This is a genomic window from Paracoccus sp. FO-3 (assembly GCF_006386455.1).
Taxonomy (GTDB): domain Bacteria; phylum Pseudomonadota; class Alphaproteobacteria; order Rhodobacterales; family Rhodobacteraceae; genus Paracoccus; species Paracoccus versutus.
Genome location: NZ_VCBQ01000010.1, coordinates 1 through 54041, shown reverse-complemented (window position 1 = coordinate 54041; position 54041 = coordinate 1). Strand labels below are relative to the sequence as shown.

General features: G+C 69.0%; 57 protein-coding genes (1 of these 57 running past the window's edge). 19 read left to right on the top strand and 38 right to left on the bottom strand.

The features are described 5' to 3' along the window. Window positions 1-1695, bottom strand: partial view of an adenine deaminase gene (gene ade, locus FE811_RS04515; RefSeq protein ID WP_116220461.1) — the 5' portion only. 81 nt of this gene lie to the left of the window's left edge; the window shows 1695 of its 1776 coding nt (coding positions 1-1695); it begins with the start codon at window positions 1693-1695; the stop codon falls past the left edge of the window. 63 nt (window positions 1696-1758) lie between these two features. On the opposite strand from ade, the gene recO reads away from it, so the two are divergent. Beyond that, window positions 1759-2487, top strand: coding sequence for a DNA repair protein RecO (gene recO / locus FE811_RS04510; RefSeq protein WP_116220462.1), 729 nt, complete (start codon window positions 1759-1761; stop codon window positions 2485-2487). On the opposite strand, the gene FE811_RS04505 is transcribed toward recO, so the two are convergent. The 3 genes from FE811_RS04505 to FE811_RS04495 all read right to left on the bottom strand — a co-directional run bounded on the left by FE811_RS04505 (window position 2456) and on the right by FE811_RS04495 (window position 5023). Continuing rightward, window positions 2456-2845 (bottom strand): META domain-containing protein, encoded by a 390-nt coding sequence (locus FE811_RS04505; protein WP_036756165.1) that lies wholly within the window; start codon window positions 2843-2845, stop codon window positions 2456-2458. The two genes, recO and FE811_RS04505, sit on opposite strands and share 32 nt — an antisense overlap. 25 nt (window positions 2846-2870) lie before the next feature. Next, window positions 2871-3290: an META domain-containing protein gene (locus FE811_RS04500; protein WP_036756167.1), complete on the bottom strand. Its 420-nt coding sequence runs from the start codon at window positions 3288-3290 to the stop codon at window positions 2871-2873. 77 nt (window positions 3291-3367) lie between these two features. Then, window positions 3368-5023 carry an acyl-CoA dehydrogenase family protein gene (locus tag FE811_RS04495; protein ID WP_116221640.1) on the bottom strand — a complete coding sequence of 552 codons (1656 nt, stop codon included), beginning with the start codon at window positions 5021-5023 and terminating at the stop codon, window positions 3368-3370. Between the two features lie 732 nt (window positions 5024-5755). Between FE811_RS04495 and FE811_RS04490 the strand changes: the two genes are divergently transcribed. From FE811_RS04490 to FE811_RS04470, 5 genes are read left to right on the top strand one after another with little or no spacing between them, the layout of a single operon-like run. Then, window positions 5756-6529 carry a sulfite exporter TauE/SafE family protein gene (locus FE811_RS04490; RefSeq protein WP_116220463.1) on the top strand — a complete coding sequence of 258 codons (774 nt, stop codon included), beginning with the start codon at window positions 5756-5758 and terminating at the stop codon, window positions 6527-6529. A gap of 28 nt (window positions 6530-6557) precedes the next feature. Further along, window positions 6558-7706: a succinyl-diaminopimelate desuccinylase gene (gene dapE / locus FE811_RS04485; RefSeq protein ID WP_116220464.1), complete on the top strand. Its 1149-nt coding sequence runs from the start codon at window positions 6558-6560 to the stop codon at window positions 7704-7706. Beyond that, window positions 7703-8122, top strand: a complete 420-nt coding sequence (locus FE811_RS04480) for a GNAT family N-acetyltransferase (protein ID WP_116220465.1) — start codon at window positions 7703-7705, stop codon at window positions 8120-8122. The genes dapE and FE811_RS04480 overlap by 4 nt, the downstream gene beginning before the upstream one ends. Then, window positions 8119-8634, top strand: a complete 516-nt coding sequence (locus FE811_RS04475) for a hypothetical protein (protein ID WP_116220466.1) — start codon at window positions 8119-8121, stop codon at window positions 8632-8634. The genes FE811_RS04480 and FE811_RS04475 overlap by 4 nt, the downstream gene beginning before the upstream one ends. Window positions 8635-8684: 50 nt before the next feature. Next, entirely contained in the window at window positions 8685-10064 is a 1380-nt protein-coding gene (locus tag FE811_RS04470; RefSeq protein WP_116220467.1) for a glutamate--cysteine ligase, read from the top strand. A gap of 33 nt (window positions 10065-10097) precedes the next feature. Here the strand turns inward: FE811_RS04470 and FE811_RS04465 are convergent, their stop codons facing one another. The 6 genes from FE811_RS04465 to FE811_RS04440 all read right to left on the bottom strand — a co-directional run bounded on the left by FE811_RS04465 (window position 10098) and on the right by FE811_RS04440 (window position 13395). Further along, window positions 10098-10541, bottom strand: coding sequence for a DUF2852 domain-containing protein (locus FE811_RS04465; protein ID WP_036756180.1), 444 nt, complete (start codon window positions 10539-10541; stop codon window positions 10098-10100). Between the two features lie 98 nt (window positions 10542-10639). Further along, the gene (locus tag FE811_RS04460; RefSeq protein WP_072462075.1) at window positions 10640-11251 is read right to left on the bottom strand and encodes a TetR/AcrR family transcriptional regulator; all 612 of its coding nucleotides are present in this window, start codon (window positions 11249-11251) and stop codon (window positions 10640-10642) included. A gap of 9 nt (window positions 11252-11260) precedes the next feature. Then, window positions 11261-11551, bottom strand: a complete 291-nt coding sequence (locus FE811_RS04455; RefSeq protein ID WP_116220468.1) for an HPr family phosphocarrier protein — start codon at window positions 11549-11551, stop codon at window positions 11261-11263. Next, the gene (locus FE811_RS04450) at window positions 11548-11973 is read right to left on the bottom strand and encodes a PTS sugar transporter subunit IIA (protein WP_036756189.1); all 426 of its coding nucleotides are present in this window, start codon (window positions 11971-11973) and stop codon (window positions 11548-11550) included. Before FE811_RS04450 ends, FE811_RS04455 begins: the two co-directional genes overlap by 4 nt. 24 nt (window positions 11974-11997) lie before the next feature. Continuing rightward, entirely contained in the window at window positions 11998-12957 is a 960-nt protein-coding gene (gene rapZ / locus FE811_RS04445; protein ID WP_052095936.1) for an RNase adapter RapZ, read from the bottom strand. Window positions 12958-12966: 9 nt separating this feature from the next. Further along, window positions 12967-13395 carry an HPr kinase/phosphorylase gene (locus tag FE811_RS04440; RefSeq protein ID WP_036756192.1) on the bottom strand — a complete coding sequence of 143 codons (429 nt, stop codon included), beginning with the start codon at window positions 13393-13395 and terminating at the stop codon, window positions 12967-12969. 235 nt (window positions 13396-13630) lie between these two features. On the opposite strand from FE811_RS04440, the gene FE811_RS04435 reads away from it, so the two are divergent. Beyond that, window positions 13631-15229 carry a phosphoenolpyruvate carboxykinase gene (locus FE811_RS04435; protein ID WP_036756195.1) on the top strand — a complete coding sequence of 533 codons (1599 nt, stop codon included), beginning with the start codon at window positions 13631-13633 and terminating at the stop codon, window positions 15227-15229. Between the two features lie 214 nt (window positions 15230-15443). Here the strand turns inward: FE811_RS04435 and rnr are convergent, their stop codons facing one another. The 9 genes from rnr to purC all read right to left on the bottom strand — a co-directional run bounded on the left by rnr (window position 15444) and on the right by purC (window position 25748). Beyond that, window positions 15444-17708, bottom strand: coding sequence for a ribonuclease R (gene rnr / locus FE811_RS04430; RefSeq protein WP_116220469.1), 2265 nt, complete (start codon window positions 17706-17708; stop codon window positions 15444-15446). 44 nt (window positions 17709-17752) lie between these two features. Then, window positions 17753-17974 (bottom strand): formate dehydrogenase subunit delta, encoded by a 222-nt coding sequence (locus FE811_RS04425; protein WP_036756200.1) that lies wholly within the window; start codon window positions 17972-17974, stop codon window positions 17753-17755. A gap of 6 nt (window positions 17975-17980) precedes the next feature. Continuing rightward, window positions 17981-18796, bottom strand: coding sequence for a formate dehydrogenase accessory sulfurtransferase FdhD (gene fdhD / locus FE811_RS04420; protein ID WP_116220470.1), 816 nt, complete (start codon window positions 18794-18796; stop codon window positions 17981-17983). Between the two features lie 4 nt (window positions 18797-18800). Beyond that, a complete protein-coding gene (fdhF, locus tag FE811_RS04415) occupies window positions 18801-21680 on the bottom strand; it encodes a formate dehydrogenase subunit alpha (RefSeq protein WP_116220471.1) in 2880 nt (959 codons plus the stop codon). Continuing rightward, window positions 21677-23218 (bottom strand): NADH-quinone oxidoreductase subunit NuoF, encoded by a 1542-nt coding sequence (locus FE811_RS04410; RefSeq protein WP_116220472.1) that lies wholly within the window; start codon window positions 23216-23218, stop codon window positions 21677-21679. The genes fdhF and FE811_RS04410 overlap by 4 nt, the downstream gene beginning before the upstream one ends. Beyond that, entirely contained in the window at window positions 23215-23706 is a 492-nt protein-coding gene (locus FE811_RS04405) for a formate dehydrogenase subunit gamma (RefSeq protein ID WP_036756210.1), read from the bottom strand. The genes FE811_RS04410 and FE811_RS04405 overlap by 4 nt, the downstream gene beginning before the upstream one ends. 76 nt (window positions 23707-23782) lie before the next feature. After that, a complete protein-coding gene (locus tag FE811_RS04400; RefSeq protein ID WP_036756288.1) occupies window positions 23783-24655 on the bottom strand; it encodes a LysR family transcriptional regulator in 873 nt (290 codons plus the stop codon). Between the two features lie 76 nt (window positions 24656-24731). Further along, the gene (gene purS, locus FE811_RS04395; protein WP_024843653.1) at window positions 24732-24971 is read right to left on the bottom strand and encodes a phosphoribosylformylglycinamidine synthase subunit PurS; all 240 of its coding nucleotides are present in this window, start codon (window positions 24969-24971) and stop codon (window positions 24732-24734) included. A 12-nt stretch (window positions 24972-24983) separates the two neighbouring features. Then, window positions 24984-25748, bottom strand: coding sequence for a phosphoribosylaminoimidazolesuccinocarboxamide synthase (gene purC / locus FE811_RS04390; RefSeq protein ID WP_024843654.1), 765 nt, complete (start codon window positions 25746-25748; stop codon window positions 24984-24986). Between the two features lie 147 nt (window positions 25749-25895). Here purC and FE811_RS04385 point away from each other — a divergent pair, with 147 nt between their 5' ends. Continuing rightward, the gene (locus tag FE811_RS04385) at window positions 25896-26210 is read left to right on the top strand and encodes a DUF1476 domain-containing protein (RefSeq protein WP_116220473.1); all 315 of its coding nucleotides are present in this window, start codon (window positions 25896-25898) and stop codon (window positions 26208-26210) included. A 46-nt stretch (window positions 26211-26256) separates the two neighbouring features. Here the strand turns inward: FE811_RS04385 and FE811_RS04380 are convergent, their stop codons facing one another. The 3 genes from FE811_RS04380 to FE811_RS04370 are packed head-to-tail and all read right to left on the bottom strand — an operon-like array spanning window position 26257 to window position 28548. Next, window positions 26257-27594, bottom strand: a complete 1338-nt coding sequence (locus FE811_RS04380; protein ID WP_116220474.1) for an MATE family efflux transporter — start codon at window positions 27592-27594, stop codon at window positions 26257-26259. 5 nt (window positions 27595-27599) lie between these two features. Next, window positions 27600-28103 carry a PaaI family thioesterase gene (locus FE811_RS04375; RefSeq protein WP_116220475.1) on the bottom strand — a complete coding sequence of 168 codons (504 nt, stop codon included), beginning with the start codon at window positions 28101-28103 and terminating at the stop codon, window positions 27600-27602. A 1-nt stretch (window position 28104) separates the two neighbouring features. Then, window positions 28105-28548, bottom strand: coding sequence for a PaaI family thioesterase (locus FE811_RS04370; RefSeq protein ID WP_036756218.1), 444 nt, complete (start codon window positions 28546-28548; stop codon window positions 28105-28107). A gap of 137 nt (window positions 28549-28685) precedes the next feature. Between FE811_RS04370 and FE811_RS04365 the strand changes: the two genes are divergently transcribed. The 6 genes from FE811_RS04365 to FE811_RS04340 all read left to right on the top strand — a co-directional run bounded on the left by FE811_RS04365 (window position 28686) and on the right by FE811_RS04340 (window position 35735). Beyond that, complete coding sequence (locus tag FE811_RS04365; protein WP_036756220.1) at window positions 28686-29126, top strand: MerR family DNA-binding transcriptional regulator; 441 nt, start codon at window positions 28686-28688, stop codon at window positions 29124-29126. Between the two features lie 92 nt (window positions 29127-29218). Then, window positions 29219-29608 carry a MerR family DNA-binding transcriptional regulator gene (locus FE811_RS04360; protein WP_036756222.1) on the top strand — a complete coding sequence of 130 codons (390 nt, stop codon included), beginning with the start codon at window positions 29219-29221 and terminating at the stop codon, window positions 29606-29608. Window positions 29609-29630: 22 nt separating this feature from the next. Next, window positions 29631-31409, top strand: a complete 1779-nt coding sequence (locus tag FE811_RS04355) for an acyl-CoA dehydrogenase C-terminal domain-containing protein (RefSeq protein WP_116220476.1) — start codon at window positions 29631-29633, stop codon at window positions 31407-31409. A 280-nt stretch (window positions 31410-31689) separates the two neighbouring features. After that, window positions 31690-32331, top strand: a complete 642-nt coding sequence (locus tag FE811_RS04350) for a glutathione S-transferase family protein (RefSeq protein ID WP_116220477.1) — start codon at window positions 31690-31692, stop codon at window positions 32329-32331. Continuing rightward, window positions 32328-33539, top strand: coding sequence for an acetyl-CoA C-acetyltransferase (locus FE811_RS04345; RefSeq protein WP_116220478.1), 1212 nt, complete (start codon window positions 32328-32330; stop codon window positions 33537-33539). The genes FE811_RS04350 and FE811_RS04345 overlap by 4 nt, the downstream gene beginning before the upstream one ends. A gap of 12 nt (window positions 33540-33551) precedes the next feature. Then, window positions 33552-35735 carry a 3-hydroxyacyl-CoA dehydrogenase NAD-binding domain-containing protein gene (locus tag FE811_RS04340; protein ID WP_140846828.1) on the top strand — a complete coding sequence of 728 codons (2184 nt, stop codon included), beginning with the start codon at window positions 33552-33554 and terminating at the stop codon, window positions 35733-35735. 226 nt (window positions 35736-35961) lie between these two features. On the opposite strand, the gene FE811_RS04335 is transcribed toward FE811_RS04340, so the two are convergent. Both FE811_RS04335 and nth read right to left on the bottom strand, forming a co-directional pair. Then, window positions 35962-36969, bottom strand: a complete 1008-nt coding sequence (locus FE811_RS04335; protein WP_036756234.1) for an adenosine kinase — start codon at window positions 36967-36969, stop codon at window positions 35962-35964. After that, entirely contained in the window at window positions 36966-37634 is a 669-nt protein-coding gene (gene nth, locus FE811_RS04330; RefSeq protein WP_051419489.1) for an endonuclease III, read from the bottom strand. Before nth ends, FE811_RS04335 begins: the two co-directional genes overlap by 4 nt. A 101-nt stretch (window positions 37635-37735) precedes the next feature. On the opposite strand from nth, the gene FE811_RS04325 reads away from it, so the two are divergent. Continuing rightward, a complete protein-coding gene (locus FE811_RS04325; protein WP_114537669.1) occupies window positions 37736-38332 on the top strand; it encodes a methylated-DNA--[protein]-cysteine S-methyltransferase in 597 nt (198 codons plus the stop codon). Window positions 38333-38493: 161 nt separating this feature from the next. After that, window positions 38494-39141, top strand: a complete 648-nt coding sequence (locus tag FE811_RS04320; protein ID WP_114537670.1) for an OmpA family protein — start codon at window positions 38494-38496, stop codon at window positions 39139-39141. A gap of 171 nt (window positions 39142-39312) precedes the next feature. Here the strand turns inward: FE811_RS04320 and FE811_RS04315 are convergent, their stop codons facing one another. From FE811_RS04315 to FE811_RS04295, 5 genes are all read right to left on the bottom strand, one after another. Further along, window positions 39313-39867 carry a F0F1 ATP synthase subunit B gene (locus tag FE811_RS04315; RefSeq protein ID WP_036756240.1) on the bottom strand — a complete coding sequence of 185 codons (555 nt, stop codon included), beginning with the start codon at window positions 39865-39867 and terminating at the stop codon, window positions 39313-39315. Next, window positions 39864-40523 carry a F0F1 ATP synthase subunit B' gene (locus tag FE811_RS04310; RefSeq protein ID WP_181180816.1) on the bottom strand — a complete coding sequence of 220 codons (660 nt, stop codon included), beginning with the start codon at window positions 40521-40523 and terminating at the stop codon, window positions 39864-39866. Before FE811_RS04310 ends, FE811_RS04315 begins: the two co-directional genes overlap by 4 nt. 77 nt (window positions 40524-40600) lie before the next feature. Then, window positions 40601-40834: a F0F1 ATP synthase subunit C gene (locus FE811_RS04305; protein ID WP_010394077.1), complete on the bottom strand. Its 234-nt coding sequence runs from the start codon at window positions 40832-40834 to the stop codon at window positions 40601-40603. 58 nt (window positions 40835-40892) lie between these two features. After that, the gene (locus FE811_RS04300; RefSeq protein ID WP_036756242.1) at window positions 40893-41639 is read right to left on the bottom strand and encodes a F0F1 ATP synthase subunit A; all 747 of its coding nucleotides are present in this window, start codon (window positions 41637-41639) and stop codon (window positions 40893-40895) included. Between the two features lie 2 nt (window positions 41640-41641). Further along, window positions 41642-41983, bottom strand: coding sequence for an AtpZ/AtpI family protein (locus tag FE811_RS04295; protein WP_036756244.1), 342 nt, complete (start codon window positions 41981-41983; stop codon window positions 41642-41644). 185 nt (window positions 41984-42168) lie between these two features. Here FE811_RS04295 and FE811_RS04290 point away from each other — a divergent pair, with 185 nt between their 5' ends. Next, window positions 42169-42525: a helix-turn-helix transcriptional regulator gene (locus FE811_RS04290; protein ID WP_036756246.1), complete on the top strand. Its 357-nt coding sequence runs from the start codon at window positions 42169-42171 to the stop codon at window positions 42523-42525. Window positions 42526-42580: 55 nt separating this feature from the next. Here the strand turns inward: FE811_RS04290 and FE811_RS04285 are convergent, their stop codons facing one another. Further along, window positions 42581-44182 carry a bifunctional UDP-sugar hydrolase/5'-nucleotidase gene (locus FE811_RS04285; RefSeq protein WP_116220480.1) on the bottom strand — a complete coding sequence of 534 codons (1602 nt, stop codon included), beginning with the start codon at window positions 44180-44182 and terminating at the stop codon, window positions 42581-42583. A gap of 133 nt (window positions 44183-44315) precedes the next feature. On the opposite strand from FE811_RS04285, the gene FE811_RS04280 reads away from it, so the two are divergent. Together FE811_RS04280 and FE811_RS04275 are read left to right on the top strand one after the other, a co-directional pair. After that, window positions 44316-44648, top strand: coding sequence for a DUF952 domain-containing protein (locus FE811_RS04280; protein WP_072462128.1), 333 nt, complete (start codon window positions 44316-44318; stop codon window positions 44646-44648). Beyond that, a complete protein-coding gene (locus FE811_RS04275) occupies window positions 44645-45703 on the top strand; it encodes a quinone-dependent dihydroorotate dehydrogenase (protein ID WP_116220481.1) in 1059 nt (352 codons plus the stop codon). Before FE811_RS04280 ends, FE811_RS04275 begins: the two co-directional genes overlap by 4 nt. On the opposite strand, the gene cysE is transcribed toward FE811_RS04275, so the two are convergent. From cysE to FE811_RS04235, 8 genes are all read right to left on the bottom strand, one after another. Continuing rightward, window positions 45700-46539 carry a serine O-acetyltransferase gene (gene cysE, locus FE811_RS04270; RefSeq protein ID WP_114537672.1) on the bottom strand — a complete coding sequence of 280 codons (840 nt, stop codon included), beginning with the start codon at window positions 46537-46539 and terminating at the stop codon, window positions 45700-45702. The genes FE811_RS04275 and cysE overlap by 4 nt on opposite strands. Before the next feature lie 62 nt (window positions 46540-46601). After that, window positions 46602-47324, bottom strand: a complete 723-nt coding sequence (locus tag FE811_RS04265) for a DUF2793 domain-containing protein (protein WP_114537673.1) — start codon at window positions 47322-47324, stop codon at window positions 46602-46604. Continuing rightward, entirely contained in the window at window positions 47317-51207 is a 3891-nt protein-coding gene (locus FE811_RS04260) for a glycoside hydrolase/phage tail family protein (protein WP_116220482.1), read from the bottom strand. Before FE811_RS04260 ends, FE811_RS04265 begins: the two co-directional genes overlap by 8 nt. Before the next feature lie 15 nt (window positions 51208-51222). Next, window positions 51223-51648, bottom strand: a complete 426-nt coding sequence (locus tag FE811_RS04255; protein WP_116220483.1) for an NlpC/P60 family protein — start codon at window positions 51646-51648, stop codon at window positions 51223-51225. Next, window positions 51645-52463 carry a DUF2163 domain-containing protein gene (locus FE811_RS04250; RefSeq protein WP_116220484.1) on the bottom strand — a complete coding sequence of 273 codons (819 nt, stop codon included), beginning with the start codon at window positions 52461-52463 and terminating at the stop codon, window positions 51645-51647. The genes FE811_RS04255 and FE811_RS04250 overlap by 4 nt, the downstream gene beginning before the upstream one ends. Further along, on the bottom strand, window positions 52460-53092 hold the full coding sequence (locus FE811_RS04245) for a DUF2460 domain-containing protein (RefSeq protein WP_116220485.1): 633 nt from the start codon (window positions 53090-53092) through the stop codon (window positions 52460-52462). Before FE811_RS04245 ends, FE811_RS04250 begins: the two co-directional genes overlap by 4 nt. A gap of 3 nt (window positions 53093-53095) precedes the next feature. Then, on the bottom strand, window positions 53096-53758 hold the full coding sequence (locus tag FE811_RS04240; RefSeq protein ID WP_140846823.1) for a phage tail tape measure protein: 663 nt from the start codon (window positions 53756-53758) through the stop codon (window positions 53096-53098). A 24-nt stretch (window positions 53759-53782) separates the two neighbouring features. Continuing rightward, window positions 53783-53992 carry a phage tail assembly chaperone gene (locus FE811_RS04235; protein ID WP_036760250.1) on the bottom strand — a complete coding sequence of 70 codons (210 nt, stop codon included), beginning with the start codon at window positions 53990-53992 and terminating at the stop codon, window positions 53783-53785. Between the last annotated feature and the right edge of the window lie 49 nt (window positions 53993-54041).

Below are 54041 nucleotides of genomic sequence, written 5' to 3'. Positions count from 1 at the left end.
CAGCGCCAGGAGCGAATGCTGCATATACGCGTTGTTGAGCCGGCAGCCGCAATCCTGCATCGCCTTGACGATCCCCTGCGCCGCCTCGGCCACTTCCTCGGCGGGCAGGTCGGACATCAGCCCGGCGATGGGCAGCGCCACCGTCGCCAGTTCCTCGCCGTCGCGGAACACGGTGACGCCGCCGCCGATCCGGCCCAGGTGGTTGGCCGCCGCCGCCATGCTGTCGCGGCAGGTGCCGACGACGATCATGTGATGGCTGTCATGCGCCACGGTCGAGGCCACCGCCATCCGGCCCTGGTAGCCGAAGCCCGAGACGAAGCCGTTCACCACGCCGCCCGTCGCCCGGTGGCGTTCGACCAGCGCGATATGGCAGGTCTCGCCCTGCGCCTCGATCACGCCGTCGCGGATCGGCAGCTCGGCGGTCAGCGCGCGGGTCGGGGCCTGGTTCTCGACCACGCCGATCACCCGCACCCGCGCGCTGTCGCCCATGGCGCGCACGGCGAAATCCGCGCCGGCAAGGCGGCGCCCCAGATGCACCGAGTTGCGCGCCTCGTCGGGCCAGGCGATGCGCGGGCAATCCACCAGCAGCTTGCCGCCTTCGGCGACCAGCCGCCCCTGCGCGATCACCGCCTCGATGGGCAGGCTGTGCAGGTCGCGGGTCAGGATCACGTCCGCCCGCCGACCCGGCGTGATGCTGCCCAGCTCGCGTTCCAGCCCGAAATGCTGGGCCGCGTTGATCGTCGCCATCTGGATCGCCACCAGCGGATCGCAGCCGCAGTCGATGGCATGGCGCACCACCCGGTTCATGTGTCCGTCATGGACCAGCGTGCCGGAATGGCTGTCGTCGGTGCAAAGGATGAAGAAGCGCGGGTCGAGCCCCTTTTCGGTGATCGCGGTGATCTGGCTTTCAACGTCATACCAGGCCGAGCCCAGCCGCATCATGCAGCCCATGCCCTGGCGCACGCGGGCGATGCCCTGCGCCTCGGTCGTGGTCTCGTGGTCGTCCGCGGCGCCGCCGGCGACATAGGCGTGGAAGGGCCGGCCCAGGTCGGGGCTGGCGTAATGGCCGCCCACCGTCTTGCCGGCGGCGCGGGTGGCGGCGATCTCGGCCAGCATCTGCCGGTCGCCCGCGGCGACGCCGGGAAAGTTCATCATCTCGCCCAGGCCGACGATGCCGTCCCAGCCCATGGCCTGCGCCACCTCGCCCTCGGTGATCGGCTGGCCGGTGGTCTCCAGGCCGGGGGCGGATGGCGCGCAGCTGGGCATCTGGGTAAACATGCTGATCGGCTGGAGCAGCGATTCGTCCCGCATCAGCCGCACGCCGTTAAGCCCCAGCACATTGGCGATCTCATGCGGGTCGTGGAAGATCGTCGTCGTGCCATGCGGGATCACGGCGGCGGCAAAGCCGGCGGGCGTCAGCATCCCCGATTCGACATGCATATGCGCGTCGATCAGGCCGGGAACCATGTAGCGGCCCGCCGCCTCGATGACCTGCGTATCGGGGCCGATCGAGGGCCCGGCATCGGCGCCGACATAGGCCACCCGGCCGTCGGCCACGGCGATGTCGATGCCGGGGATCACCTCGCGGGTGTGGACATTGACCCATTGCCCGCCCCGGATCACCAGATCCGCCGGCGCGCGCCCCGCCGCCACTTCGACCAGCCGGGCCTGGGCCTCGATCCACGGTTTCAACATGCCTGCCTCCTTGTCCGTCGCCCCCAGATTGCGGCAGGGTGGCGCGAAAGGAAAGGCGGCGCGATGGAATGGAGCGGCGAGGCCAGCGTGATGGCGCTGCAACGGCACGGCGAAAGCGCCGCGATCCTGACCGTGCTGACGCGCGAGGCAGGGCTGATCCGCGGCCTGGTGCCCGGCGGCGCCAGCGCCAGGCGCGCCGCCATGCTGCAGCCGGGCAACCGGGTCAGCCTGCGCTGGCGGGCGCGGCTTGAGGAACAGCTGGGCACCTTCAGCATCGAGCCGGCGCGGGCGCGGCCGGGGCTGCTGGCCGGTGCCGATGCGCTGGCCGGGGTGAATGCCGTCACCGCGCTGCTGACCTTTGCCCTGCCCGAGCGCGACCCCCATCCCCACCTTGCCGCCGCGACCGAGGCGCTGCTGGACCTGATGGACGCGGGCGAGGATTGGGCGGAAGCCTATCTGCGCTGGGAAATGCGGCTTCTGGACGAGCTGGGCTTCGGGCTGGACCTGACCAGCTGCGCGGTGACGGGATCGCGCGAGGGGCTGGCCTATGTCAGCCCGCGCTCGGGCCGGGCGGTTTCGGCGCAGGCGGCGGGGGACTGGGCACCGCGGCTCTTGCCCCTGCCCGCCATGCTGGGCGGGCGCGGCAATGGCGGGATCGAGGACGCGCTGGCCCTGACCGGGCATTTCCTGCAATCGCGGCTGGCCGAGAGCCATGCGGGCAAGCCCCTGCCGCCCGCACGCGCCCGGCTGGTCGCCCGGCTTACGGCGTCGCGATCCGCCAGCGGATGGTGACATCCGGGCCGGTCATCACCAGCTCCTCGCCCTCGCGCCTGGCCTCGCGCACCGCGCCGAGCGCCTGGAAGAACGCGTGCTCGCCGCCCTCTTGCAGGCAGGCGCGGCGCGTCACCGCCAGCGCGCCCAGGTCCAGCGCCGGCAGCGCGGCGTTGTTGCGGCCGGTGAACAGGTTGCAGGGCCCCTGCCCCGAGACCGCGCCGTCCTCGGCGATGCGCAGGCTCGGCGTGCCCGAAACCGTGACGCCCTCGACCGCGACCAGCGCATAGTCGCCGGGGATCTGCGCCGCGCCGTCCGGTTCGGCCGCGCAGGCGGCCAGGCCCAGGGGCAAGGACAGGGCCAGGATCAGCTTGCGCATGGCGCGCCTCCTTCCGGGCAAGGGGTCATTCCTTGCGATAGCCCGGCTCATAGGTCAGGTAGGTCGGCCCCTTGATGGTCAGCACGCCGCCCTCGAAGGTGATGCCGTCGGCGGCCGACAGCGCCTGCAGATAGCGCGTCTCCAGCCGGCCGGCATTGCCCGAACAGGCCATCTCGGTCGTGGTCAGCGGGCCCAGCGCAAAGCCCGGCGGCTCGGCGGTCTGGCTGGCCGAATACTGGTTGCAGGGCGCCTTGCCCGAAATCGAGCCGTCCGCCGCGATGGTCATGCCGACATTGCGCTGCGGCACGGTGTCGGAACCGATGCCGACCAGCACATAGGCGCCGGTCGGGATATTGCTGCCCGGAACGTCGGGCGTGGCGGGCTCGCAGGCGGCAAGGCCGAGCGTGGCGGCGAAGGCCACGGAAATCATCGGGATGCGGTTCATGGGCAGCTCCGTTACGTCATGTTGCTGCCATAATGCCCTAACGGCCCCCGCTGTCCAGCAGGGGCCGGAATTTCATCCTAGTCCAGTAGCCTGCGTGCAATAACCTGGGCCTGGATCTCGGCCGCGCCCTCGAAGATGTTCAGGATGCGCGCGTCGCACAGCACGCGGCTGATGGCGTATTCCAGCGCAAAGCCGTTGCCGCCATGGATCTGCAAGGCATTGTCGGCCGCCGCCCAGGCGACGCGCGCGCCCAAGAGCTTGGCCATGCCGGCCTCCAGGTCGCAGCGCCGGCCGTGGTCCTTTTCCCAGGCGCTGAAATAGGTCAGCTGGCGGGCGATCATGATTTCCACCGCCATCATCGCCAGCTTGTCGGCGACGCGCGGGAACTCGATCAGCGGTTTGCCGAACTGCTTGCGGTCGATGGCGTATTGCATGCCGATCTCGGCCGCCGATTGCGCCACGCCCACGGCGCGGGCGGCGGTCTGGATGCGCGCCGATTCGAAGGTCTCCATCAGCTGCTTGAAGCCGCGCCCCGGCTCGCCGCCCAGCAGGTTCTCGCCCTTGACCCGGAAGCCGTCGAAGCCGAGTTCGTATTCCTTCATGCCGCGATAGCCCAGCACCTCGATCTCGCCGCCCGTCATGCCGGGGGTCGGGAAGGGGTCGTCGTCGGTGCCCGGCGTCTTTTCCGCCAGGAACATCGACAATCCGCGCCAATCCGTGGTCTCGGGGTCGGTGCGCGCCAGCAGCGTCATGACATGGGTGCGCTGCGCATGGGTGATCCAGGTCTTGTTGCCGGTGACGACCCAATCCTCGCCGTCGCGCACGGCCCGCGTGCGCAGGCTGCCCAGGTCCGAGCCGGTATTCGGCTCGGTAAAGACCGCCGTCGACAGGATCTCGCCCGAGGCCAGCGCCGGAAGCCATTTCGCCTTCTGCGCCTCGGTGCCGCCGCAGAGGATCAGCTCGGCCGCGATCTCGCTGCGGGTGCCCAGCGAACCCACGCCGATATAGCCGCGCGACAGCTCCTCGGTCACGACCACCATCGAGGCTTTCGAGAGGCCCAGCCCCCCGAATTCCTCGGGGATGGTCAGGCCAAAAACGCCCAGCTCGGCCAGTTCCTCGATGATCTCCATCGGGATCAGCTGGTCCTTCAGGTGCCATTCATGGGCGTTGGGGATCACCCGCTCGTCGGCATAGCGGCGGAACTGGTCGCGGATCATCTCCAGATCCTCGTCCAGCCCGGTGGCGCCAAAGGTGGCGCGGCCATGGTTGTCCTGCATCAGCCGCGCCAGCTCGGCCCGCGCCTGGGCGGTATTGCCGCGCATCAGCGCGGCCGCCGCCTCGCCCGGCTTCCAGTCGATGCCCAGGTCCGAAAGCCGGGCGAACTCGGTCTGGCTCATCGGGATGCCGCCGGCGATCTGGGTCAGGTATTCGCCCAGGCCGATCTGCAGGATCAGCGCCTCGGTGCGGCCCAGGCCCCCCGCCTCGGCCAGCCGCCCGGCCCAGCCGGCCAGCTGGCGCACCGATTCGACATAGGTCGCCAGCCAGGACAGCGCATGGGCGGCGTGCTGGTGTTCCTCCAGAAGCGCCGGTTGCGGCTTGCCCGCGGGGGCGACCAGCGCGCGCAGCGCCTCGGTCGCGCGGGATTGCAGGGATTCGAGTTCCGGCAGGGCCTCGCCTGCAAGCGCAAGCAGGGCGGAAGGCGTATCGGCTGGCATCGCGGGCATGTCCTTCATGGCAGATTCCTTCATGCGGCGTTGCAGCATGACTAGCCGTTTCGCAATTGCAGCGCAACTATCATGCGCGATATAGCCGCATTATGAACTAAAATGTCCCGTCAGTCGCGCCTATTGCCGGGCTGGGTGCCCACGGAATATGGGCCGGGACGATGGCACAGCGCCAGGCTGCTGCCGTCGAGCAGGACGGTCTGGCAACGGTCGATCCCCCTTTGCGACCGGCCCTAGGACAAGGGGGAACACCGTGTCGAACCCTTCCGCCCGGCCCCGCCCAGCAGCTTGCCTATTGCGTCCGCGCCCCGAGTGACGGCGGGGCCGTGCCTTGGCCCGAAGCGGCTGGCGAGGGCCTTGGCATGGCGGGGCGTGAACCGCTGGACATCCAGCCGGATGCGCAGCGATCCAGGGCCTGCCGTAGGTCAGGCTGACATCCCTGCGCCACATGGCCGGATGGGTCTGGTCCGCCACCGTCACCGGCACGCAATCGGCCGTCGGCGCTGCCGTTCCTCGGCAGCGCGCCCTTGATCCGGGCGCTGCTCCGGCTCGGGGCGAGGGGCGTGCCAGCCGCCCCGTGCTTCCGGCCCAGGCCGAGGCGTTGCCGGTGATCCGGTCTGGCGCGCGGGGGGATGGCGCCTCTTTCCGCCTGGGAGCCTGCCTCTTGTGCTTTGCGGAAAGATCCGAGGCGCGCTAAGCACCTTGCCAGAACCCGCAGAATCTTAGCGTCGCCCAAGGAACATGTTCGGCCTCGATCCCTTCCATTTCTGGATCGCCATCGCGATCACGCTGTTTTCCGGCTTCGTGAAGGGTGCCATCGGCTTTGCCATGCCGATGATCATGCTGGCGGCGCTGGGTTCCTTCCTGCCCGCCCAGCAGGCGGTCGCCGCGGTGATCCTGCCGGTGCTGGTCACGAACATCCGCCAGGCGCTGCGCGGCGGCTGGCGCCCGGCATGGCAGGCGACCTGGGACTGGCGCTGGCATGTCGGCATGGTGGTGCTGTTCATCCCGGTCAGCGCCTTTTTCGCGACCCGCGTGCCGCAAGGGCTGATGTATGCGCTGATCGGCCTGCCGATCATGCTGTTCGCGCTGTGGCAGATCCTGGGGCGCAGCATGGTCCTGCCCGTCCATCACCGCCGCCGCGTGGAGATCGCGACCGGCGTGACCGGCGGGCTGATCGGCGGCATCTCGGGCATCTGGGGGCCGCCGCTGCTGGTGCTGCTGCTGTCGCTGCACGTGCCCAAGGCCGAGCAGATGCGCGTGCAGGGCGTGGTGTTCTTCATCGGCGCGGCGGTGCTGACCGCCTCGCATCTGCAATCGGGGCTGCTGAACGCCCGGACCCTGCCGTTCTCGGCGATCCTGGTCATCCCGGCGCTGATCGGCATGGGGCTGGGCTATCTGGCGCATGACCGGCTGGACGCGGCGCGGTTCCGGCGCTGGACGCTGCTGCTGCTGGTGCTGACCGGCGCCAACCTGCTGCGCCGCGCGCTGGAGCTTGCGGGCCCGGCGGTGTAACCAGGGGGCCAAAAGCGAAAGGCCGCCCATGACCACGATCCCCGATCCCGCCCAACTGACCGCAAGGCTGATCCGCTGCGCCTCGGTCACGCCCGACGAGGGCGGCGCGCTGCTGCTGCTGGCGGATGTGCTGGGCGCGGCGGGCTTCGAATGCCATCGCGTCGACCGCGAGGGGGTGCCGAACCTGTTCGCGCGCTGGGGGGCCAAGGGCGCGCGCAGCTTCGGCTTCAACGGCCATACCGACGTGGTGCCGCCCGGCGATCCGGCCAGCTGGACGCATCCGCCCTTTTCCGGGCACGAGGCCGAGGGCTGGATCTGGGGCCGGGGCGCCACCGACATGAAATCCGGCGTCGCCGCCTTCGTCGCCGCCGCCATCGGCTTCGTGACCGAGACCCCGCCGCCGGACGGCGCGGTGGTCCTGGCCATCACCGGCGACGAGGAGGGGCCGGGCAAGCACGGCACCCGCGCGCTGCTCGACTGGATGGCCATGCATGGCGAGCGGATGGATGTCTGCATCGTCGGCGAGCCCTCGAACCCCGACCGCATGGGCGAGATGATCAAGATCGGCCGCCGCGGCTCGATGACCCTGCAGGTCGAGGCGCATGGCATCCAGGGCCATGCCGCCTATCCGCATCGCGCCCGCAACCCGATCCACGCGCTGCTGCGGCTGCTGCACGAGCTGACCGAGGCGCCGCTGGACGAGGGGACCGAGCATTTCGACCCCTCGGGCTTGCAGGTGACGACGGTGGATTGCGGCAACCCGGCCTCGAACGTGATCCCGGAACGGGTGCGGGCGACGATCAACATCCGCTTCAACGACGCGTATACGTCGGGCAGCCTCGACCGCATGATCCGGGCGCGGGCGGCGGCGATCTCGGCCGATACCAAGGTGGATTTCGCCATCTCGACCGACGTTTCGGGCGAAAGCTTCCTGACCCGGCCCGGCCCCTTCGTCGACCTGGTCGCCGGCGTGGTGCGCGAGGAGACGGGGCTGACCCCCGCGCTTTCCACCTCGGGCGGCACCTCGGACGCGCGTTTCGTCAAGGATCACTGCCCGGTGCTTGAATTCGGGCTGGTGGGGCATTTCATGCATCAGGTGGATGAGCGCGTGCCGGCCGAGCAGGTGCGCCAGCTTGCCCGCATCTATCGCCGCATCCTGGAGCGTTACTTCGCATGATCGAAAAGACCACCGACCTTGCGACCTGCCGCGCGATCCGGCGCGCGGTCTTCATCATCGAGCAATCCGTCCCCGAGGCCGAGGAATGGGACGGCCGCGACGGCGAGGCGATCCACCTGCTGGCCCGCGACGCCTCGGGCGCGGCGGTGGGCACCGCCCGCATCCTGGTCCAGGGCGCGACCGGGAAGATCGGCCGCGTCGCCGTGCTGCAATCCGCCCGCGGCACCGGCGCCGGCGCGGCGCTGATCCGCGCGGCGCTGGAGGAATTGCGCGCCATGCCCGGCGTCACCCGCGCCAAGCTGGGCGCCCAGACCCATGCCATCGGCTTTTACGAAAAGCTGGGCTTTGCCGCCTATGGCCCGGAATACGACGATGCCGGCATCCCGCATCGGGACATGGCGCTGGACCTGGGATGATCCGCCCGGAGCTGGCCGAAAAGCTGCGCCCCTGGGCCGAGACCGGCACCGCGCTGGCCGCGACCGCCTTCGGGCTGTGGGTGTTCTCGCTGGGCGGCTGGATCCTGTGGCCGATCGGCGCCGCGATCGCCGGGGCCTCGGCGCTCTGGGCGCTGGACGCGCGGCGGCGGATGCGGTTCCGCCACGACACGCTGGGCCCCGGCATGGTCGAGCTGGACGAGGGCGCGATCCGCTACCTGTCGCCCAACCGGCTGCTGGGCGGCGAGATCGCGCTGCGCGAGTTGAACGAAATCCGGCTGATGCGGCTGAACGGCCGCCGGCACTGGCGGCTGAAAAGCGCCGACGGGCAGGCGCTGCTGATCCCCGTCGATGCCTCGGGGGCCGAACATCTGGCCGGCGCCTTCGCCACCTTGCCGGGGATCGAGATGGGCCGGGTCGCCGCCGCGCTGGCCGAGGGGGCGCCCACGATCCAAACCCTTTGGACGAGGCCGGTTCGCGCCCGCTTGACTTGAGCCGCCCGCCTTGCCACCTGTGGCGGGCAAAGGCAAACGAAAGGCCACCGATGTCCATTCCCCAACAGGGCGGCGGCCCGATCGAACGTCCCGAACAGCTGACCGAATACCTCGCCTCGGGCGAAAAGCCGCGGGAAAGCTGGCGGATCGGCACGGAACACGAGAAATTCGGCTATCGCCACGCCGACCTGATGCCCCTGCCCTATGAGGCCGCGCCCGGCCAGCCCTCGGTCAAGGCCATGCTGGAGGGGTTGCAGGCCCGCTTCGGCTGGACCCCGGTGCTGGAGGCCGGCCATATCATCGGGCTGGAACGCGACGGCGCCAATGTCAGCCTGGAGCCGGGCGGCCAGCTGGAACTCTCGGGCGCGCCGCTGGAGACCATCCACCAGACCTGCGACGAAGTGAACCAGCACCTGGCCGAGGTCAGAAGCGTCGCCGACGAGCTGGGCGCGGGCTTCATCGGCCTGGGCGCGGCGCCGGTCTGGACCCAGGACCAGATGCCGATGATGCCCAAGGGGCGCTACCGGCTGATGACCGACTACATGGGCCGGGTCGGCACGCTGGGCACGCAGATGATGTATCGCACCTGCACGGTGCAGGTGAACCTGGACTTCGCCTCGGAAGCCGACATGGTGCAGAAGCTGCGCGTGGCGCTGGCCCTGCAGCCGGTGGCGAATGCGCTGTTTGCCAATTCGCCCTTCCTCGACGGCAAGCCGAACGGCTGGAAAAGCTGGCGCGCGCATATCTGGCAGAACCTCGACGCCGCACGCACCGGCATGCTGCCCTTTGCCTTCGAGGACGGGTTCGGCTACGAGGCTTGGGTCGATTACGTCCTCGATGTGCCGATGTATTTCGTCTATCGCGACGGCAAGTATATCGACGCGCTGGGGCAGAGCTTCCGCGATTTCCTGAACGGCCGCCTGCCCGCCCTGCCGGGCGAGATCCCGACGCTGTCGGACTGGGCCGACCACCTGACCACCGTTTTCCCCGAGGCGCGGGTCAAGAAATTCATCGAGATGCGCGGCGCCGACGGCGGCCCCTGGCGGCGGCTCTGCGCCCTGCCGGCGCTGTGGGTCGGGCTGCTTTACGACGCCTCGGCGCTGGATGCGGCCTGGGATCTGGTCAAGGGCTGGGACGCCGAGACGCGCGAATCCTGGCGGCAGGGCGCCGGCCTTCTGGCGCTGGATGCCGAGGTGAACGGCACCAGGATGCGCGACCTGGCGCGCGAGGTGCTGGCGATTTCCGAGGCGGGGCTCAAGGCGCGGGCCCGCACCGGCTCGGGCGGGCTGGTCCCGGACGAGACGCATTTCCTGAACACGCTGAAGGAAAGCGTCGAGACCGGCAGGGTGCCGGCCGACGAGCTGCTGGAGAAATACCAGGGCGAATGGGCGGGCGACCTCAGCCGCATCTATGCCGAATATTCCTATTGAAGCAGGGCCGGGTGATCCCCGGCCCTTTTCGCATCACGCCTGCGGCTCGATCCTGGGAGCCGGCGGCTCATCCGGTTCCTTGCGGCTTTGGATGAACTGGTCGAACTCGGCCTTGTCCTTGGCTTCGCGCAGTTTTTGCAGGAAGTCCAGGAACTCGCGATGCTCGTCCTCCAGCCGCTTCAGCGTTTCCTCGCGATAGGCGTCGAAGGCGGTGTTGCCGGTCGGCGCCGCGTATCCGAGGCCATGGCTGCGGCCGTGGCGGTGGTGATGATGGCGGTGGCGGCAGGAAAACATGCGTTTGCTCCAGATCATGTAACCCAGGATGGCAAGGCCCAAGGGCCAGCAGGCGATGAAGGCCAGGATCATGGCGGCGATCCAGGCGCCCTTCCCGCGTTCGTCCAGCCAGTCCCGGATGCCGGCCAGCACGGCGCCGACCCGGTCAAGGACGGAGGGGCGCGGGGCGATGTCAGTGTTCATTGCGGTCCCTTTCCGATGTGAATGTTAATCACATTTACATAGATGGAGCGCAGCCGGCCGGGTTCAAGGGAAACGGCGGAAATTTTCATGGGAAAGTTTCAGTCGGGGATCACGCCCAGCCCGCGCAGATAGATCAGCGCCCCGCTTTCCAGCATGTCGCCCGCCGAGATGGGCGAGCGCGAGCCGGGCTTGCCGCGGCCGAACAGCTCGACCACGCCATGGCTCAGCGCCCAGACATGGTCGGCGACCATGCCCGGCGGCGGGCGGCGCCCATTGGGCAATTGGGCAAACAGCGTCTCGGCCCCGCGCACCAGGATGCCGCGCGCCCGTTCCGAGGCCTGCGACAGCCCGGCATTGCCGGCGATCGAGATGCCCGATTCGAACATGGCCATGTAGAAGCCGCGCCGCTCGGCGGCAAAGGTCAGGTATTCCTGGCCCATGCGCAGGAACGCGGTCAGCGGCCGCGGCCGGCCCTGGTCGAAGGCGGCCTCGAGCCGGTCGGCGAATTCCTCGAAGCCCTGCCGGGCGACCTCCTCCAGCAGATCCTCGCGCCCGGCGAAATGGCGATAGGGCGCGGCGGCGCTGACCCCGGCCAGGCGTGCGGCCTCGGCCAGGGTAAAGGCCTGCGGGCCCTTTTCCTCGATCAGCTGCACCGTGGCCTCGACAAGGGCCTGGCGCAGGTTGCCATGGTGATAGGAGGTGCGGGCCATGTCCGGCCCTTACATGCCTTCGCCGAAGTAATCCTCGACCAGGGCGGTCAGCGCATCGGCCAGCTCCCGCGCCTCGGCCCCGCGGGTGGTGACGCGAATCGCGGTGCCGCGCGGCGCGGCCAGCATCAGCAGGCCCATGATCGAATCGCCCGAGACGCTGATGCCGTCCTTTTCCACGGTGGCCTGGGCGTCGAAGCGTTCCACCGTCTCGACGAACTTCGCGCTGGCCCGCGCGTGCAGGCCCTTTTCGTTGATGATCGCCAGTTCGCGGGTGACGGCCCCGTTGGTCATGTCATTCATGAAGCGGCACGTTTGGGAATGGGAAGCACATCGGCAGGCAGGACGTCATAGCTGTTGATGTACTTGCGTCCCGCATCCTTGGCCAGCGTCACCGCATCGGCCACCGACAATTTGCGCGATTTCGCCAGTTTCACCAGCATCGGCAGGTTCGCCCCATAGAGAATCGAGCGGTTCCGCGTCGCACAGGCCATCAGCGACAGGTTCGAGGGCGAACCCCCGAACAGATCCGTGACCACCACCACGCCGTCGCCCGCATCCACCGCATCCGCGGCGGCGCAGATTTCGGCCTGCTTCTCGCCCCGGTCATGGTTTTCCTCGATGGCCACGGCCTTGATCCCGGTTTGCGGCCCCACCACATGCTCGACGGCCGAGAGATACTCCCTGGCCAGCCCACCATGCGCCACGATGACAATCCCGATCAATTCGCCCCACCACGCACCAGCCGTTCACCCTTGCGCCAAAGCTGTGCGAGAGGCCCGCATATGGCCATCATCCCCAGGTGCCGGCGCCTTTTCACGGCGTTCAAGTTCCCGATGTCTAATTGACACTTGCCAGCCTGCTTTCGCAAGCGCATCTGCCATTTTTTCCGCCATTGTGACAGAACGGTGTCGCCCCCCGGTGCAGCCGAAGCCGATCGCCAGGTGCGCCTTTCCCTCATCCAGATGGGCAGGCAGGGTGAAAAGCACAAGATCCTGCACCCTGCGGAAGAATTCGTCGAATCGCGAATCGGCCATCACATAATGCTGAACCGGCGAATCGCGGCCATCCAGCGGCCGCAGTTCCGGCTGCCAATGCGGATTGGCCAGGAAGCGGCAGTCGAACATCATGTCCACCCCGCGCGGCACGCCGCGCTTGTAGGAAAAGGACTGGACCGAGACGGTCAGCCGCCGCCCCGGCTCAGTCTCGAACCAGCGGGCCAGTTCCGCCTTCAGGTCATGCGGCGACAGCTCGGACGTATCGACCAGCACGTCGGCGCGGGCGCGGATCGGCGACAGCATGTCGCGCTCGGCGATGATGGCGTCGAGCGGCGAGCCCTCGGCGCGCAGCGGATGGCGGCGCCTGGTTTCGTTGAACCGCCGCAAGAGCTGCTCGGTCGTGCAGTCCAGGAACAGCACCTCGGGCGCATATTCCGGGAGTCGGGTCAGCCGGTCGATCAGCTCGATCAGGTTGGCGACCGAGAAGTCGCGGTTGCGCACGTCCAGCCCCAGGGCCAGCGGCATCGGCCGCGCCGGCCCGTCCAGCAGCCGCGGGATCAGCGACAGGGGCAGGTTGTCGATCGCCTCGTAGCCCAGATCCTCCAGCACGTTGATCGCCGTCGAGCGCCCGGCCCCCGACGGGCCGGTGATCAGCACCAGCCGCTGGGCCTGTTCCTCCTGGCTGTCCATGGCGCTTGCCGCCTCCGGCATGGCTTGACCCTACCTTTCGTGCAAATCCGTATCCGCCCGGCCAGCGACAAGGTATTGCAACAGTATTGACGCAAGATGAACGCGGCCGGCCCCAAGGACAAGGGGCACGGACCTGCCCATTAGGTCAAGCCGCCGGTCGGGCGGCAGCCGGTCGGGCTCGGGGCGCGCCAGATCGACTGCCAGGGCCAGCTCGACCGGGCCATGCGGCGCGGCATGCAGGATGCCCACCCCCCGCGCCTCGATCCGGCCGCGGATCGAATCGGGCGCATCGGCGAGGATCCGACCGCCCTCGCGGCGCAGGACGGTGCGGTCGTCCGCCACCAGCGCCGCGCCAAGCGCCATCATCTGCAGCGCCAGCACGGACTTGCCCGCGCCCGAGGGCCCCAGGATCAGCAGCCCCCGTTCCCGGTGGGCGATGCAGCTTGCATGCAGGATCATGGCTTCCTTCCCCTTGCCTCTTGCCGCGGCGCGAATCGCCCCGGACCCCTACGCCGGACCAAGGGCCTTTGTGACGTTTTCCCGAAGCCAAGACCACGATCCGACAAATGATTGCGCTAACCGTGTCTGATTGCGCTAACCCTGCCCATATGTGCGCTTTCGCCGGGGAAATGCCGTGTTATAGGACGCGCAACGGCCGCTGCCGGCCCGGACTATCAGCAGGAGCAAAGGTGCCATGACCGAACCGCGCGTCAATCCGAATTGCCGTCTCGAAGACCAGGGGATCACGGGGCTCGGCAATGTCCACTACAACCTGCTGGAACCGGCGCTGGTCGAGGCGGCGATCCAGCGCGGCGAAGGCAAGCTGGGCCTGGGCGGCACCTTCCTGGTCTCGACCGGCGCCCATACCGGCCGCTCGCCCAAGGACAAGCATGTGGTGCGCACGGCGTCGGTGGAAGACAGCATCTGGTGGGAAAACAACCGCCCGATGGAGCCCGAGGCCTTCGACCGGCTCCATGCCGACATGCTGGAGCACATGAAGGGCAAGGACTATTTCGTGCAAGACCTCTACGGCGGCGCGGATCCTGCCCTGCGCCTCGACGTCCGGGTCGTGACCGAACTGGCCTGGCACGGGCTTTTCATCCGCCACCTGCTGCGCCGCCCGGAAGCGGCCGAACTGGCCGGCTTCGTGCCCGATTTCACCATCATCAACTGCCCCTCGTTCAAGGCCGACCCGGCGAAACATGGCTGCCGCTCGGAAACGGTGATCGCGCTCAACTTCGAGAAGAAGCTGATCCTGATCGGCAATACCGCCTATGCCGGCGAGAACAAGAAATCGGTCTTCACGCTGCTGAACTACATCCTGCCGGAAAAGGGCGTGATGCCGATGCATTGCTCGGCCAACCACGCCATCGGCAATCCCGACGATTCCGCGATCTTCTTCGGCCTGTCGGGCACCGGCAAGACCACGCTTTCGGCCGATCCCTCGCGCACGCTGATCGGCGATGACGAGCATGGCTGGTCGGACCACGGCATCTTCAACTTCGAGGGCGGCTGCTACGCCAAGACCATCAACCTCTCGGCCGAGGCCGAGCCGGAAATCTACGCCACCTGCTTCAAGTTCGGCACCGTGGTCGAGAACATGGTCTACGACCCCGACACGCTGGAGCTGGACTTCGAGGACAACTCGCTGACCGACAACATGCGCTGCGCCTATCCGCTGGAGCAGATCTCGAACGCGTCGGAAACCTCGCTGGGCGGCCAGCCCAGGAACGTGATCATGCTGACCTGCGACGCCTATGGCGTGCTGCCGCCGATCGCGCGGCTGACCCCGGCGCAGGCGATGTATCACTTCCTGTCGGGCTTCACCTCCAAGACGCCGGGGACCGAGGTCGGCGTGACCGAGCCGACGCCCACCTTCTCGACCTGCTTCGGCGCCCCCTTCATGCCGCGGCGGCCGGAAGTTTATGGCAAGCTCCTGCAGGAAAAGATCGCCAAGACCGGCGCGGCCTGCTGGCTGGTCAACACCGGCTGGACCGGCGGCGCCTTCGGCACCGGCAAGCGCATGCCAATCAAGGCGACCCGCGCCCTGCTGACCGCGGCGCTGGACGGCTCGCTGAACCAGGTCGAGTTCCGCAAGGATCCGAATTTCGGCTTCGAGGTTCCGGTTTCGGTTCCCGGCGTCGAGGACAAGCTGCTCGACCCGCGGCAGACCTGGGCGGACGGCGCCGCCTATGACGCCCAGGCCCGCAAGCTGGTCGGCATGTTCAGCGACAATTTCGCGCAATATGCCGACAAGATCGACGACGACGTCCGCGCCGCCGCCATCGGCTGAAGCATGACGCGGAAATGAATCAAGGGGCGGTCAAATGGCCGCCCCTTTCGCTTGCGTCGCCGCCGCAAGGGGGCTTTGCGCCCCCGCCAGCCTGCGGCTGACTCCCCCGCAGGATATTTGGACACGAAAGAAGCCGGCGGAGTCGCCACATCGCTTCTTTCGTGCTCAAATATCCTGGGGGAGCGCGGAACGCGCGGGGGCAAAGCCCCCTTCTTCAGCCCTGCCGCCGAACCCGCCGCCGCTTTTGCGCGCGCTTGATCTCGGCCAGCCGGGCCTGGGTGGCGCGCTTGCGCATCGGTCTCTTGCCGCGCCCGCCGCCCGAGCCTTGCGGCAGCGGCCGGCCTTCGAGTTCCAGCAGTTCCAGCATCAGCCCGCCGGTCAGCGGCACCGCCTCGGTCAGGCGGACGGTCACGCGCTGGCCGATGCCGATCTCGAGCCCGGTCTCGGAGCCCATCAGCACCTGCGCCTCGGGGTCGTAGTGGAAATATTCCCGGCCGATCTCGCGGATCGGCAAGAGCCCGTCCGCCCCGGTCTCGTCCAGCCGCACGAAGGCGCCGAAACGCTGCACGCCGCTGATGCGGCCGGTGAACTCGGCCCCCACCCGGTCGGCCAGATAGGCGGCGAGATAGCGGTCGGTGGTGTCGCGTTCCGCCGCCATCGAGCGGCGCTCGGTTTCCGAGATATGCTGGGCGGTTTCCGAAAGCGTCTCGATGTCCTGCGCCGACAGCCCGTCATCGCCCCATCCATGCCCCATGATCAGCGCACGATGCACGATCAGGTCGGAATAGCGCCGGATCGGCGAGGTGAAATGCGCGTAAGAGCGCAGCGCCAGCCCGAAATGGCCGAAATTCTCGGGGTTGTAATAGGCCTGCTGCATCGAGCGCAGCGCCGTCATGTTGATCAGCTCGTCGAATTCCGAGCCCTCGGCCTGTTTCAGCAGACGGTTCAGGTGCCGGGTCTGCAGCACCTGCCCCTTGGCCAGGGTAAAGCCCGAGGCCTCGGCCACCTCGCGCAGGGCGTCCAGCTTTTCGACCGTCGGCTCCTCGTGGACGCGGTAAAGCAGCGGGCGGCGCAGGCGCTCCAGTTCCTCGGCCGCGGCGACATTGGCCAGCACCATGAATTCCTCGATCAGCCGGTGCGCGTCGTAGCGTTCGCGGAAGTTCACCGATTTCACCCGACCGTCAGGGGTCAGCTCGATACGGCGCTCGGGCAGGTCCAGCTCCAGCGGCTGGCGGCGCTGCCGCGCGGCCTTGAGCAGCCTGTAGGCGTGCCAGAGCGGGTGGATCACGGCGTCGAGCAGCGGCGCGGTCTGGTCGTCCGGGCTGCCGTCGGCCGCCGCCTGCGCCTGTTCATAGGCCAGGCTCGCGGCCGAGCGGATCATGCCGCGGTGGAAGCTGTGGCCGGTCTTGTTGCCCTGCGCGTCCAGCCGCATCCTGACCGCGATGACCGGCCGGTCCACGCCCTGGTGCAGCGAGCAGAGGTCGCTCGACAGGATGTCGGGCAGCATCGGCACCACCCGGTCGGGGAAATAGGTGGAATTGCCGCGGTTCCTCGCCTCGCGGTCCAGCGCCGAGCCGGGGCGGACGTAATGCGCCACGTCGGCGATGGCGACCCAGACCGTGGCGCCGCCGTCCTCATGCGTCTCGGCCGCCACGGCATCGTCGCGGTCGCGCGCGTCCGAGGGGTCGATGGTGATGAAGGGCAGGGGGCGCAGGTCCTCGCGCCCCTTCATCGTCGCCGGGCGGGCGGCATCGGCCTCGGCGATCGCCTCGTCGGGGAAATCGTCGGGGATGCCGTGCTGGTGGATGGCGATCAGGCTGACCGCCCTGGGCGCCGACGGGTCGCCCAGCCGCTCGACGATCCGCGCCACGGGCAGGCCGATGCGGCCGCGGGGGCCGACCTGCTCGGCCTCGACCAGTTCGCCGCTTTTCGCGCCATGCACGTCGCCGGGGCGGATCTGCCATTCCTTGTCCTGGCCCTTGTCGATGGGCAGGATGCGGCCGCCCGCCTCGGACCCGCCGGCCGCGGCGCGGAAGATGCCGACGATGCGGTGCTGCACCGTGCCGATGCGGCGGATCAGCCGGGCCTGGTAGTCGTGATCCTCGCCCCGCGTCTCGATCAGCCGGGCCAGGATGCGCTCGCCCGGCGCCACCGCCGGGTCGGATTTCAGCGCCGCATAGAGGATGCGCGGCATCGGCCCCTCGCCCTGCCATTCCAGCGGCTTGGCGAAGATGTCGCCGTCGCGGTCCGGCGGCAGCAGCTGCAGCACCGTGACCGGCGGCAGCCGCTCGGCATCGTGGTAATGGCGGCGGCGGCGTTCCAGCAGCCCCTCGGATTCAAGCTCCTTCAGCAGCCGCTTCAGCTCGATGCGCTCGGCACCCTTGATGCCGAAGGCTTTCGCGATGTCGCGTTTCGCGGTGGCGTCCGGGTGGGCGGACACCCAGTCGAGAATCTCTTGCCGGGAAGGTAGCTGTGCCATGCCGCCACGCTAGCACGACGCCAGACGGGGTGGCAGGGGCAAAATCAGGCGGCCGGCAGGCGGACGAAGGCGGCCGCCTCGCGCACCACCGGGTCGGCCTCGGCCCCGGCGCGGATCTGGTCCACGAAATCCTGCCGCATCCGCGGCGTCCAGGATTCGTTGATATGCGCGGCCACCGCCTCGGGCGCCGGCCGGTCGGGCTGGGTGCCGAAGAATTGCGCCATCTGGCTGGCCATGCGGATCAGTTTCGAATGGTCGTGGGACATGTCGCCTCAGCTTCCGGCAATGCGCCGGGGATGGGTGTAAAGATCGAAGCTCGCGCCCCTGGCGCGGGCGATCAGGGTGATGCCGGCGCGCTCGGCCCATTGCAGCGCCAGGGCCGTCGGCGCGCTGGCACCGATCAGGATCGGCGCGCCGATGCGGGCGGCCTTCTGCACCAGGTCGACCGACAGGCGCGAGGACATGACGATGGCGCCCTGCCCGGCCGCCTGTCCGGCAAGCGCCAGCGCGCCCGCCAGCTTGTCCAGCGCATTGTGCCGCCCGACATCCTCGCGCGTCAGGCCATGGGCACCGTCCCAGAAGGCGGCGCCGTGGATGGCGGGGGTCCGGTGCCGCAAGACCTGGCCCTGGGTCAGCGCGGCCATGGCGCGGGCCACGTCCGCGGGCGGCATGGACCAGTCCGAGGCGACCGGCACGATCCGGGGCAGCGCCGCCTCGATGCTGTCGACGCCGCACAGCCCGCAGCCCACCGGGCCGATCATGCTGCGCCGCCGCTCGGCCAGCCGGGCGGCCAAGCCGGGGCGCAGCCAGAGCCGCGCCTCGCGCGCGGGAAAGCCGCCGGCGGAAACCTCGGCCTCCTCGAAGCCCTCGACATCCTCTGGCGCGGCGACCAGCCCCTCGGTCAGGGCGAAGCCCAGGGCAAAGTCGCGCAGGTCATGCGGCGTCGCCATCAGCACCGCCTGGCTCATGCCGTCGATGACAATGGCCACCGGGCATTCCTGCGGCGCCGGGGGCGGCTCGATGGGCCGCCAGCCGCCGCCCTGGCCTTCGCCGTCCCAGCGCAGCACGCCGGCCTTCACGTCCCGCATGCCGTCACTCGGCAGCGGTGGGCAGGATGCGGCGGGCGAGGTCGGAATGATGGCGATACTCCTCTTGCCATTCCGAGGGGCCGTTCGAGGGGCTGACCTGCACGGCCGTCACCTTGAACTCGGGGCAGTTGGTGGCCCAGTCGGAATTGTCCGTCGTCACCACATTGGCCTGAGTCGTCGGGTGATGGAAGGTCGTATAGACCACGCCCGGCGCCACCCGCTCGGTGATATGCGCGCGCAGCGTCGTGTCGCCCGAACGCGAGGCCACGCGCACCCAGTCGCCTTCGCGGATGCCGCGGTTTTCGGCGTCCGAGGGATGGATCTCCAGGATGTCCTCGGGGTGCCAGACCACGTTCTCGGTCCGCCGGGTCTGGGCGCCGACGTTGTATTGCGACAGGATCCGCCCGGTGGTCAGCAACAGCGGGAAGCGCGCCCCGGTGCGTTCCTCGGTCGCCACATATTCGGTATGGACGAACTTGCCCCGGCCGCGCACGAAGCCGTCGATATGCATGACCGGCGTGCCCAGCGGCGCCTTGTCGTTGCAGGGCCATTGCACCGAGCCCTCGCGCTCCAGGAGGTCGTAGCTGACGCCGGCGAAGCTGGGGGTGGTCAGCGCGATCTCGGCCATGATCTCGCGCGGGTGCGTATAGGACCAGGCGGCGCCCATGCGGTTGGCCAGCATCTGGGTGACTTCCCAGTCCTCGTAGCCGTTCTTGGGCGTCATGGCGCGGCGGACCATGTTGATGCGGCGTTCCGCATTGGTGAAGGTGCCGTTCTTTTCCAGGAAGCTCGAACCCGGCAGGAAGACATGCGCATAGTTCGAGGTCTCGTTCAGGAACAGATCCTGCACGACGACGATGTCCATCGCTGCCAGCGCCGCGGTGACGTGCCGGGTGTCGGGGTCGGATTGCACGATGTCCTCGCCCTGGCAGTAGAGCCCGCGGAACCGGCCGGCCAGCGCCTCGTCGAACATGTTGGGGATGCGCAGGCCCGGTTCGGGCGACAGCTCGACGCCCCAGGCGCGTTCATAGATCGCCCGCGTCTCGGGGTCCGAGACATGGCGATAGCCCGGATATTCATGCGGGAAGCTGCCCATGTCGCAGGAACCCTGCACGTTGTTCTGGCCGCGCAGCGGGTTCACGCCGGTGCCGGGCTTGCCGATATTGCCGGTCAGCATCGCCAGGTTGGCGATGGCCATGACGGTGGTCGAGCCTTGCGAATGCTCGGTCACGCCCAGGCCGTAATAGATGCTGGCGCGGGGCGCGGCGGCATAGGCGCGGGCGGCCTTGCGGATCAGCTCGGCCGGGACGCGGGCCAGCGTCTCGACCGCCTCGGGCGCATGGCGCGGATCCAGCAGGAATTCGGCATAGGCCAGGAACTCGTCCCAGTCGCAACGCTCGCGGATGAAGGCCTCGTCATAAAGCTTTTCGGCCACGATCACATGCGCCATGGCGGTCAGCATGGCGACATTGGTGCCGGGGCGCAGCGGCAGGTGCAGCCCCTCGCCCATATGCGGGGTCTTGAGCAGGTCGATCTGGCGCGGGTCCAGCACGATCAGCCCCGCCCCCTCGCGCAGCCGCTTGCGCAGCCGGCTGGCAAAGACCGGGTGCCCATCGGTCGGGTTGGCGCCGATGACCAGCGCCAGGTCGGTCTCATCGACCGAATCGAAGTCATGCGTGCCGGCCGAGGTGCCGAAGGTGGTCTTCAGCCCGTAGCCAGTGGGCGAATGGCAGACGCGGGCGCAGGTGTCGGTGTTGTTGTTGTGAAACACCGCACGCGCCAGCTTCTGCACCAGATAGGTTTCCTCGTTGGTGCAGCGCGACGAGGTGATGACGCCGATGGAATCGCGCCCGAAATCCGCCTGCGCCTGCCGCAGCCGGGTGGCGGCGAAATCCAGCGCCTCGTCCCAGCTGACCACGCGCCAGGGATCGGTGATCCGTTCGCGCACCATGGGCTGGGTCTGGCGTTCGCGATGCGTGGCATAGCCCCAGGCAAAGCGGCCCTTGACGCAGCTGTGGCCATGGTTGGCCTTGCCGTCCTTGCTGGGCACCATGCGCACCACTTCCTCGCCGCGCATATGCGCGTCAAAGGAACAGCCGACGCCGCAATAGGCGCAGGTCGTCTTGACGATATGCTCGGGGGTGCCGATCTGGATCACACTGTTCTCGATCAGCGTCGCGGTCGGGCAGACCTGCACGCAGGCGCCGCAGCTGACGCAATCCGACGACAGGAAACTGTCCGAGGCCATGCCGGCGGAAACGCGGCTGTCGAAGCCCCGCCCCTCGATGGTCAGCGCGAAGGTGCCCTGCACCTCCTCGCAGGCGCGCACGCAGCGCGAGCAGACGATGCATTTCGCCGGATCGAAGGTGAAATAGGGGTTCGACTGGTCCTTGGGCCGGTATTCCGGGTTCGGCCCCTCGGCGTCGCGGCGGGCGAAATGGTTCTTGCCCGGCTCATAGCGCACCTCGCGCAGGCCGACGGCGCCGGCCATGTCCTGAAGCTCGCAATCGCCATTGGCGGCGCAGGTCAGGCAGTCCAACGGATGGTCGCTGATGTAAAGCTCCATCACCCCCTTGCGAACCTGGGCCACCTCATCGGTCTGGGTATGGACCACCATGCCCTCGGCCACCGGAGTCGTGCAGGATGCCGGCAGGCCCCGCATCCCCTCGATCTGCACCACGCAAAGCCGGCAGGAGCCGAAGGCGCTGACATGATCGGTGGCGCAAAGCTTGGGCACCGAGATCCCCGCCACGGCGGCCGCGCGCATGACGCTGGTTCCGGCGGGAACGCTGACCGGGATACCATCCACCAGCAGGTTCACGGTAACGTCGGAGTTGACCGCGGGGGTGCCCATGTCGCGGTCGGGAATGATGAAATCCTTCATTCGGCGGCCTCCCGGCTCCTGATTGTGGGGCGGGGCTCGCGGCGCCCGCTGAAATCCTCGGGGAAATGGGTCAGCGCCGACATGACCGGGAAGGGCGCAAAGCCCCCCAGCGCGCAGAGCGAGCCCCATTTCATCGTGTTGCAAAGATCGGTGAGGATCGGGATCCCCGTCTCGTCGCCCTGGGCGATGCGGTCGATGGTCTCGACGCCCCGGATCGAGCCGATGCGGCAGGGCGTGCATTTGCCGCAGCTTTCCACGGCGCAGAACTCCATGGCAAAGCGCGCCAGCTTCAGCATGTCGGCCGTGTCGTCGAAGACGGTGATGCCGGCATGGCCCAAGAGCCCCTCCTTGGTGGCCAGTTCCTCGTAGCCGAAGGGCACGTCGAAATCCCAATGCGGGATATAGGAGCCCAAGGGCCCGCCCACCTGCGCCGCCTTGACCGGCCGGCCCGAGGCGGTGCCGCCGCCGATCTCCTCGATGATCTGGCGCAGGCTCATGCCAAAGGCGGCCTCGAACAGCCCGCCGTATTTCACGTTCCCGGCGATCTGGATCGGGATGGTGCCCTTGGATCGCCCGATGCCCAGCTTCGCGTATTCCGCCCCGCCATGGGTCAGGATCCAGGGCACCGAGGCCAGCGAGATCACGTTGTTGACCACCGTCGGCCGGCCCAGGAAGCCCTCCAGCGCCGGGATCGGCGGCTTGGCCCGCACCACGCCGCGCTTGCCCTCCAGGCTGTTGAGCAGGCTGGTTTCCTCGCCGCAGACATAGGCGCCGGCGCCGACCCGCACCTCCATGTCATAGGCATGGCCCGAGCCCAGCACCGACTGGCCCAGGATGCCGGCCTGCCGCGCCTTGCCAATGGCGGCCTCCATCAGCCGGATCGCGTCGGGATATTCGCTGCGGATATAGACATAGCCCTGCACCGCGCCCACGGCGATGCCGGCGATCGCCATGCCCTCGATCAGGACCAGCGGATCGCCCTCCATCAGCATGCGGTCGGCGAAGCTGCCCGAATCGCCCTCGTCGGCATTGCAGACGATGTATTTCCGCGCCGCCTTGGCGCCAGCCACGGTCTTCCACTTGATCCCGGTCGGGAAACCGGCGCCGCCCCGGCCGCGCAACCCGGATTCGGTGACTTCCGCGACGATCCGTTCCGGCCCGATGCCGATGGCGCGGCGCAGGCCGGCCAAGCCGCCATGCGCCTCGTATTCCTCGACCGACAGCGGGTCGATCACGCCGACGCGGGCAAAGGTCAGCCGGGTCTGCGCCTTCATCCAGGGCAGATCCTCGACCGGACCCAGCGCCAGCGGATGATCGCCGCCGGTGCGGATCGCCTCGGCGACCGAGGCCGCGTCCTCGGGCCCGACGGGCCCATAGCCATGGCGCACGCCCTGGCGCTCGACCTCGACCAGGGGCTCCAGCCAGATCATGCCGCGCGTGCCGTTGCGAGTGACTGTGAACTCGCGCCCCAGCGCCTCGGCCACCTCGTCGGCGCCCAGCGCCCGCGCGGCGGCATCCAGGGGAACCCAGACCCTCATGCGCCCGCCCCCATGCCCGCTTCAGCCACCAGTTTCCGCACCTTGGCCAGGTTGGCCCGGCCAACCAGCCTGTCGCCCATCTGGGCCGAAGGCGCACAGGCGCAAAGCCCCAGGCAGAACACCGGCTCCAGCGTCAGCCGCCCGTCCGGCGTGGTCTGGTGCCAGTCGATCCCCAGCGCCTGGCGCACCTCATCGGCCAGCGCCTCGGCGCCCATCGACTGGCAGGCCTCGGCCCGGCACAGCCGCAACACATGCCGGCCATGCGGATGGTCGCGGAAATCGTGATAGAAGCTGACGACGCCATGAACCTCGGCGCGGGTCATGCCCAGGGCCTCGGCCAGCACCGGCTGCGCCTCCTCGGGAACATGGCCCCATTCGGCCTGGATGTCGTGCAGGATGGGCAAAAGCGGCCCCTCGCGGCCCTTGTGGGCGGCGATGATTTCGTCAAGGCGCAAAAGGAAATCAGCGTCGATCGCTGGTGAAGTCATGGCTGGGTCGGTCCGGGCTCAATTGTTTTACCCAGACTAGAGCCCCACGATAGACAGAACAATCGTGATATATCGTCTATTGATTGAAAGTATCAATCGACGAGACGATGCGGATCAGCGCCTCGACCAGCGGCGGATGCGGCTCGCGCCGGGCGACGACCAGCCCGACCATATGCCCGTTCCCGGTCAGGTCGCGCGCCCGCACCCCCTCGGGCAGCGGCAGCCCGCGCGCCAGAGCCCGCGGCAGGATGGCAGCCCAGTCGCCGGTCGCCACATGCGACAGGATCGCCAGCATCGAGGTCGATTCGACCCGCGGCAGCGCATCCGCCCCGGCCTCGACCAGGTGCCGGGTGACGATGCGGCGGTTCTGCATGTCCGGGGTCAGCAGGCATAGCGGCCGGGTGGCGGTCTCGGCCCAGTCCGCCGGCCCGGCCAGCTCGCCGCGGTCGATCAGGCAATAGGTCTCGCGATACAGCGGCAGGCTCTGCACCCGGCCCAGCGGCTCGCTGTCCAGGTAGGTGACGCCGGCATCCAGCTCCAGCGCCTCGATCTGGTCGCGGATCTCGTCCGAGCTGCGCGACAGGATCGAGACCCCGGCATTGGGATGGCGGCGCAGGAAAGGCCCGGTCAGCTCGGCGATTCGCGGCATGGCGGTCGGGATGACGCCGATGCGCAGCCGCCCGGAAACGCCCTTGCGGCTCGCCTGCATCTCGGCCTGCATGGCGCGGGCATCGGCGACGATGCGCCGCGCCCAGCCCAGCACGCGCTCGCCCTCGGGCGTCAGCCCCTGGAAACGCGAACCGCGCCGGACCAGCTGCACGCCCAGCTGCTCTTCCAGCGCCCGGATGGCGGATGACAGGGTGGGCTGGGTGATGCCCAGCGATTCGGCGGCGCGGCCGAAATGCTTCTCGCGCGCCAGGGCCATGAACATGGACAGCTTGTCGATCACGAAGCCGCCCTCCCCAAGCCCGTTCTTTCGTGCCCAAATATCCCGGGGTCCGGGGCAGAGCCCCGGCCCGAACGGATCAGACGATCTCGACCGCGTATTTCTCGATCACGGTATTGGCCAGCAGGCCCTCGCACATGCGCGCGACCTCGGCCTTCGCCGCCTCGGCATCGGATGCCGCCAGGTCCAGCTCGATCACCTTGCCCTGGCGCACGCCCGAGACGCCGGCAAAGCCCAGGCCCCCCAGCGCGTGCCGGATCGCCTCGCCCTGGGGATCCAGAACGCCATCCTTCAGCATGATGGTGACACGGGCTTTCATCGGCAGGGCCTCTCAGTTGATCAGGGTGGGTTTGGTCAGCGAGGTGGTGTTGGCGGGCATCAGGCCCAGCCGGCGCGCCACCTCGGTATAGGCATCGGTCAGGCTGCCCAGGTCGCGGCGGAACACGTCCTTGTCCAGCTTCTGCCCGGTCTTCACGTCCCAGAGCCGGCACGAATCCGGGCTGATCTCGTCGGCGACCACCAGGCGCATGAAATCGCCGTCCCAGATGCGGCCGACCTCGATCTTGAAGTCGATCAGCTTGATGCCGACGCCGAAGAACACGCCCGACAGGAAATCGTTCACCCGCAGCGCCAGGCTCACGATGTCGTCCAGGTCCTGCTGCGAAGCCCAGCCGAAGGCGATGATGTATTCCTCGGACACGAAGGGATCGCCCAGCTCGTCGTTCTTGAAGCTGTATTCGACGATGGGGCGCGGCAGCGGCGTGCCCTCCTCCATGCCCAGGCGCTTCGAGATCGAGCCTGCGGCGAAATTACGCACGATCACTTCCAGCGGGATGATCTCGACCTGGCGCACCAACTGCTCGCGCATGTTGATGCGGCGGATGAAGTGGTTCGGCACGCCGATATTGGTCAGCCCGGTCATGAAGAACTCGGACAGGCGGTTGTTCAGCACGCCCTTGCCCTCGACCGTGGCCTTCTTCTGGGCGTTGAAGGCGGTGGCGTCATCCTTGAAATACTGGATGAGCGTGCCGGGCTCGGTGCCCTCGTAGAGGATCTTGGCCTTGCCTTCGTAGATTTTCTTGCGCCTTGGTGCCATGCTGCGCGTCTCCCGTCCGCAAGGTGACAATCTTTATGCGGCTATAGGCCAGAAACGGGGTCATGGGCAATACGGGCTTGCGATGGCCCGCCCGCATGGGCATATCCTGCGCAATATCCACGGGATAATCCCAAGCCGGAGGCCGCCATGACCACTTTTGACGACCGCGAGCGCGCGCATGAGGCGAAATTCGCCCATGATGCGGAACTGAACTTCAAGGCCGAGGCGCGGCGCAACCGCCTGCTGGGCGAATGGGCGGCCGGCCTTCTGGGCAAGACGGGCGACGATGCCCGCGCCTATGCGCTGACCGTCGTCACCTCGGATTTCGACGAGCCGGGCGACGAGGACGTGTTCCGCAAGCTGGCGGCCGACCTGGCCGGCCAGGCCGACGAGGCCACCATCCGCGCCAAGATGGCCGAGCTGCGCGTCACCGCGCGCGAACAGATCATCAACGAGCTTTGAGCTTTCGCAAGACGCCGACGCCCCGGCTTCCGGGGCGTTCCGCATCTCAGCCCGCCGCCGCCACGACCCTGGGATAAAGCCGCCACATGGTCAGGCCGCGCAGCGCGTTCAGCGCCATCAGCGCCGCCCAAAGCCCATGGTTGCCCCAGATCGGCGGCAGCACCGCCACCAGCACCGCATAGATCCCGACCGCGACCAGCATGGCGTCGCGCATCTCGCGCGTGCGGGTGGCGCCGATGAAGATGCCGTCCAGCATCCACGAGGCGATGCCGACCAGCGGCGCCGCGACCAGCCAGGGCAGGAACGCGCGCGCCTGGGCCCGCACCTCGGGCGCGGTGGTCAGCAGGTCGATGATCGCCGGCCCGCCCAGCAGGAACACCGCCGACAAAAGCCCCGCGCCCAGGACGCCCCAGGCCGAGGTCAGCCGCGCCGCCTGCCGCAGCCGGTCGGGCCGGCGCGCGCCCACCGCCTGCCCGACCAGCGATTCGGCGGCAAAGGCGAAGCCGTCCAGACCATAGGCGACGATGGACAGGAATTGCAGCAGCACCTGGTTGGCGGCCAGCGTCACGTCGCCCTGCCCCGCGGCCAGGAACATGAAGGTGGTGAACGACCCTTGCAGCAGCACCGACCGGATCAGGATGTCGCCGTTCACCCGCGCCAGTTCCTCGATCCGCTCGCGCGCCAGCAGCCCGGCGCGCCGGATCGCCGCGCGCAGGGCATCGCGCGCAAACCACAGCCCCAGCGCCAGGCCGGACCATTCCGCGATCAGCGTCGCGCCCGCGACGCCGCGCACGCCCCAGCCCAGATCCAGCACGAACCACAGGTCCAGGACGATGTTCAGCCCGTTCATCAGCAATTGCAGCGCCAGGATCCGGCGCGTCCGCTCGGTGGCGATCAGCCAGCCGGTAACGGCGTAAAGCGAGATGGTCGCCGGCGCCCCCCAGATACGCAGCGCCAGGTATTGCCGGGCCAGCGCCTCGACCTCGGCCGAGGCCGGCGCCAGCCGGAAGGCGCCGGCAAACAGCAACCCCTGCGCCAGGATGAAGACCAGCCCCGCCGCCAGCCCGATCCCCAGCGCCCGCAGCAGATGTGCGCCGGCTTCGCCATCGTCGCCCGCGCCATGCGCCTGCGCCACCAGCCCCGAGGTGCCCATGCGCAGGAAGCCGAAGATCCAGTAGACCGAGGTCAGGATCACCGCGCCCAGCCCCACCGCACCGATGGGCGCGGCCTCGCCCAGCTGGCCGATGACGCCGGTATCCACCGCGCCAAGAATGGGAATCGTCGCGTTCGACAGCACCACCGGCAGGGCGATGGCCAGCACCCGGCGGTGCGAGAGATCGGCCTCGGCCCGGTTCCCCGACCGGCCGGCCAGCGTCTCAGCCATGCTCCTCAGCCATCCTGCGGCATCAGGAAATGCCCGGTCGCCTGGGCCAGCAGCTTCTGGCGCTGGTCCTGCCAGGCCTCGACATGCACGCTGGCATAGCGCCGCCCCGAGCGCACCACCCGCGCCCGCGCATAGGCGTCGCGCGGCAGGCCGGAACGCAGGTAGTCCACGGTGAAGTCGATGGTCTTGGGCAGGCGCGGCAGGCTTTCGGGCACGGCTGCGTCGGGGGCGATGCGGCCCTGCTCCATGTCTTCCCAGATCGCGGTCCAGGTCAGCTCGACGATGGCCGTGACCTCCAGGAAGGCGGCCGTCACCCCGCCATGGATCGCCGGCAGCATCGGGTTGCCGATCAGCTTCTCGTCAAAGGGCAGCACGGCGGTCAGTTCGTCGCCGCGGCGGTCGAAGCCGATGCCCAGCCAGCGGATATAGGGCACGCTGGAAACCAGCGCGTTCAGCGTGTTGTTGCGCCGCGACTTGATGGCGTCGAGGGGTTCGTTGCGCGGGGCCATGTCACCTCTCGACGGTAAAGGCGCCGGTGGCCGAGGCCACGGGCCGGGATTCGTCGTCATCCATCGCCCAGGCGCGCACGAAGGCGACCGAGCGGGTGATGTGATAGCAGCTTGCCTTGGCGCGGATGGTCTGGCCGGGCGTCGCCGCGCGCATGTAGTCGATGCGCAGGTCGATGGTCGCGGTCGAGCGCGCCCCGGTCGGATGCGCCATCACCGCCGCGCCGCTGCACGTGTCCATCAGGGCCGAGATCACCCCGCCATGGATCACCCCGCTGCGCGGATCGCCGACCAGATCCTCGCGCCAAGGCAACGAGATCTCGGCCCCCTCGGCGGAAAGCTGGTCCAGCCGCATGCCAAGCGCCCGCGCATGGGGGATCACCTCGATGAACTGGCGCGCGATGCGCCGGCGTTGTTCAAGCTCGTCCTCTGGCGACGGTTCGCTCATGCCCCTGGCCTCTTGCTTGGCTTGCAGGCGGCAATGGTAGCAGCCCGCGACCCGCAGGCAAGCCCGCCCGACCAATGGTTGAGTTTGATCCGCCCCCGCGCTAGGCTGCGCCGCAACCGCAGCATAGAGTTCATCCGATGTCCGATAGCGAATACATTGGCTTCAAGGAAATGTGCGCACGGTTCGACGTGACGCCCCGGACGCTGCGCTATTACGAATACATCGAGCTGCTCAGCCCCCGCAAGGAAGGCCGCTCGCGCTTCTACGGCCCGCGCGAGATCGCCCGGATGAAGCTGATCCTGCGCGGCCGCCGCTTCGGCTTCTCGCTCGAGGACATCCGGCAATGGCTGCTGATCTATGGCGAAAAGGGCACGCAGGAGCAGTATCGCGTCTGGATCGAGCTGGCCGACCGCCAGCTCGAGGTGCTGCGCCAGCAGCGCGACGAGCTCGAAGCCTCGATGACCGAATTGCTGGCCCTGCGCAACGACACCGTCGCGATCCTGGACGGCATGGGCCAGGATGGCGCGGGCCAGGACGGGGCGGGCCAGAACGGCGCCGGGACGGCGAAAAGGGGCTGAGCCGGGCGCTGACGCCACGTCCCCCCTTACGCGCACGTCAACTCGACCTATATTCCCCGGCAAGTGAATGTGCCAAGGGGAGAGGATCGGCCATGGGCGACGAGCTGTTGACCATCCGCCAGATGTGCGACGCCTTCGACGTCACGCCGCGCACGCTGCGATTCTACGAATCCCGCGAATTGCTGTTTCCGCAGCGCCGCGGCCAGCATCGGCTTTACGGCCGCTCGGACCGCGCCCGGCTGACCCTGATCCTGCGCGGCAAGCGCTTCGGCTTCTCGCTGGAGCAGATCCGGCAATTGCTGGAGCTTTACGACCCGGCCGAACGCAACATCACCCAGACCGAAGCCACGCTCGCCACCGCCCGCGACCGGCTTGCCGACATGGAGCGGCAGCACCGCGAACTGGGCGAAGCCATCGCCGAGCTGCGCCAGCAGATCGCCGAGGGCGAGGCCGCGCTGCAAAGACTGAAATCCGACGCCTGAGGGCGAACTTTCGGGAGGACCGATGACCACCTATTCCGCGCCCATCCGCGACATGCAATTCGTGCTGCATGACGTGCTGGACATCTCGAACCAGGATCTGCCGGGTTACGGCGATCTTGACCGCGACTTCACCCAGGCCGTGCTGGAGGCGGCCGGCAAGCTCGCCTCCGAGGTGCTGGCGCCGCTGAACGCCGTCGGCGACCGCGAGGGCTGCACGCTGGAAAACGGCGTGGTCCATACCCCCAGGGGCTTCCTGGAAGCCTTCGAACAGATGCGCGAGGGCGGCTGGACCGCGCTCGACTGCGACCCGGAATACGGCGGCCAGGGCATGCCCTATGTGATCGGCCTGGCGGCGGGCGAGATGTTCTCGGCCTCGAACATGGCCTTCACCATGTATCAGGGCCTGACGCATGGCGCCTATTCCGCCATCCACGCCCATGGCACCGAACAGCAGAAGGCCACCTACCTGCCGAAGATGGTCAGCTGCGAATGGACCGGCACCATGAACCTGACCGAGCCCCATGCCGGCACCGACCTGGGCCTGCTGCGCACCAGGGCCGAGCCGCAGCAGGACGGCAGCTACCTGATCACCGGGCAGAAGATCTTCATCTCGGCCGGCGACCACGACATGTCGCAAAACGTGATCCACCTGGTCCTGGCCAAGGCGCCGGGCGGGGGCGAGGGCACCAGGGGCATCTCGCTTTTCATCGTGCCGAAATTCCTGGTCGACGAGGACGGCTCCCTGGGCGACAGGAACGCCGTCTCGGTCGGCAACCTGGAAGAAAAGATGGGCATCCACGGCAATGCCACCTGCGTGATGAACTATGACGGCGCGAAAGGCTGGCTCGTGGGCGAGCTGCACAAGGGCATGCGCGCCATGTTCACCATGATGAACGAGGCCCGGATCGGCGTCGGCCTGCAAGGCTATTCCGTGGCCGAGGCCGCCTATCAGAACGCCGTCGCCTATGCCCGCGACCGGCTGCAGGGCCGCGCGGTGACGGGCGATGCCAACCCTGCGGGTCCGGCCGATCCGCTGATCGTGCATCCCGATATCCGCCGCAACCTGATGGACCAGAAAAGCTTCCTCGAGGGCGCCCGCGCGCTGGCCTTCTGGGGCGCGCATCTGATCGACCGCGCCGTTCTGGCCGAGGACAAGGAGGCCCATGACCTCGTCTCGCTGCTGACGCCGGTGATCAAGGGCTTCCTGACCGACAAGGGCTTCGAGACGGCGGTGCAGGCCCAGCAGGTCTTCGGCGGCCACGGCTATATCGAGGAACAGGGGATGTCGCAATTCGTCCGCGACGCCCGCATCGCCATGATCTACGAGGGCGCGAACGGGGTGCAGGCGCTGGACCTCGTCGGCCGCAAGCTCGCGGCCGAGGGCGGCAAGCCGGTCATGGCCTTCTTCGAGCTGGTCAAGGCCGAGATCAAGGCGCATGAGGGCGACGCGGCGCTGAAGGCCGGCTTCTGCGAGCCGCTGAAGGCGGCCTCGAAGGATCTGCAATCGGCGGCGATGTTCTTCATGGAACAGGGCATGAAGAACCCGAACGCGGCGCTGGCGGGCTCCTACGACTTCATGCACCTCTTCGGCCATGTGGCGCTGGGGCTGATGTGGACGCGGATGGCGGCTGCGGCCAAGGCGGCGCTGGATGGCGCTACCGAGGATCCGGCCTTCCACGAGACCAAGCTGGCGACCGGCCGCTATTACATGGCGCGACAGCTGCCGATGACCGCGGCGCATCTGGCCCGCATCCGCTCGGGCGCCGAGCCGGTGATGGCGCTGGATGCAGGGCGGTTCTGAAACGGGCAAGGGGGGCGCCTGGCGGCAAGGTCGCATGGGTATTTGGGCAACGAAGAAATCGGCAGGTTGCGCCCCGGCCACCCCCGCGGTTCAGGCGGGACAGGTTTTGGCCAAATGACCGGGGCGACTTCTCCGTTGGCGGTCATCGGCTCCCCAGCCTGTACCGCACCGCCGAGTTTCGCAGGGAGCGGTTAAGACAAGGTTAAGGCGCGTCTTCTTCGTTGTAAAAATACCCATGCGACCGGGAAGCCCGGCGCCAAGTCGAAGGAAAGGAAACAGCATGACCGCCCAGCTTCACTGCTTCGGAGAATCCGGCCATTCCTACAAGGTGGCGCTGATGATGCAGCTGACCGGTCATCCCTGGCAGCCGGTCTTCGTGGATTTCTTCGGCGGCGCCATGCGCGGCGCCGACTATCGCGCCTTGAACGGGATGGGCGAGGCGCCGGTCTACGTCGAGGACGGCCTGACCCTGGCCCAGTCGGGCGCGATCCTGCTGCACCTGGCCGAAAGGACCGGGCGCTTCATGGACGGCGACCGGAGCGAGATCCTGCGCTGGCTGTTCTGGGACAACCACAAGGGCTCGTCGCAATTCGGCACGCTGCGCTTCCTGATGAACTTCCTGCCGCCCGAGAAACGCCCCGCCGAGGTCATCGCCTGGCTGCAGGGGCGCTGCAAGGCGGCGCTGAAGACGCTGGACGGGCATCTGGCCGGGCGCGACTGGCTGGCGGGCGACCGGCCCACCATCGCCGACCTGTCCTGTTGCAGCTATCTCTATTACCCCGAGCCCTTCGGCTTCGACCGCGCCGAATGGCCCCGGATCGACGCCTGGCTGGACCGCATCCAGGCCCTGCCCGGCTGGAAACATCCCTATGACCTGATGCCCGGCAATCCCGCGGACCGGGCCGCGAAGGAGGACGCATGACCGAAGCCTATATCTACGACGCCGCCCGCACCCCGCGCGGCAAGGGCCGCCCGGACGGCAGCCTGCACGAAGTCACCTCGGTCGCGCTTTCCGCCCGGCTGCTGAATGCCGTCAAGGAGCGCAACGGGCTCGAGGGCCATGCCGTCGAGGACGTGATCTGGGGCAATGTCACCCAGGTCAAGGAACAGGGCGGCTGCCTCGCCCGCTCGGCAGTGCTGGAATCCGACCTGGACGAGTCGATCCCCGGCCTCGCCATCAACCGCTTCTGCGCCTCGGGCATGGAGGCGGTGAACCTGGCCGCGAACCAGGTCAGGGGCGGCGCAGGCGACGCCTATATCGCCGGCGGCGTCGAGATGATGGGCCGCGTCGCCATGGGCAGCGACGGCGCCGCCATCGCCGTGGACCCCAGCCTGACCTTCAAGACCTATTTCGTCCCGCAGGGCATCAGCGCCGACATCATCGCCACCGAATACGGCTTTACCCGCGAAGAGGCCGATGCCCTTGCCGTCGAGAGCCAGCGCCGCGCCGCCATCGCCTGGGATGAGGACCGCTTCGCCAGGTCCATCGTGCCGGTCAGGGACCAGAACGGCCTGACCATCCTCGACCGCGACGAATACATGCGCCCCGGCACCACGCTGGAGGATCTGGCCAAGCTGAAGGCCAGCTTCAAGGAGATGGGCGAGTCCATGCCCGGCTTCGACAAGGTGGCGATGCTGAAATACCCGCATCTGGACCGCATCGAGCATATCCACCACGCGGGCAATAGCTCGGGCATTGTGGACGGCGCCGCTGCCGTGCTGATCGGCAATGCGGAATTCGGCAAGGCGCATGGGCTCAAGCCCCGCGCCCGCATCCGCGCCACCGCCAAGATCGGCACCGACCCGACCATCATGCTGACCGGCCCGGTGCCGGTGACGGAAAAGATCCTGCGCGACGCAGGCATGGCGATCAGCGACATCGACCTCTTTGAGGTGAACGAGGCCTTCGCCTCGGTCGTGCTGCGCTTCATGCAGGCCTTCCAGGTCGATCCCGCCGTGGTCAACGTCAATGGCGGCGCCATCGCCCTGGGCCACCCGCTGGGCGCCACCGGCGCCATCATCATCGGCACGCTGCTCGACGAGCTGGAGCGGCAGGACAAGACCGTGGGCCTCGCCACGCTCTGCATCGCGTCCGGCATGGGCGCGGCCACCATCATCGAGCGCGTCTGAGCGGAGGGGAAGATGACCGATTTCACCATGGATAAAGGCGCCGACGACGTCGCCATCATCACCTGGGACGTGCCCGGCAAGTCGATGAACGTGCTGTCGCTGGACGGCGCGGCCGAATTGAACGCGCTGATCGACGAGGCCCTGGCCGACGCGGCCGTGAAGGGCATCGTCATCACCAGCGGCAAGAAGGACTTCGCCGCCGGCATGGACCTGAACGTCATCGCCGGCATGAAGCAGGGCGGCGCGCAGGCGGTCTTCGACGGGGTGATGACGCTGCACCACCTGCTGCGCAAGATCGAGCTGGCCGGCATGGACCCCAAGACGAAAAAGGGCGGCAAGCCCATCGCAGCCGCCCTGCCCGGCACGGCGCTGGGAATCGGGCTGGAGCTGCCGCTGGCCACGCATCGCATCTTTGCCGCCGAGAACCCGAAGGCCAGGATCGGCCTGCCCGAGATCATGGTCGGCATCTTCCCCGGCGCCGGCGGCACCACCCGGCTGGTGCGCAAGCTGGGCGCCATGGGCGCCGCGCCCTTCCTGCTGGAAGGCAAGCTCTCGGACCCCGCCAAGGCGAAATCCGCCGGCCTGATCGACGAGGTCGTTGCCGACCCCCTGCAAGCCGCCCGCGAATGGGTGCTGAAGGCGGGCGATGCCGACCTGGTCAAGCCCTGGGACGCCAAGGGCTACAAGATGCCGGGCGGCGAGCCCTATAGCCCTTCCGGCTTCATGACCTTCGTCGGCGCCAGCGCCATGGTGCATGGCAAGACCCTGGGCGTCTATCCGGCGGCCAAGGCCCTGCTGAGCGCCGTCTATGAAGGCGCCATGGTGCCCTTCGACACGGCGCTGAAGATCGAGGCGCGCTGGTTTACCAACGTGCTGATGAACCCCTCCAGCACGGCGATGATCCGCAGCCTCTTCATCAACAAGGAGGCGCTGGAGAAGGGCGCGAACCGCCCCGAGGCGCCGGACCAGACGGTCAGGAAACTCGGCATCCTCGGCGCCGGCATGATGGGCGCCGGCATCGCCCATGTCTCGGCCATGGCCGGGATCGAGGTGGTGCTGATCGATGCGACGCAAGAGGCGGCCGAGCGCGGCAAGTCCTATTCCACGGGCCTGCTGGACAAGGCGATCAGCCGCCGCAAATCCACCGAAGAGAAGAAGGCCGAGGTGCTTGCCTGCATCACGCCCACCACCGATTACGCCGCCCTGCAAGGCTGCGACCTGGTGGTCGAGGCAGTGTTCGAAGACCCCGCCGTCAAGGCCGAAGTCACCAAACGCGCCGAGGCGGTGATCCCGCAGGACGCGATCTTCGCCACCAACACCTCGACCCTGCCGATCAGCGAGCTGGCCAAGGCCAGCGCCCGGCCCGACCAGTTCATCGGCATCCATTTCTTCAGCCCGGTGGACAAGATGCTGCTGGTCGAGATCATCAAGGGCCGCGAAACCGGGTCGCGCGCGGTGGCCAAGGCGCTGGACTTCGTGCGCCAGATCCGCAAGACGCCCATCGTGGTCAACGACGCGCGCTTCTTCTACGCCAATCGCTGCATCATCCCCTATATCAACGAGGGCATCCGCATGGTGGCCGAAGGGGTCAGCCCCACGCTGATCGAGAACGCGGCCAAGATGATGGGCATGCCGCTGGGACCGCTGCAACTGGTGGACGAAACCTCGATCGACCTGGGCGTCAAGATCGCCAAGGCGACGCGCGCGGCCATGGGCGAGGCCTACCCGGACGGGGCGGTGGACCAGGTGATCTTCCGGCTCGCCGACCAGGGCCGGCTGGGCCGCAAGACCAAGGCCGGCTTCTACGATTATGACGAGGCCGGCAAGCGCCAGGGCTTCTGGTCGGGCCTCGCCGCCGAATGGCCCGAAGCCGACACCCAGCCCGAGCTGACCGAAATCCAGCACCGGCTGATGTTCGCGCAATCGCTGGAAGCCGTCCGCGCCCTGCAGGAAGGCGTGCTCGAGGACATCCGCGAGGGCGACGTGGGCGCCATCCTCGGCTGGGGCTTCGCGCCCTGGTCGGGCGGCCCCTTCGGCTGGCTCGACATGCTGGGCGCCCCGCGTGCGGTCGAGATCGCCGAGGATCTGGCGGCGAAATTCGGCGCCCGCTTCGCCGCGCCGCAACTGCTCAAGGACATGGCCGCGAAAGGCGAAAGCTTCTACGGCCGGACCGGCGCCGGCAACAAGGCTGCCTGAACTCTCGCGGCGGGCAGGGCCGGTTAAGCCTTGTCCGCCCGGTTGCCGGGGTATTTGAAGAACGGAGAAAAACCGGCGCCGGGCCAATTCCGCACCCCCGGCAGGAAACCCGCAACCAGGGCATTTCACCGTTTCCCGAATACTCAAAGAAAAAGCGCCGAAGGGTTCCCCCTTCCGGCACTTCTCTGTTGCCCAAATACCCCAGGGACCGCGCCCCAAGGCGCGATCAGGCCAGTTCCTCGGCCCGGAAGGCCGCGCGCAGGTCGCTTTCGGGCCGGGCGCCGACATGGCCGATGACCTCTGCTGCCGCGATGCAGCCCATCCGCCCCGCCGCCGCCAGGTCGGCGCCGATGGCCAGCCCATAGATCAGCCCGGCCGCGAACTGGTCGCCCGCCCCGGTCGCATCCACCGGCACCACGCGATGCACCGGCGCCGTTACCCGCTCGGCCCCGCGGATCAGGATCGCATCCTCGCCCGAGCGGGTGCAGATCACCGTCCCGCAATCGGCCGAGGCCAGGCGCAGCGCCTCCTCCAGATCCTCGACCTGATAGAGCGACTGCCATTCGTGGACATTGCCGATGACGTAATCCATCGGCCCCGCCACCAGCCGGCGGAAATCGGCGCGGTGACGGTCGACGCAGAACGGATCGGACAGCGCGATCCCCGCCTGCCCGCCCGCCGCGTGGCAGGCATCGGCCGCCTTCAGGAAGGCCGCCTTGCCGGCGTCCTTGTCGAAGAGATAGCCTTCCAGGAACAGCCAGTCCGCGCCGCTGAAGGTCGCGGGGTTCACGTCGTCGGGCCCCAGTTCGCCGGAAATCCCCAGGTAGGTGTTCATCGACCGCTCGCCATCCGGCGTCACGAAGATGATCGAGCGCGAGGTCGGGGCCACGTCCCCCGCCACAGGCGGGTTGACGAAGACCGTGCCCTGCGCCTCGGTCTGCTCGGCATAGCTCAGCCCCAGAGGATCGCCCGCCACCTTGCCGATGAAGGCCGTGCGCAGCCCCAGCATTCCCAGCCCCGCCAGGGTGTTCGCAACCGAGCCGCCCGGCACCAGCCGCGCCTTGCCCGCCTGCGGATCGGCCGATTGCGCCGCCATCAGGAACTCGGATCGCGCGCGGTCGACCAGCTGCATGATGCCCTTTTCCACCCCCAGCCGCGCCAGCGTCGCATCCGAGGTCGGCGCGATCACATCCATCACGGCATTGCCGATCCCGATCACGTAGGGGGTGGTCATTCGGTCTTCTCCTCATAGGGGCAGAGATCTTCGATGGGGCAGATCCGGCAACGCGGGCGCCGCGCCTGGCAGATATAGCGGCCGTGCAGGATCAGCCAGTGATGCGCGTTCTGCTGGAAGGGGACGGGGACGTTGTCCTCGATGGCGCGCTCGACCTCCTCGACGTCGCGGCCCGGCGCGATGCGGGTGCGGTTGCCGACGCGGAAGATATGCGTGTCCACCGCCTGCGCCGGAAAGTTGAACACGCTGTTCAGCACGACATTCGCCGTCTTGCGCCCGACGCCGGGCAGGGTCATCAGCGCCGCGCGCGATTGCGGCACCTCGCCGCCATATTCCTCGACCAGCCGGCGCGACAGGGCGATGACGTTCTTGGCCTTCTGGCGGTAGAGCCCGATGGTCTTGATCTCCTCGGTCAGCGCCTCGACGCCCAGCTCCAGCATCTGTTGCGGCGTGGTCACGCGCTGGAACAGCGATTTGGTCGCCTTGTTCACCCCGACATCGGTCGCCTGCGCCGACAGCGCCACCGCCACCAGCAGGGTGAAGGCATTCACATATTGCAGCTCGGTCACGGGATGCGGATTGGCCTCGCGCAGGCGCGAAAAGATCGCGACCTGGGCCGCATAGGGCAAGGCGGGGGGAAGGCGGGAAAGGGTGCTGCGTGCCATGCGCCCCCAGATGCCCTGCCCCGCCGCCATGCGCAAGCTTTCCCGTATGGATTTGGCCCGCGGTTGCGCTAGGCTGACACAGCGACAATTGCGAGTCAGGCATGACACGAACGCTTTTCTCCCTTGCCCAGCCCCAGCCGGGGCTGCGGGTCTCGATCACCACGCAGCCGGCCCAGCATGCCGGCGCGGTGCTTTGTCGCGGGCGCTTTCCGACGCCGCTCGGCACCGTGGTCGCGCTGGGGGCGGGCGGCGCGCTCTGGGCCCTGGGCTTTGCCGGTCCCATGCCCGAGGACCGGGTCGAGGCCGACCTGGTCGCCCGCTTCCCCGGCGCCCGGCTGGTCAAGGCCCCCGAGGCGCTGGCCCCCGCCATCCAGACCCTGCTGGCCGGCGAGGGCGAGATCGCCGTCCGCCTTGGCGGCACCGCGTTCCAGTTGCAGGTCTGGCGTGCCCTGGCCGAAGTGCCGCCGGGACAGGTCATCAGCTATGCCATGCTGGCCGAGCGCATCGGCCGTCCGAACGCCCTGCGCGCGGTCGGCACGGCGGTCGGGCAGAACCCGGTCTCCTGGGCGATCCCCTGCCATCGCGTGACCCGCACCGACGGCCGCATCGGCGGCTATCATTGGGGCGAGGCGGTAAAGCGCGCGCTGCTTGCGCGCGAAGGCGCGAGCATCGCGCCCCGCGCCATCGCCGCTTTGTGAGCCGCGTGCCTCGATTTCCCGTCTATTCCTGTGGAGTTGGCCCGGAACCCATGCCAATGTGACCGCGTTTGGGCATCAGCCGCCGGCCCCCGGAGACGGGAAGGCCGGCCGCGTCGCAAGGACAGGCGGCGTAGGATCGCCCTGAAAAGAAAGGTGAAGGAATGAAGACCCGTATTTCGCTGCTTCTCGCCTCGGCGGGCGTGATCGCCATCAGCGCCTGCGCGCCGACCGATCCCTACGGCCAGCCCCAACAGACCAGCCGCACCCAGCAGGGCGCCATCGCCGGCGCGGTGGTGGGCGGCCTGATCGGCGCCGGCGAAAGCCGCTCGAACGCCGTGAAGGGCGCGATCATCGGCGCGACGGCGGGCGCCGTCGGCGGCTCGATCCTGGACCAGCAGCAGCGCGCGTTGCAGCAATCGCTGAACAACCCGAACATCCAGATCGTGAACCACGGCACCCATCTGTCGGTGGTGATGCCGGAAACCACGCTGTTCGCGACCGATTCCGCGGCGGTGGGGGCGCAGGGGCAGAACGATCTCTACACCATCGCCCGCAACCTCAACCAATATCCCAACAGCCGTATCCAGATCGTCGGCCATACCGACAGCACCGGCTCGGCCGCCTACAACCAGGATCTGTCCGAGCGCCGGGCGCGTTCGGTCGCGGGCATCCTGGGCGCCGGCGGCGTGTCGCAATCGCGCCTCACCACCATGGGCCGCGGCGCGACCCAGCCGGTCGCCTCGAACGACACCGCTGCCGGCCGGGCGCAGAACCGCCGCGTGGAGATCCTGATCATCCCGACCCGCTGATCGCGGCAGGGACGCCAGGCGCGGGCCGGCAGCCGAAAGGCGGCCGGCCCTTTGCTTTTGCGCCCTCGATGGGCGGAAAAGGAAAAACCCCCGAAGCGTCTCCGCCTCGGGGGTCCGGTCACTGTCCCATGGGGATGCTTGGCCGCACCCCTCTCGTTCGATTCCGCAGCCTCAGTTCAGCCGCCGGCCCACTTCCTCGATGGCCTGGTCGATGCCGGCGCTGCGCTCGGCCGGGCTGGCCTGCTTGCCCAGGATCTCGGTCGCGGCACCGATCGCCGTCTGGATAGCCCGGTCGCGCACGGCGCGCACGGCATCGGCCTCGGCGCTGGCGATCTGTTCCTCGGCGGCCTTCAGCCGGCGCTCGATCGACAGTTGCAGCGCCTTCTTGGCCTTTTCGGCTTCCGAAACCGCCTCGCGCTTGGCATTGGCGACGATCTCGTCCGCCTGGCCCTTGACCTCGCGCTGGCGGCGCTCGTAGCTCGCATAGATCTCCTGCGCTTCCTCGCGCAGGCGGCGGGCTTCGGCCAGGTCGTTGCGGATGCCCTCGGCACGCTTGTCCAGCAAGCCGCCGACGATCTGCGGCACGCGGAACCAGACCAGGATGCCGACGAACAGCAGGAAGGCCAGCGTGACGATGAAGTCGGTATTGCGCAGCGAGAAGAACGGGCCCGAAGCCGCAAGCGCCGGGCTTGCCATCAGGGCAAAGAGAACGCTCAGACGTTTCATTGCAGCGCCCCCTTCAGTCGCTGGTCGACCGCCGCATCGACCAGACCCTGGTCAACCTTGCCGCCGAAATTCTCCACCAAGGCCGCAGTCACCTCGCGGGCGACATTGCGCGCGTCCTCGATGGCCGAGGCGCGGATCTCGCCGATGCGCTTTTCGGATTCCGCCGCGCGCGCGGCGATTTCCGCATCGGCATGGGCGATGGCGGCGTCCAGTTCCTTCTGGATCTCGGCCTTGTTGGCGGCCACGATCTTGCCGGCCTCGGCGCGGGCGTCGGCCAGCGCCTTGTCATAGGCGGCCTCGGCCTCCTTGGCCTTCTGCTTGAATTCCTCGGCAGCCATCAGGTCGCCGGTGATGGCGCCCTGGCGGTCCGAGATGACGCCGCCGATGCGCGGCAGCGCGATCCGCGACAGAACCCAGTAGATCACCGCCAGGATGACCAGCAGCCAGAAGATCTGGTTGCCGAAGGTGGTGAAATCCAGTTGCGGCATGCCGGGGGCGCTGGCGGCATGGCCAGCCGCGCCATGGGCTGCATCCGCCGCGGCCACGGCATGGGCCGCATCGGCGCCATGACCCGCCGCTTCGGCGGATTCGGTGATGATCACCGTTTCAGATTCTTCGACCACGACGGGCGCGGTCTGTTGCAACAGGCTGAACATATCCTACCCCATGCCGGTCGTTTCACAATCGGGTGGGCGCGTGACGCCCCCACCCAACCGCAAGGATGGCAAAAGGATCAGACTGCGAACAGCAGCAGCAGCGCGACCAGGAACGAGAAGATGCCCAGGGCTTCCGCAAAGGCCATGCCGATGAACAGCGTGGCGGTCTGCGAGGCAGCGGCCGACGGGTTGCGCAGCGCGCCCGCCAGGTAGTTGCCGGCGACATTGCCCACCCCCATGGCGGCGCCCGCCATGCCGACGCAAGCCAGACCGGCGCCGAGATACTGTCCCAGTTGACCCAGATTTTCCATGTTCATGCTCCTTGAGGCTTTTGGAAAGGGTTTTCGTTTCAGACCTTGGCTGCCCGGCTCAGTGCGCCGGATGCAGCGCGTCCTTCAGGTAGACGCAGGTCAGGATGGTGAAGACATAGGCCTGGATCAGCGCCACCAGCACCTCGAGCCCATACATGGCGGTGATGGCGACGACCGAAACCGGCGCGATGGCGGCAATGGCGGCGAAGGCGGCAAAGACCTTGATCACCGCGTGGCCGGCCATGATGTTGCCGGCAAGTCGGATGGAATGGCTGACCGGCCGCACGAAATACGAGATCAGCTCGATCACAGCCAGCACCGGGCGCAGCGCCAGGGGCGCCGAGCTGACCCAGAACAGGCCCAGGAAATGCGCGCCGTTCTTGACGAAGCCCAGCACGGTCACGCCGACAAAGACCAGCACCGCCAGCACCGCCGTCACGGCGATATGCGAGGTCGGCGAAAAGCTTTTCGGCAGCAGGCCCAGGAAGTTCGCGAACAGGATGAAGCAGAACAGCGTCATCACATAGGGGAAGTATTTCAGCCCGTCCTTGCCGGTCACGTCCTCGACCATCTTGTGGACCATGCCGTAAAGCAGCTCGGCGATGGACTGGACGCGGTTCGGCACGATGGCCCGGCCGCGGGTGCCAAAGACCAGAAGCGCGGTGATCGCCAGCGCCGCCAGCGCCATCCACAGCGTCGCATTGGTCGGCGTGTACCAGTTCACCGGCCCTTCGCCAAACAGCGGTTTGACGACGAACTGGTCCATCGGATGGAAAACCAGACCACCTGCTTCTTCTTCTGCCATCGTCATTCACCCTTGTCGTCGCCGGGACGTCCCGGTGTCTTGCCTATCTCGTTCGCGGTCCGCATCATGGTCCTGATGCCGGCCGCCAGTCCCAGCAGCACGAAGACCACCATGAAGACCGGCTGCAGGCCGGTCAGATAGTCCAGCCCGTATCCGATCCCGAAGCCCAGGGCCAATCCCGCCACCAGCTCGGTCACCATGCGCCAGGCCATGTTGGCCTGGCTGAAATGCTCTTCCCCGCGCGAGGCCGGCTTGTCCGCCGCCTTCTTACCCAGCCGGGCCTCCAGCGCGCGCAGCCGCTCCGCGTCTCGGGATCGCGCGGCGTCATGGTCGTCCTCGGCCACGGCTCACACCCCCGTTATCGGTTGGCGCGGTGATAGGGACTCGCGCCCCCCGAGTCAAGCAAGGCCCCGGAAATTGCAACCTATTGAAAAACAAAGCTTCCGCGAAAGCCGCCCATCGCGGAAACCCGGCCTTGCGGTCCGGTGGCCATCCGCTCCATATTCAACCGGCAAGTTAAGCAAAGCCGATGCCCGCACAGCAACCCAGCCTCGACGCCATTTTCTCCGCCCTCGCCGATCCGACCCGGCGGGCGATCCTTGGCATGCTGCTGGAAGACGACATGGCGGTGACGGATGTGGCGGCGCCCTTCCAGGTCAGCCTGGCGGCGATCTCCAAGCATCTCGCCGTGCTGGCGGCCGCGGGACTGATCCGGCAGGAAAGGCGCGGGCGCATCATCTGGTGCAAGCTGGAACCCGACGGGCTGCGCAACGCCTCGGTCTGGATGCAGGGCTTCGGCCAGTTCGAGCCGGTGGACCTGGACGATTTCGAACGCTTCCTGCGCGAAGCCCTGCCGCTGGCGGATGGCGACGAAGCCAAGTCCTGATGACCCCCGAACGCAAAAAAGGGCCGGGCTTATGCCCGGCCCCTTTGCGTTCCTGTCATTTCACGGTGATGCGGCCATCCACCCGCGCCACGAAGCCCGGCCCCTGCTTGGCCAGGTATTCGGCCAGCACATCCGCCAGATCCGGCCCGAAGTCATAGGCGTTCATCGCGTTCTCGGCAAAGACCCTGTAGCCGTCGCCGCCCGCGCGCATGTAATTCTGCGAGACCACGCCATAGACCGCCTCGGGATCGATCGGCACCCAGTCCGAGCCGTCGCGCACCTGCACGTCGCTGATCCGGCTGCCCGCCGGGGCCGAGGGATCCAGCGTGTATTTCAGCCCGGCGACCTGGGCAAAGCGCCCGGCGCCCTCCTCGATCTGGCTCGCGCCGTTTTCCAGCCCCGCGACCACGTCCGCGCCCTTCAGCTGGAACGTGGACAGCGTGTTCTGGAAGGGCAGGACCGACAGCACGTCTCCCATCGTCACCACCCCCGCGGCGATCGAGGCGCGCAAGCCCCCGCCGTTCTGGATCGCGATGGTGATGCCCTGGTCCTTGACGCGTGCCAGCATGGCGTCGGCGACCAGGCTGCCCATCTCGCATTCCCGCGCCCGGCAAGTTTCCCGGCTGCCGTCGATCGGCGCCGCGATCTCGGCCACGCGCTTCTGCTTGAGTTGCTCGATGGGCGCGGCCATCTCCTTGACCCGCGCGGCCAGCTTCTCGTCCGGCGCGACCGAGCCGTCCAGCAGGATCGGCTGCCCCTCGGCCTTGACCAGCTTGCCCTCGTCGTCCCAGGTCAGGACCAGATGGCCCAGGTATTTGCCATAGGCATAGGCGGTCGCCACCGGAACCTCGGTGCCGTCCGCGCCCTTGACCATGGTCGGATAGGGACCGGCGGCACCTTCGAGCTGGCCCAGCAGCGTATGGCTATGCCCGCCGACGACCGCGTCGATCCCGGCCACCTCGGCCGCGAATTCCTGGTCGCGCCTGTAGCCGGAATGGGTCAGCGCGATGATCTTGTTCACGCCCTGCTCGGTCAGTTCCTGGACGTCGGCCTTCAGGCTGTCCATGTCGTCCATGAAGATGACCTTGTCGCCCGGCGAGGCGGTCTCGGGCGTGTCCATCGCCAGGGCCGAGACGATGCCCACCTGCTCGCCGCCGACATCCAGCACCAGCACGTCGCCGACCTTGTCCTTCAACTCGGGCGATTGCGACAGGTCCAGGTTGCCCGAGACGACCGGAAACTTCGCGCCCTCCGCCAGGATCTGCAGCCCCTGCGGCCCGTCGTCGAATTCGTGATTGCCGACCGCCATGGCGTCGAAGCCGATGGCGTTCATGAACTCGACCGTGTCCTTGCCCTTGTAGGTCGTATAGAACAGGCTGCCCTGGTACTGGTCGCCCGCGTCCAGCACGATCACGTTCTGGCCCTCGGCCTTCAGCCCGTCGCGCAGCTCGCGGATCTTGGTCGCCAGCCGCGCCACGCCGCCGAAGCACCCATCCTGCGCCTCGGTCTCGGCGTCGCAGGTGCTGTCATAGGCGTTGATCGGCTCGATCCGGCTGTGGAAATCGTTGATATGCAGGACATGCAGCGTATAACCCGCCTGCGCCGCGCCCGAAGACAGCGCGACGATCGCCGCCGAAACCATGAGCCCGCGTTTCATCTCGATCCCTCTCACCCCGAATGTCTGGATGGGCGGCAGATTGCGGGATGCCGGCCGCGGCGTCAATTGGCGAAGCCGTTGGGGCGACGCGATGCCGCTTGACGCCCCGCATCACGCGACGCATGAACCCGCCATGCTGGTTTACAAGATCTTCCGCACCGCCGAGTTCCAGGCATTCCAACGGCAGGGCCGCAGCGCCGGCGCGCCGGTGGACCTGGCGGACGGCTATGTCCACCTCTCCACCGCCGCGCAGCTGCCCGGCACCCTGTCGCGCCATTTCGCGGCCGAGGACGGGCTGCACCTGCTGGCGCTGGACGGCGACGCCCTGCCCGAGCTGCGCTGGGAACCCTCGCGCGGCGGCGATCTCTTTCCGCACCTCTACCGCGAATTGCGCATGGGCGACGTGATCTGGAGCCGCCCCCTGTCCCTCGGCCCCGCCGGCCACGACATCGGAGATCTCGCATGACCCCCATCGAGCGGCTGGGCCTTGCCGCGCTGCATCGCCTGGACCCCGAACGCGCGCATGACCTCTCGATCCTCGCCCTGCGGCTCGGGCTGGTGCCGCTGCCGGGCTGGCCCGTCACCTCCGACCGGCTGCGCACGCAGCTCGCCGGCCTCGACCTGCCGAACCCGGTGGGTCTGGCGGCCGGCTACGACAAGAACGCCCGTGCCCTGCCCGCATTGATGCGCGCGGGCTTCGGCTTCGTCGAGGTCGGCGCCGCCACCCCGCGCCCGCAGCCCGGCAACCCCAGGCCGCGCCTGTTCCGCCTGACCCAGGACCGCGCGATCATCAACCGCTTCGGCTTCAACAACGAGGGCGCGCAGGCCATCGCCGACCGGCTCGCCCAGCGCCCGCCGGGCATCCCGGTCGGGCTGAACATCGGCGCGAACAAGGACAGCGCCGACCGCAGCGCCGATTTCGCGCAGGTGGTGCGCATTGCCGGCGCCCATGCCGATTTCCTGACCGTCAACGTCTCTTCGCCCAATACCGAGAAGCTGCGCGACCTCCAGGGCCCCCAGGCGTTGTCGGCCCTGCTGCAAGGCGTGCTGGCGGCGCGCGACGCGCTGCCGAACCGCCCGCCGGTGTTCATCAAGATCGCCCCCGACCTCGACGATGCCGCGCTGGCCGACATCGCCGCCGTGGCGCTGGCCGCCCCGGTCGATGCGATCATCGCCACCAACACCACGCTTTCGCGCGACGGCCTCGCCTCGCCGCATTCCGGGGAAACCGGCGGCCTCTCCGGCGCGCCGCTCTTCGACCGCGCCACCCGCATCCTCGCCCGGCTCTATCGCGAGACGCAGGGCCGCGTGCCGCTGATCGGCGTCGGCGGCATCGGCTCGGCCGAGCAGGCATGGCAAAAGCTGCGGGCCGGCGCCTCGGCCGTCCAGATCTATTCCGCGCTGGTCTACCAGGGCTTCTCGCTGGCCGCCCGGATCGCGCGCGACCTCGACCAACGGCTCGCACGCGAAAACCTCACGCTGGCCGAGCTGACCGGCAGCGGCAACGCCGACTGGCTCTAGAACAGGTCTTCGTGGCCCAGAAGCTGGTTCATCGTGTTCGACGGGTCGGCGCAGCCCGCATCGCCCACGATCCGCGCCGGCACCCCGGCCACGGTCTTGCAGGGCGGCACCTCGGCCAAGACGACCGAGCCGGCGGCGATGCGCGAATGATGGCCGACGCGGATATTGCCCAGCACCTTGGCGCCGGCGCCGATCATCACGCCGTTGCCGATCTTGGGATGGCGGTCGCCATCCTCCTTGCCGGTGCCGCCCAGCGTCACCGAATGCAGCATCGACACATCGTTGCCGACCACCGCCGTCTCGCCGATGACGATGGAATGGGCATGGTCGATCATCACGCCCGTGCCGATCTTCGCCGCCGGGTGAATATCGACGCCGAACACTTCCGAGCAGCGCATCTGCACGAAATAGGCCATGTCGCGGCGGCCCTGCTGCCACAGCCAATGCCCGATGCGATAGGCTTGCAGCGCCTGGTAGCCCTTGAAGAACAGGATCGGCTGCATCAGCCGGTGCGTCGCCGGGTCGCGGTCATAGACCGCCAGCAGGTCCGCCTGCGCCGCCGCCGACAGTTCCGGCGCGCGGGCAAAGGCATCGTCGGCGATCTCGCGCAGGATCTGCTCGCTCATCTCGCGCGAGGCGAGCTTCAGCGAAAAGCGATAGGCCAGCGCCGCCTCGAATGTGGCATGATGCAGCAGCCCGGCATGGATCAGCGCGCCCAGCAGGGGCTCGTCGCGCACGGCGATCCGCGCCTCGCGCTGGATGCGGCCCCAGACCGAATCGCGCGGGGCATCGCGCGCGTCGGACAGCGGCTCGATCATGTCTTTCTGCAAGTTCATACGGGCGCCCGTCAGTTTCACCCGCCGAGTCTAGCGGAAACCGGCGGGCGCGAAAAGTCCGCTCAATCCGGCAGCCGCAATTCCCACCAATGCAGCACGATGCGCACCTTGCCGCCGGCGAACTGCCCGCCCGCGGCCGTCAGCCGCAGGGGCGCAGGCTCCCAGAACACCACGGGCGGCGAGGCAAGCCCCCGCGCCCAGGAGCCCTGCGCCTTGCCCAGCCCGTGACCGAATCGCGTCAGGCTGTCCGAACTGCCCGCCGTGCCCAGCGACCAGGATGTCGCGCTGCCGGTGATCGCCTCCAGCACCCGCGCCGTGGCGCCGATGACCAGCGCGCCGGACGGCACGGCCATCGCCGTCTCGAACCACGCGCCCGCGCCCAGCGTCACATCCTCGTCAAGCTGCCGCGCCAGCAGGCCCGAGCCGTGCTGGCCCAGGGTGATGGCGCCGGGCACCCAGGCCGCCCCGCCATGGATCGCCACCACCCCCTGGTCGGCGACCAGCGCCCGCCGGCCGAAACCCGGCTCGACAAAGACCCAGCCGCCGTTCGCGCCGATGGCGATCTTGCCGCCCTGCCCCTCCCAGGCGTTGACCGCGCCCTGCGGCACGCCCCAGCACAGCCCGTCCACCACCGTCTCGGGCGGGGTGATGCGGGTCAGGCTTTGCAGCACCAGGTCCACCTGCCCGTCCAGCCGCATCAGCGCCTCGTTCACCGTGACATGTTTCTGCGCCTGCGCCGGCATCAGCAGCGGCAGGGCGCAATTCGCGGTCGTGTTCTCAGACATGGATCATCCTCCTTGCATGGGGCCCGGCCCCGAACGTGTCGGAAAGCTGGGCGACCTCGACGGCAAAGCCGCCGCCCGCCGCGGCCTGGGCCCAGACGCCCTCAGGCACCGCCCAGCGCGGCTCGGCCAGCACGGCCTCGGCCAGCACCTGCCCGTCCCGGACCAGCCGGGCGGCGTAACGCTCCTGCGCCTCGCCCAGCGGCACGTCCGGCCCGTCCCAGCCGTCGCCCTGTATCCGCGTGCGCCGCACCCAGGTCACGACCCGGCCGCGGACCTCCAGGTGGCAGGGCGACAGCGGCCGCAGCCCGGCGCCGCGGAACGCCGCGGCGACGTGGCGATAGCTGGGGTCGTCCGGGCTGCGCGTGGCCGGCCCGATGCGCCAATGCCGCAGCTGGTTGCGGGCCGAGGGCGCCAGCTCCACCTGCGCCGCCGCCCCGTCCAGCAGCACCGCCACGCTGCCCGCCGGCCAGACCGCCGGCATGAAGGCATCCGTCCCCGCCTGCCCGCGCAGCCGCATCGAGATCTCCCATAGCCCGGCCGAAACCAGCCGCGCCTCGGCGAATTGCAAAAGCTCCCAGCCCTCGGCCGAGCCGTCGCCGATCGCCAGCAGGTTCGCGCCCGCCAGCAGCGCCTCGACCCCGGCCGAGCGCAGGTTGCCGCCCTTGACCCGCAGCCGCAGCGCCGGCCCGCGGTCCCAGACCCCCGGCCGCGCCGCCGAAAGCGGCCCTTCCGTCACCCCCATGACCGAAGGCTCGGCCAGCGTCGCGTTCAGCGCATAGCCCCCCGCCTCCTCGGTCGAGACCCAGGCCGCCGCCGCCCCCGGCCAGGGCGTCGCCGTCACCGCCAGATGCGGCGCATGCGCCACCTCGTCGCCGCGCAGCAGCGGCAAGTCCAGGAACACCGGCCAGACCGGGATCGGCGGCACGAAGGGGCGCAGCGCCGCCTCGCCCTCGACCACGCGGGCCGGGCGATAGACCCCCGGCTCGACCCGCACCGCGTCCACCGTGATCGCGCCCGCGCGCTCGATGCGGTCGATGCGCCAGCGCTTGGCCTCGGCCGACCCCTCGGCCAGCCGCACCACGTCCCCCGGCCCCAGATGCCCCAGCGAGGGCGGCAGGGCAAAGCGCACCGCGTCCCGCGCCACCGCCGCCTCCGACAGCCAGCGTTCCGCCAGCGCCCGCCCCTCGCCGCGGGTCAGCGCCATCGCCAGCTCGCTGTCCGAGACCGCCAGGAACTCGGCCCCCGGCATCACCGTCTCGGCCGTGCGCGCGGCATAATCGCCGCCCGCCTCGACATGGGTCAGCCGGATGCGGCCCACCATCTCGGCATCGGCGGCGCGCGAAACCTCGACGGCCGCGACCTCCTCGGCCAGCGCCATGTCCTCCGGCCCCAGCTCGGCATCGACCCGCGCGCCGCGCATGACAAAGCGCAGGACGCCGTCGCGCTCGACCGCGTCGAACCCATGCGCCAGCATCAGCGGTTGCAGCGCCGCCCGCCCCGTCTCGGCCCCCGACAGCGCATAGCCGCGCACCAGCCCGCGCAGCGCCTCGGCGTCGAATGCCCGCACCCCCGCCTCGCGGCAGATCTCGGCCACCACATCGGCCAGCGGCACCGCGCCGGCGCGACCGTTGAGCCAGTGCCCGCGCTCCCATGCCGGGCCGTCCGACCACAGGTCCAGGCGCGCCGGGAACGCCGGATAGGGCCGCGCGTCCCAGCACCAGACATGCGCGCGCGCCATGTCCACCATCCGCCCCGCCCCGGTCCGCCCGAACGCCGCCCGCGCCGGATTGTTCGCCGGATCGCCCCAGAACCCGGTCATCGCCCGCACATAGGCCGCCTGCACCAGGTCGTCCCGCCGCCCGTCCGAGAAATACGGCAGCATGGATTCCGAACTCATCGCATCCAGGAACTTGTTGGGCTGGTTCGTGCCCTTGTCCAGCGCGGCGCAGCCCATCTCCGTGAACCACACCGGCTTGCTGCCCGGCACCCAGGCCGAGGGCTGCGCCCGCCGCACCCCGCCGATGCGGTCGTGATGCGCGTTCTGCCACCAGCCGCGGATGTCCTTGTAGCGCCAGATCCAATGCTCGTGATGCGGGCCGTCATGAATTGCCGTGCGTCGCTGCGCCTGCCGGTCGGCATCGCTGGCGTAATACCAGTCGTAGCCCTCGCCGCCGGCGACATTGGCCAGCAGATAGGCCGGATCATCGATCCGCCCGTGACGGGCGTCCAGGTGATCCTCGCCCTCGCGCCAGTCCGACAGCGGCATGTAATTGTCGATGCCGATGAAGTCGATGTTCTCGTCGGCCCAAAGCGGATCCAGGTGGAAATGCACGTCGCCGTTGCCGGGATGATGGCCGAAATATTCCGACCAGTCGGCGGCATAGCCGACCTTGACCCCCTCGCCCAGGATACCGCGCACATCCGCCGCCAGCCGCCGCAACTCCTGCACGGCCGGAAAGGAATGCCCGGCCGCCATGATCGTCGTCAGCCCGACCATCTCGGACCCGATCAGGAAGGCGTCGATCCCGCCCGCGGCCGCGCAAAGATGCGCGTAATGCAGGATGAACCGGCGATAGGACCACTCGGCCGGCCCGTCGTAACCGATCACCGAACCGTCGCGGGTGAAATCCCCGGCCTCGGCCGTGCCGAAGAACCGCGCCACCTCCTCGGCGGCCTCGGCGGTGCCCACGGGACTGCCCTCGCGCCCCGGCGCGACGCTGGCGGTGATGCGCCCGCGCCAGGGCATGACCGGCTGGTCCGAGGCCCCGCTCCAGGGATCGGGCCGGCCGTTCCCCGCCAGCTGCTCCATCAGGATGAAGGGATAGAACACCGCCTTGCGCCCGCTTTCGCCGATCGCCCGCAGCGCCTCGACGACCGAGCCGTCGGCGGGCGTGCCGCCATAGATCGGCCGCCCGTCCACCCGCGCCACCGCCTGCGCCTCATCGCGCCCGATGCCGCCGGCCCGCCAGGCCATCCCCTGGCCATCGCGCGACAGATCCTCGACCTTGGGCCGAACCGTGCATTCGCCGGCCCGCAGATCGTCGCCGAACCAGGACACCACCAGCGAGACCGAGCCGACACGCGGCAGTTCCCGCCCCAGGGTCGCCATCGAGGCCAGGAAGTCCGTCGCCCCCAGCGCGCTGTTGTGGTTGGCGACCTGCATCTCGCCCAGGCCCATGTCATAGCGGACCGGCGTCGTCGCCAGCGCATATTCGCCGGTGCCGGGGATCATGGCCACCGCCCGCACCTCGCGCGACAGGCCCCGCCCCTGCCTGGCCGCCCGCACCACCTCGAAGGACAGCTGCGGCACCCGGTTGCCCCAGGTCTCCAGCGCCAGATCCTCCAGCACGACATAGGCCAGGCCGCGATAGGCCGGGGCCGCCTCGCCCTCCTCGGCCGCAATGGCCGGGTCGGGCAGCTGCTCTTCGTCGCCCAGGTAAACCCGCATGTTCAGCGCATCGGCCGAGACCTCCTCGCCATCCGCCCAGATGCGCCCGACCCCCAGGATCGGCCCCTCGCACAGCGCCAGCGCCAGGCTTGCCCGATAGCCGATCTCGGTCACGCGCGGGCCCGAGCCCTTGCCGCCGCCATGGCTGCGCCGGGTCTCGACCAGCGGGCCGGCCCAGATCGCATGGCCCGGCACCCGCATCTGCCCCCAGATGCGCGCGATCGGCGTGCCCTCGCCCGCGGTCTGGATGCGCATCCGGTCCACGCGGCCGGTCTCGACCGCCTTCGAGCCGCCGCCCAGCAGGCGCTGGTCGATCATCCGGCCCAGGCTTGCGCCCACCGCCCGGCCGATGACGGCGCCCGAAAGCCCCAGAACCGTGCCGCCAAAGCCCGCACCCAGCGAGGCACCCACCGCCGCCAGCAGAATCGTCGCCATTGCTTTCCCTTTTCCCTATAGCGGCGGAAACCGGAACCGCCCGGCGATCCGCGCCCGCCACGGCGCCGACAGCGGGCTTTCCACCACGCCATGCCGGTCATAGGCATGCACGAAGCTGGCCCGCTCGCCGATGTCCGCCACTATTCCCATATGCTTGGCCGGCGCCCCGGCCCGCATGCGAAAGACCAGCACGTCGCCCGGCCGCTCGTCGGGCGCGGGCCGCAGCAGCCGCCCGGCCCCGCCCAGCAGCAGCTCGGCCCCGCCGACCTCGCCCCAGTCGGGCGTATAGGCCGGCATGGCCTCGGGCTCGGCGCCGCACAATTCGCGCCACACCCCCCGCACCAGCCCCAGGCAATCCGTCCCCGCCCCCTTGACCGAGCCCTGATGCACATAGGGCGTGCCGATCCAGGCCCGCGCCGCCCGAACGACGGCCGCGCTCATCGGTTCACCTTGGGCGCGATCAGCCAGTCCTCGGGCGGCAGGTGCGGAAAGCCGCGAAAGTTCAGGTAGTTCAGGAACTTCATCCGGCAGGTCTCGGCCCGCTTGTCGCAACCCGCCTCCAGCCGCACCCGGTCGCCCGCGGCGGGCCGGATACCCAGCGCGGTCCACAACTCGACCTCGCGCCGCGCGCCGGGCAGGGCGGCATCCGCCTTGACCAGGCCCGACAGCCCCTCGGCCGCGCCGGTCAGCACGACCAGCCGGCCATGCTCGAACCAGCCGCCGTCATGGCCCGCGATGCCCGACAGCGCCAGCCGGCCCTCGTCCTCGGCCTCGACCACGCCCTCGGCCGAATAGCCGGCTCGCGCCAGGTCGAACCGGCACTGCCCGTCCCCCAGCATGGCCGAGCAGCGCGGATGATAGACCCGCCCCTGCGCCCGGTTCAGCGGCTCGGACAGGCCGCGCAGCTCGGCGCGGAACGCCGCGCCGCTGCGCACCACCTCGCCCAGATGGCCGCGAAAGACCAGCCGGCGGTTCGCGCTGTCGGTCCAGTCCACCTCCCACAGGCGCACATCGGCGCCGTCCCAGCGCCCGGCCATCAGGTCGCGCTCGGTGATGGCGCTGTCCGACAGCGCCCCCACCGCCTCGCTGTTGTCCACCGACAGGCCAAGGCCCTGCACCAGCGCCCGCGCGCTCAGCCCGCTGTCGGGCCGGAAGGTCACGCCGTCGAAGGACAGCGCCAGGTCGTGGTCGGTAAAGCCCAGCACCAGCCCGTCGCGCCGCGCGACCGCCCAGGCCCGCGCAATCGTCTCGGTCATGCCCGCACCTCCACCACCGGCACCTGCGGCAGGTCGCCCGCCTGGAAGGACGCGACCGAGACCGCGATCCGGTCGGTGTCGAAGCGCACCGGCACGTCGAACTCGAACCCCGCCGTGACCACGGCCCCCGGCTCGGGCGGCGCGGCGAAACTGACCACGCCCGTCGCCCAGTCCACCGCGAAATCCACCCCGGCGCGCAGCTCGACATTCCCGGCCCCGGCCAGCACCGTGCCCTGGACCGGCTTCGCCACCGGCCGCCAATAGCGCGCCGGACCCGAGGCATAGGCCTTGCGCAGCGCAAACTCGCGCCGCATCCCGTCGCCCATGCCGATCTCCTGGTCCTGGAAGCTCACCGCCGAGCTTGGCGCGCAGGACTTGCAATCGGCCCAATCCTTCCAGCGAAACCCGTGCATCTGCCCGGCCCGCGCCTCGAAAAAGGCGATCAGCGCCGCCACATCGTCCAGCGAGCGCAAGCCCAGCCCGGCGTCATAGCGCCGCCGCGAATGCGCCCAGGGCGTGCGCCGCTCCTCGTGGCCGTTGGTCAGCGCGACGATTTCCGTCCGCCGCTCCGGCCCCCCGACCGAGCCGAAGGACAGGTTCGCCGGGAACCTGATCTCGTGAAATGCCATGGCTCACCCGTTCCTTTCCCCGCGCGCCAGCAGCCGGCCCATCTGGGCGGCGATCTGGCTCTGGCTGCGCTGGAACCCCGCCACGTCGGGGGTCGAGACGTTGAAGGTCACGCTGACCGGCCGCCCCCCGCCCTGGGCCGCGACCCCCAGCCGCCCGTCCGCGCCGCGGCGCAAGGGCATGATCGCCTCGGCCCCGGCCTCGCCCATCAGCCCGGTCGCGCCGCGCATCGGGAAATAGGTCGGCTGGCTCACCACGCCCCCCTTGGCAAAGGGCATCACCCGCCCCTGCGCGAAGGCGGCGCCATCCGCAAAGGGCAGCGCCGCCGAGACCATGCCGTTCACCCCCTGCGCGATCGCCCCGGCCAGCGCCTGCTCGATCGGCTTCATCGCCACGGCGAATGCGCTGTCGGCCATGCTGCGCGCGATGCCCTTCAGCGCGTCCGACAGCTTCATGCCGTCGAAGGCCAGCCCCGAGAACGCCCGGCGCAGCCCGTTGCCGATGCCCGATGTCAGCGTGCCCACCTCGCGGTTGGTATGGACCATCGAGGCCCGCAGCCGCGCCAGTTCGGCGTCGAACTCCGCCGCCAGCCGCGCGCTCTGCTCCAGCCCCCGGCCCAGCGCGGGACCGTCCTCGTCCAGCCGGTCCAATCCGTCCTTGTTCGCCATGACGGCGCCTCCTTTTCCCTCATGCTAACCGGCGGGCCGGTCGGGATAGCGCGCGACCAGCTCGGCCAGCCGGTCGCGCGTCATCGCCGCGCCCCGCGCCTCGACGCCCAGCATCAACGCCAGCTCGGCCGGGGTCAGCGCCCAGAACTCGGCCGGCGTCAGCCCCAGCCCGCCCAGCCGCGCCGGGCCCAGGCCCATGCGCATCAGCCCCGGCCAGTCCAGCCCGCCGCTCATGCGCCCTCGATGCGAAAGGCCCGCGCCAGCAGCGCCGCCGCCGCATGGG

What these genes read in the sequence shown, in the direction of transcription:
- FE811_RS04235 (WP_036760250.1), bottom strand. Translation starts at nt 53,992, where the DNA reads ATGAGCGGCGGGCTGGACTGGCCGGGGCTGATGCGCATGGGCCTGGGC.
- FE811_RS04490 (WP_116220463.1), top strand. Translation starts at nt 5,756, where the DNA reads ATGTTCGGCCTCGATCCCTTCCATTTCTGGATCGCCATCGCGATCACG.
- FE811_RS04260 (WP_116220482.1), bottom strand. Translation starts at nt 51,207, where the DNA reads ATGGCGACGATTCTGCTGGCGGCGGTGGGTGCCTCGCTGGGTGCGGGC.
- FE811_RS04310 (WP_181180816.1), bottom strand. Translation starts at nt 40,523, where the DNA reads ATGTTCAGCCTGTTGCAACAGACCGCGCCCGTCGTGGTCGAAGAATCT.
- FE811_RS04480 (WP_116220465.1), top strand. Translation starts at nt 7,703, where the DNA reads ATGATCGAAAAGACCACCGACCTTGCGACCTGCCGCGCGATCCGGCGC.
- FE811_RS04320 (WP_114537670.1), top strand. Translation starts at nt 38,494, where the DNA reads ATGAAGACCCGTATTTCGCTGCTTCTCGCCTCGGCGGGCGTGATCGCC.
- FE811_RS04495 (WP_116221640.1), bottom strand. Translation starts at nt 5,023, where the DNA reads ATGAAGGACATGCCCGCGATGCCAGCCGATACGCCTTCCGCCCTGCTT.
- FE811_RS04435 (WP_036756195.1), top strand. Translation starts at nt 13,631, where the DNA reads ATGACCGAACCGCGCGTCAATCCGAATTGCCGTCTCGAAGACCAGGGG.
- FE811_RS04365 (WP_036756220.1), top strand. Translation starts at nt 28,686, where the DNA reads ATGTCCGATAGCGAATACATTGGCTTCAAGGAAATGTGCGCACGGTTC.
- FE811_RS04245 (WP_116220485.1), bottom strand. Translation starts at nt 53,092, where the DNA reads ATGGCATTTCACGAGATCAGGTTCCCGGCGAACCTGTCCTTCGGCTCG.
- FE811_RS04335 (WP_036756234.1), bottom strand. Translation starts at nt 36,969, where the DNA reads ATGACCACCCCCTACGTGATCGGGATCGGCAATGCCGTGATGGATGTG.
- FE811_RS04300 (WP_036756242.1), bottom strand. Translation starts at nt 41,639, where the DNA reads ATGGCAGAAGAAGAAGCAGGTGGTCTGGTTTTCCATCCGATGGACCAG.
- FE811_RS04355 (WP_116220476.1), top strand. Translation starts at nt 29,631, where the DNA reads ATGACCACCTATTCCGCGCCCATCCGCGACATGCAATTCGTGCTGCAT.
- FE811_RS04305 (WP_010394077.1), bottom strand. Translation starts at nt 40,834, where the DNA reads ATGGAAAATCTGGGTCAACTGGGACAGTATCTCGGCGCCGGTCTGGCT.
- nth (WP_051419489.1), bottom strand. Translation starts at nt 37,634, where the DNA reads ATGGCACGCAGCACCCTTTCCCGCCTTCCCCCCGCCTTGCCCTATGCG.
- FE811_RS04345 (WP_116220478.1), top strand. Translation starts at nt 32,328, where the DNA reads ATGACCGAAGCCTATATCTACGACGCCGCCCGCACCCCGCGCGGCAAG.
- FE811_RS04240 (WP_140846823.1), bottom strand. Translation starts at nt 53,758, where the DNA reads ATGGCGAACAAGGACGGATTGGACCGGCTGGACGAGGACGGTCCCGCG.
- FE811_RS04370 (WP_036756218.1), bottom strand. Translation starts at nt 28,548, where the DNA reads ATGAGCGAACCGTCGCCAGAGGACGAGCTTGAACAACGCCGGCGCATC.
- FE811_RS04425 (WP_036756200.1), bottom strand. Translation starts at nt 17,974, where the DNA reads ATGTCCCACGACCATTCGAAACTGATCCGCATGGCCAGCCAGATGGCG.
- FE811_RS04460 (WP_072462075.1), bottom strand. Translation starts at nt 11,251, where the DNA reads ATGGCCCGCACCTCCTATCACCATGGCAACCTGCGCCAGGCCCTTGTC.
- fdhD (WP_116220470.1), bottom strand. Translation starts at nt 18,796, where the DNA reads ATGCGGGACGTGAAGGCCGGCGTGCTGCGCTGGGACGGCGAAGGCCAG.
- FE811_RS04465 (WP_036756180.1), bottom strand. Translation starts at nt 10,541, where the DNA reads ATGAACACTGACATCGCCCCGCGCCCCTCCGTCCTTGACCGGGTCGGC.
- FE811_RS04405 (WP_036756210.1), bottom strand. Translation starts at nt 23,706, where the DNA reads ATGACTTCACCAGCGATCGACGCTGATTTCCTTTTGCGCCTTGACGAA.
- FE811_RS04265 (WP_114537673.1), bottom strand. Translation starts at nt 47,324, where the DNA reads ATGTCTGAGAACACGACCGCGAATTGCGCCCTGCCGCTGCTGATGCCG.
- FE811_RS04455 (WP_116220468.1), bottom strand. Translation starts at nt 11,551, where the DNA reads ATGAATGACATGACCAACGGGGCCGTCACCCGCGAACTGGCGATCATC.
- FE811_RS04290 (WP_036756246.1), top strand. Translation starts at nt 42,169, where the DNA reads ATGCCCGCACAGCAACCCAGCCTCGACGCCATTTTCTCCGCCCTCGCC.
- rnr (WP_116220469.1), bottom strand. Translation starts at nt 17,708, where the DNA reads ATGGCACAGCTACCTTCCCGGCAAGAGATTCTCGACTGGGTGTCCGCC.
- FE811_RS04250 (WP_116220484.1), bottom strand. Translation starts at nt 52,463, where the DNA reads ATGACCGAGACGATTGCGCGGGCCTGGGCGGTCGCGCGGCGCGACGGG.
- FE811_RS04275 (WP_116220481.1), top strand. Translation starts at nt 44,645, where the DNA reads ATGACCCCCATCGAGCGGCTGGGCCTTGCCGCGCTGCATCGCCTGGAC.
- FE811_RS04280 (WP_072462128.1), top strand. Translation starts at nt 44,316, where the DNA reads ATGCTGGTTTACAAGATCTTCCGCACCGCCGAGTTCCAGGCATTCCAA.
- FE811_RS04375 (WP_116220475.1), bottom strand. Translation starts at nt 28,103, where the DNA reads ATGGCCCCGCGCAACGAACCCCTCGACGCCATCAAGTCGCGGCGCAAC.
- FE811_RS04380 (WP_116220474.1), bottom strand. Translation starts at nt 27,594, where the DNA reads ATGGCTGAGACGCTGGCCGGCCGGTCGGGGAACCGGGCCGAGGCCGAT.
- FE811_RS04350 (WP_116220477.1), top strand. Translation starts at nt 31,690, where the DNA reads ATGACCGCCCAGCTTCACTGCTTCGGAGAATCCGGCCATTCCTACAAG.
- FE811_RS04255 (WP_116220483.1), bottom strand. Translation starts at nt 51,648, where the DNA reads ATGAGCGCGGCCGTCGTTCGGGCGGCGCGGGCCTGGATCGGCACGCCC.
- recO (WP_116220462.1), top strand. Translation starts at nt 1,759, where the DNA reads ATGGAATGGAGCGGCGAGGCCAGCGTGATGGCGCTGCAACGGCACGGC.
- FE811_RS04360 (WP_036756222.1), top strand. Translation starts at nt 29,219, where the DNA reads ATGGGCGACGAGCTGTTGACCATCCGCCAGATGTGCGACGCCTTCGAC.
- FE811_RS04470 (WP_116220467.1), top strand. Translation starts at nt 8,685, where the DNA reads ATGTCCATTCCCCAACAGGGCGGCGGCCCGATCGAACGTCCCGAACAG.
- rapZ (WP_052095936.1), bottom strand. Translation starts at nt 12,957, where the DNA reads ATGCCGGAGGCGGCAAGCGCCATGGACAGCCAGGAGGAACAGGCCCAG.
- FE811_RS04440 (WP_036756192.1), bottom strand. Translation starts at nt 13,395, where the DNA reads ATGATCCTGCATGCAAGCTGCATCGCCCACCGGGAACGGGGGCTGCTG.
- purC (WP_024843654.1), bottom strand. Translation starts at nt 25,748, where the DNA reads ATGGCACCAAGGCGCAAGAAAATCTACGAAGGCAAGGCCAAGATCCTC.
- dapE (WP_116220464.1), top strand. Translation starts at nt 6,558, where the DNA reads ATGACCACGATCCCCGATCCCGCCCAACTGACCGCAAGGCTGATCCGC.
- purS (WP_024843653.1), bottom strand. Translation starts at nt 24,971, where the DNA reads ATGAAAGCCCGTGTCACCATCATGCTGAAGGATGGCGTTCTGGATCCC.
- FE811_RS04340 (WP_140846828.1), top strand. Translation starts at nt 33,552, where the DNA reads ATGACCGATTTCACCATGGATAAAGGCGCCGACGACGTCGCCATCATC.
- FE811_RS04325 (WP_114537669.1), top strand. Translation starts at nt 37,736, where the DNA reads ATGACACGAACGCTTTTCTCCCTTGCCCAGCCCCAGCCGGGGCTGCGG.
- FE811_RS04505 (WP_036756165.1), bottom strand. Translation starts at nt 2,845, where the DNA reads ATGCGCAAGCTGATCCTGGCCCTGTCCTTGCCCCTGGGCCTGGCCGCC.
- FE811_RS04285 (WP_116220480.1), bottom strand. Translation starts at nt 44,182, where the DNA reads ATGAAACGCGGGCTCATGGTTTCGGCGGCGATCGTCGCGCTGTCTTCG.
- FE811_RS04500 (WP_036756167.1), bottom strand. Translation starts at nt 3,290, where the DNA reads ATGAACCGCATCCCGATGATTTCCGTGGCCTTCGCCGCCACGCTCGGC.
- FE811_RS04410 (WP_116220472.1), bottom strand. Translation starts at nt 23,218, where the DNA reads ATGAGGGTCTGGGTTCCCCTGGATGCCGCCGCGCGGGCGCTGGGCGCC.
- fdhF (WP_116220471.1), bottom strand. Translation starts at nt 21,680, where the DNA reads ATGAAGGATTTCATCATTCCCGACCGCGACATGGGCACCCCCGCGGTC.
- FE811_RS04475 (WP_116220466.1), top strand. Translation starts at nt 8,119, where the DNA reads ATGATCCGCCCGGAGCTGGCCGAAAAGCTGCGCCCCTGGGCCGAGACC.
- FE811_RS04385 (WP_116220473.1), top strand. Translation starts at nt 25,896, where the DNA reads ATGACCACTTTTGACGACCGCGAGCGCGCGCATGAGGCGAAATTCGCC.
- cysE (WP_114537672.1), bottom strand. Translation starts at nt 46,539, where the DNA reads ATGAACTTGCAGAAAGACATGATCGAGCCGCTGTCCGACGCGCGCGAT.
- FE811_RS04315 (WP_036756240.1), bottom strand. Translation starts at nt 39,867, where the DNA reads ATGAAACGTCTGAGCGTTCTCTTTGCCCTGATGGCAAGCCCGGCGCTT.